This is a genomic window from Amycolatopsis sp. NPDC114484 (assembly GCF_055633755.1).
Genome location: NZ_JBVKDQ010000008.1, coordinates 123,557 through 178,812, shown reverse-complemented (window position 1 = coordinate 178,812; position 55,256 = coordinate 123,557). Strand labels below are relative to the sequence as shown.

General features: G+C 68.6%; 58 protein-coding genes and 1 pseudogene (1 of these 59 cut by a window edge). 29 read left to right on the top strand and 30 right to left on the bottom strand.

The features are described from left to right. Positions 1-746: the 3' portion of an enoyl-CoA hydratase-related protein gene (locus ACZ7SW_RS21495; RefSeq protein WP_470232192.1), read on the top strand. 49 nt of this gene lie to the left of the window's left edge; 746 of the gene's 795 nt are visible here — the last part of the coding sequence; its start codon lies beyond the left edge, outside the window; it ends in the stop codon at positions 744-746. 223 nt (positions 747-969) lie between these two features. Here the strand turns inward: ACZ7SW_RS21495 and ACZ7SW_RS21490 are convergent, their stop codons facing one another. From ACZ7SW_RS21490 to ACZ7SW_RS21475, 4 genes are all read right to left on the bottom strand, one after another. Continuing rightward, on the bottom strand, positions 970-1,533 hold the full coding sequence (locus tag ACZ7SW_RS21490) for a DNA-3-methyladenine glycosylase I (RefSeq protein ID WP_470232191.1): 564 nt from the start codon (positions 1,531-1,533) through the stop codon (positions 970-972). Then, a complete protein-coding gene (locus ACZ7SW_RS21485; RefSeq protein ID WP_470232190.1) occupies positions 1,530-1,985 on the bottom strand; it encodes an SRPBCC family protein in 456 nt (151 codons plus the stop codon). Before ACZ7SW_RS21485 ends, ACZ7SW_RS21490 begins: the two co-directional genes overlap by 4 nt. Further along, positions 1,978-2,307 carry a DivIVA domain-containing protein gene (locus ACZ7SW_RS21480; RefSeq protein ID WP_037815935.1) on the bottom strand — a complete coding sequence of 110 codons (330 nt, stop codon included), beginning with the start codon at positions 2,305-2,307 and terminating at the stop codon, positions 1,978-1,980. Before ACZ7SW_RS21480 ends, ACZ7SW_RS21485 begins: the two co-directional genes overlap by 8 nt. Positions 2,308-2,610: 303 nt before the next feature. Continuing rightward, positions 2,611-3,516: a glucosyl-3-phosphoglycerate synthase gene (locus ACZ7SW_RS21475; RefSeq protein ID WP_470232189.1), complete on the bottom strand. Its 906-nt coding sequence runs from the start codon at positions 3,514-3,516 to the stop codon at positions 2,611-2,613. Positions 3,517-3,570: 54 nt separating this feature from the next. On the opposite strand from ACZ7SW_RS21475, the gene ACZ7SW_RS21470 reads away from it, so the two are divergent. Beyond that, on the top strand, positions 3,571-4,245 hold the full coding sequence (locus tag ACZ7SW_RS21470; protein WP_470232319.1) for a lysophospholipid acyltransferase family protein: 675 nt from the start codon (positions 3,571-3,573) through the stop codon (positions 4,243-4,245). 1 nt (position 4,246) lies between these two features. Here ACZ7SW_RS21470 and ACZ7SW_RS21465 read toward each other — a convergent pair whose 3' ends face one another. Next, complete coding sequence (locus tag ACZ7SW_RS21465; protein ID WP_470232188.1) at positions 4,247-4,789, bottom strand: LOG family protein; 543 nt, start codon at positions 4,787-4,789, stop codon at positions 4,247-4,249. Continuing rightward, positions 4,789-5,574 (bottom strand): LOG family protein, encoded by a 786-nt coding sequence (locus ACZ7SW_RS21460; RefSeq protein WP_470232187.1) that lies wholly within the window; start codon positions 5,572-5,574, stop codon positions 4,789-4,791. Before ACZ7SW_RS21460 ends, ACZ7SW_RS21465 begins: the two co-directional genes overlap by 1 nt. Before the next feature lie 359 nt (positions 5,575-5,933). On the opposite strand from ACZ7SW_RS21460, the gene ACZ7SW_RS21455 reads away from it, so the two are divergent. Together ACZ7SW_RS21455 and ACZ7SW_RS21450 are read left to right on the top strand one after the other, a co-directional pair. Then, positions 5,934-8,021: a M4 family metallopeptidase gene (locus tag ACZ7SW_RS21455; RefSeq protein WP_470232186.1), complete on the top strand. Its 2,088-nt coding sequence runs from the start codon at positions 5,934-5,936 to the stop codon at positions 8,019-8,021. Between the two features lie 187 nt (positions 8,022-8,208). Beyond that, positions 8,209-9,267 (top strand): chitinase, encoded by a 1,059-nt coding sequence (locus ACZ7SW_RS21450; protein WP_470232185.1) that lies wholly within the window; start codon positions 8,209-8,211, stop codon positions 9,265-9,267. 358 nt (positions 9,268-9,625) lie between these two features. On the opposite strand, the gene dapE is transcribed toward ACZ7SW_RS21450, so the two are convergent. Then, a complete protein-coding gene (dapE, locus tag ACZ7SW_RS21445; protein ID WP_470232184.1) occupies positions 9,626-10,699 on the bottom strand; it encodes a succinyl-diaminopimelate desuccinylase in 1,074 nt (357 codons plus the stop codon). Between the two features lie 42 nt (positions 10,700-10,741). On the opposite strand from dapE, the gene ACZ7SW_RS21440 reads away from it, so the two are divergent. The 3 genes from ACZ7SW_RS21440 (at position 10,742) to ACZ7SW_RS21430 (ending at position 13,252) form a co-directional block, all read left to right on the top strand. Further along, on the top strand, positions 10,742-11,182 hold the full coding sequence (locus ACZ7SW_RS21440; protein WP_470232183.1) for a hypothetical protein: 441 nt from the start codon (positions 10,742-10,744) through the stop codon (positions 11,180-11,182). 29 nt (positions 11,183-11,211) lie between these two features. Next, positions 11,212-12,192 (top strand): 2,3,4,5-tetrahydropyridine-2,6-dicarboxylate N-succinyltransferase, encoded by a 981-nt coding sequence (gene dapD, locus ACZ7SW_RS21435; protein ID WP_470232182.1) that lies wholly within the window; start codon positions 11,212-11,214, stop codon positions 12,190-12,192. Positions 12,193-12,292: 100 nt separating this feature from the next. Further along, positions 12,293-13,252, top strand: a complete 960-nt coding sequence (locus ACZ7SW_RS21430; RefSeq protein ID WP_470232181.1) for a CHAD domain-containing protein — start codon at positions 12,293-12,295, stop codon at positions 13,250-13,252. Here the strand turns inward: ACZ7SW_RS21430 and ACZ7SW_RS21425 are convergent. Then, positions 13,245-14,642: an FAD-dependent monooxygenase gene (locus tag ACZ7SW_RS21425; protein ID WP_470232180.1), complete on the bottom strand. Its 1,398-nt coding sequence runs from the start codon at positions 14,640-14,642 to the stop codon at positions 13,245-13,247. The genes ACZ7SW_RS21430 and ACZ7SW_RS21425 overlap by 8 nt on opposite strands. 87 nt (positions 14,643-14,729) lie before the next feature. On the opposite strand from ACZ7SW_RS21425, the gene ACZ7SW_RS21420 reads away from it, so the two are divergent. Both ACZ7SW_RS21420 and ACZ7SW_RS21415 read left to right on the top strand, forming a co-directional pair. Next, a complete protein-coding gene (locus tag ACZ7SW_RS21420; protein ID WP_470232179.1) occupies positions 14,730-15,350 on the top strand; it encodes a TetR/AcrR family transcriptional regulator in 621 nt (206 codons plus the stop codon). Positions 15,351-15,410: 60 nt separating this feature from the next. Continuing rightward, a complete protein-coding gene (locus ACZ7SW_RS21415) occupies positions 15,411-15,767 on the top strand; it encodes a DoxX family protein (protein WP_470232178.1) in 357 nt (118 codons plus the stop codon). A gap of 4 nt (positions 15,768-15,771) precedes the next feature. On the opposite strand, the gene dapC is transcribed toward ACZ7SW_RS21415, so the two are convergent. From dapC to ACZ7SW_RS21400, 3 genes are all read right to left on the bottom strand, one after another. Further along, complete coding sequence (gene dapC, locus ACZ7SW_RS21410; RefSeq protein ID WP_470232177.1) at positions 15,772-16,860, bottom strand: succinyldiaminopimelate transaminase; 1,089 nt, start codon at positions 16,858-16,860, stop codon at positions 15,772-15,774. Further along, the gene (gene fdxA, locus ACZ7SW_RS21405; RefSeq protein ID WP_009072848.1) at positions 16,857-17,177 is read right to left on the bottom strand and encodes a ferredoxin; all 321 of its coding nucleotides are present in this window, start codon (positions 17,175-17,177) and stop codon (positions 16,857-16,859) included. Before fdxA ends, dapC begins: the two co-directional genes overlap by 4 nt. A gap of 120 nt (positions 17,178-17,297) precedes the next feature. Further along, positions 17,298-17,471 carry a hypothetical protein gene (locus tag ACZ7SW_RS21400; RefSeq protein ID WP_470232176.1) on the bottom strand — a complete coding sequence of 58 codons (174 nt, stop codon included), beginning with the start codon at positions 17,469-17,471 and terminating at the stop codon, positions 17,298-17,300. Positions 17,472-17,517: 46 nt separating this feature from the next. On the opposite strand from ACZ7SW_RS21400, the pseudogene ACZ7SW_RS21395 reads away from it, so the two are divergent. From ACZ7SW_RS21395 to ACZ7SW_RS21360, 8 genes and pseudogenes are all read left to right on the top strand, one after another. After that, positions 17,518-18,266 (top strand): annotated as a pseudogene (locus ACZ7SW_RS21395) (GNAT family N-acetyltransferase). After that, the gene (cofD, locus tag ACZ7SW_RS21390; protein ID WP_470232175.1) at positions 18,263-19,264 is read left to right on the top strand and encodes a 2-phospho-L-lactate transferase; all 1,002 of its coding nucleotides are present in this window, start codon (positions 18,263-18,265) and stop codon (positions 19,262-19,264) included. Before ACZ7SW_RS21395 ends, cofD begins: the two are co-directional and overlap by 4 nt. Further along, the gene (locus ACZ7SW_RS21385) at positions 19,257-20,594 is read left to right on the top strand and encodes a coenzyme F420-0:L-glutamate ligase (protein WP_470232174.1); all 1,338 of its coding nucleotides are present in this window, start codon (positions 19,257-19,259) and stop codon (positions 20,592-20,594) included. The genes cofD and ACZ7SW_RS21385 overlap by 8 nt, the downstream gene beginning before the upstream one ends. Then, positions 20,591-21,118, top strand: a complete 528-nt coding sequence (locus tag ACZ7SW_RS21380; RefSeq protein WP_470232173.1) for an NUDIX hydrolase — start codon at positions 20,591-20,593, stop codon at positions 21,116-21,118. The genes ACZ7SW_RS21385 and ACZ7SW_RS21380 overlap by 4 nt, the downstream gene beginning before the upstream one ends. 9 nt (positions 21,119-21,127) lie before the next feature. Next, positions 21,128-21,274, top strand: coding sequence for an LPXTG cell wall anchor domain-containing protein (locus tag ACZ7SW_RS21375; protein ID WP_470232172.1), 147 nt, complete (start codon positions 21,128-21,130; stop codon positions 21,272-21,274). Then, complete coding sequence (locus ACZ7SW_RS21370; protein WP_470232171.1) at positions 21,271-21,624, top strand: GntR family transcriptional regulator; 354 nt, start codon at positions 21,271-21,273, stop codon at positions 21,622-21,624. The genes ACZ7SW_RS21375 and ACZ7SW_RS21370 overlap by 4 nt, the downstream gene beginning before the upstream one ends. A 54-nt stretch (positions 21,625-21,678) precedes the next feature. Beyond that, positions 21,679-21,930 carry a hypothetical protein gene (locus tag ACZ7SW_RS21365; RefSeq protein WP_470232170.1) on the top strand — a complete coding sequence of 84 codons (252 nt, stop codon included), beginning with the start codon at positions 21,679-21,681 and terminating at the stop codon, positions 21,928-21,930. Positions 21,931-21,990: 60 nt separating this feature from the next. After that, positions 21,991-22,347 (top strand): hypothetical protein, encoded by a 357-nt coding sequence (locus ACZ7SW_RS21360; protein ID WP_470232169.1) that lies wholly within the window; start codon positions 21,991-21,993, stop codon positions 22,345-22,347. A gap of 70 nt (positions 22,348-22,417) precedes the next feature. Here the strand turns inward: ACZ7SW_RS21360 and ACZ7SW_RS21355 are convergent, their stop codons facing one another. Together ACZ7SW_RS21355 and manB are read right to left on the bottom strand one after the other, a co-directional pair. After that, positions 22,418-23,311, bottom strand: coding sequence for a DNA-3-methyladenine glycosylase family protein (locus tag ACZ7SW_RS21355; protein ID WP_470232168.1), 894 nt, complete (start codon positions 23,309-23,311; stop codon positions 22,418-22,420). Then, a complete protein-coding gene (gene manB, locus ACZ7SW_RS21350; RefSeq protein WP_470232167.1) occupies positions 23,311-24,390 on the bottom strand; it encodes a mannose-1-phosphate guanylyltransferase in 1,080 nt (359 codons plus the stop codon). The genes ACZ7SW_RS21355 and manB overlap by 1 nt, the downstream gene beginning before the upstream one ends. Positions 24,391-24,530: 140 nt before the next feature. Between manB and ACZ7SW_RS21345 the strand changes: the two genes are divergently transcribed. Continuing rightward, a complete protein-coding gene (locus tag ACZ7SW_RS21345) occupies positions 24,531-25,010 on the top strand; it encodes a hypothetical protein (RefSeq protein ID WP_470232166.1) in 480 nt (159 codons plus the stop codon). Between the two features lie 170 nt (positions 25,011-25,180). On the opposite strand, the gene ACZ7SW_RS21340 is transcribed toward ACZ7SW_RS21345, so the two are convergent. Both ACZ7SW_RS21340 and ACZ7SW_RS21335 read right to left on the bottom strand, forming a co-directional pair. Next, on the bottom strand, positions 25,181-26,044 hold the full coding sequence (locus ACZ7SW_RS21340; RefSeq protein ID WP_470232165.1) for a glycosyltransferase family 2 protein: 864 nt from the start codon (positions 26,042-26,044) through the stop codon (positions 25,181-25,183). A 70-nt stretch (positions 26,045-26,114) separates the two neighbouring features. Then, positions 26,115-26,750 (bottom strand): TetR/AcrR family transcriptional regulator, encoded by a 636-nt coding sequence (locus ACZ7SW_RS21335; RefSeq protein WP_470232318.1) that lies wholly within the window; start codon positions 26,748-26,750, stop codon positions 26,115-26,117. Between the two features lie 134 nt (positions 26,751-26,884). On the opposite strand from ACZ7SW_RS21335, the gene ACZ7SW_RS21330 reads away from it, so the two are divergent. The 3 genes from ACZ7SW_RS21330 to ACZ7SW_RS21320 are packed head-to-tail and all read left to right on the top strand — an operon-like array spanning position 26,885 to position 28,885. Continuing rightward, complete coding sequence (locus tag ACZ7SW_RS21330; RefSeq protein WP_470232164.1) at positions 26,885-27,508, top strand: SRPBCC family protein; 624 nt, start codon at positions 26,885-26,887, stop codon at positions 27,506-27,508. Between the two features lie 26 nt (positions 27,509-27,534). Beyond that, on the top strand, positions 27,535-27,864 hold the full coding sequence (locus ACZ7SW_RS21325; RefSeq protein ID WP_470232163.1) for a hypothetical protein: 330 nt from the start codon (positions 27,535-27,537) through the stop codon (positions 27,862-27,864). Positions 27,865-27,910: 46 nt separating this feature from the next. After that, positions 27,911-28,885 carry an amidohydrolase family protein gene (locus ACZ7SW_RS21320; RefSeq protein WP_470232162.1) on the top strand — a complete coding sequence of 325 codons (975 nt, stop codon included), beginning with the start codon at positions 27,911-27,913 and terminating at the stop codon, positions 28,883-28,885. On the opposite strand, the gene ACZ7SW_RS21315 is transcribed toward ACZ7SW_RS21320, so the two are convergent. Further along, entirely contained in the window at positions 28,882-30,012 is a 1,131-nt protein-coding gene (locus ACZ7SW_RS21315) for a glycosyltransferase family 4 protein (protein WP_470232317.1), read from the bottom strand. The genes ACZ7SW_RS21320 and ACZ7SW_RS21315 overlap by 4 nt on opposite strands. Before the next feature lie 270 nt (positions 30,013-30,282). Further along, positions 30,283-31,368, bottom strand: coding sequence for a glycosyltransferase family 4 protein (locus ACZ7SW_RS21310; RefSeq protein WP_470232161.1), 1,086 nt, complete (start codon positions 31,366-31,368; stop codon positions 30,283-30,285). Between the two features lie 18 nt (positions 31,369-31,386). On the opposite strand from ACZ7SW_RS21310, the gene ACZ7SW_RS21305 reads away from it, so the two are divergent. Genes ACZ7SW_RS21305 through ACZ7SW_RS21295 form a run of 3 tightly spaced genes read left to right on the top strand, consistent with a single transcriptional unit; the run spans position 31,387 to position 35,939 of the window. Beyond that, positions 31,387-32,316, top strand: a complete 930-nt coding sequence (locus ACZ7SW_RS21305; protein ID WP_470232160.1) for a glycosyltransferase family 2 protein — start codon at positions 31,387-31,389, stop codon at positions 32,314-32,316. A 31-nt stretch (positions 32,317-32,347) separates the two neighbouring features. Next, positions 32,348-34,861 (top strand): glycosyltransferase, encoded by a 2,514-nt coding sequence (locus ACZ7SW_RS21300; RefSeq protein WP_470232159.1) that lies wholly within the window; start codon positions 32,348-32,350, stop codon positions 34,859-34,861. Continuing rightward, positions 34,854-35,939, top strand: a complete 1,086-nt coding sequence (locus ACZ7SW_RS21295; RefSeq protein WP_470232158.1) for a glycosyltransferase family 4 protein — start codon at positions 34,854-34,856, stop codon at positions 35,937-35,939. Before ACZ7SW_RS21300 ends, ACZ7SW_RS21295 begins: the two co-directional genes overlap by 8 nt. 366 nt (positions 35,940-36,305) lie before the next feature. On the opposite strand, the gene rfbD is transcribed toward ACZ7SW_RS21295, so the two are convergent. Together rfbD and rfbB are read right to left on the bottom strand one after the other, a co-directional pair. Continuing rightward, positions 36,306-37,190, bottom strand: a complete 885-nt coding sequence (gene rfbD / locus ACZ7SW_RS21290) for a dTDP-4-dehydrorhamnose reductase (RefSeq protein ID WP_470232157.1) — start codon at positions 37,188-37,190, stop codon at positions 36,306-36,308. 28 nt (positions 37,191-37,218) lie between these two features. Beyond that, positions 37,219-38,211, bottom strand: a complete 993-nt coding sequence (gene rfbB / locus ACZ7SW_RS21285; protein WP_470232156.1) for a dTDP-glucose 4,6-dehydratase — start codon at positions 38,209-38,211, stop codon at positions 37,219-37,221. 116 nt (positions 38,212-38,327) lie between these two features. Here rfbB and ACZ7SW_RS21280 point away from each other — a divergent pair, with 116 nt between their 5' ends. The 3 genes from ACZ7SW_RS21280 to ACZ7SW_RS21270 all read left to right on the top strand — a co-directional run bounded on the left by ACZ7SW_RS21280 (position 38,328) and on the right by ACZ7SW_RS21270 (position 42,141). Continuing rightward, entirely contained in the window at positions 38,328-39,866 is a 1,539-nt protein-coding gene (locus ACZ7SW_RS21280; protein ID WP_470232155.1) for an LCP family protein, read from the top strand. Positions 39,867-39,930: 64 nt separating this feature from the next. Beyond that, positions 39,931-41,415: an LCP family protein gene (locus ACZ7SW_RS21275; RefSeq protein ID WP_470232154.1), complete on the top strand. Its 1,485-nt coding sequence runs from the start codon at positions 39,931-39,933 to the stop codon at positions 41,413-41,415. A gap of 21 nt (positions 41,416-41,436) precedes the next feature. Then, positions 41,437-42,141, top strand: coding sequence for a TIGR03089 family protein (locus ACZ7SW_RS21270; RefSeq protein ID WP_470232153.1), 705 nt, complete (start codon positions 41,437-41,439; stop codon positions 42,139-42,141). A 43-nt stretch (positions 42,142-42,184) separates the two neighbouring features. Here ACZ7SW_RS21270 and ACZ7SW_RS21265 read toward each other — a convergent pair whose 3' ends face one another. Continuing rightward, positions 42,185-42,613, bottom strand: coding sequence for a DoxX family protein (locus tag ACZ7SW_RS21265; protein WP_470232152.1), 429 nt, complete (start codon positions 42,611-42,613; stop codon positions 42,185-42,187). A 272-nt stretch (positions 42,614-42,885) separates the two neighbouring features. Between ACZ7SW_RS21265 and ACZ7SW_RS21260 the strand changes: the two genes are divergently transcribed. Further along, positions 42,886-44,790: a GTP-binding protein gene (locus ACZ7SW_RS21260; RefSeq protein WP_470232151.1), complete on the top strand. Its 1,905-nt coding sequence runs from the start codon at positions 42,886-42,888 to the stop codon at positions 44,788-44,790. On the opposite strand, the gene ACZ7SW_RS21255 is transcribed toward ACZ7SW_RS21260, so the two are convergent. From ACZ7SW_RS21255 to ACZ7SW_RS21220, 8 genes are all read right to left on the bottom strand, one after another. Continuing rightward, complete coding sequence (locus ACZ7SW_RS21255; protein ID WP_344288753.1) at positions 44,726-45,148, bottom strand: hypothetical protein; 423 nt, start codon at positions 45,146-45,148, stop codon at positions 44,726-44,728. The genes ACZ7SW_RS21260 and ACZ7SW_RS21255 overlap by 65 nt on opposite strands. 84 nt (positions 45,149-45,232) lie before the next feature. Further along, positions 45,233-46,168: an esterase/lipase family protein gene (locus ACZ7SW_RS21250; RefSeq protein WP_470232150.1), complete on the bottom strand. Its 936-nt coding sequence runs from the start codon at positions 46,166-46,168 to the stop codon at positions 45,233-45,235. A gap of 74 nt (positions 46,169-46,242) precedes the next feature. Further along, positions 46,243-46,980, bottom strand: coding sequence for an ESX secretion-associated protein EspG (locus tag ACZ7SW_RS21245; RefSeq protein WP_470232149.1), 738 nt, complete (start codon positions 46,978-46,980; stop codon positions 46,243-46,245). 8 nt (positions 46,981-46,988) lie between these two features. After that, a complete protein-coding gene (locus ACZ7SW_RS21240) occupies positions 46,989-48,434 on the bottom strand; it encodes a hypothetical protein (RefSeq protein WP_470232148.1) in 1,446 nt (481 codons plus the stop codon). 3 nt (positions 48,435-48,437) lie between these two features. Further along, entirely contained in the window at positions 48,438-49,079 is a 642-nt protein-coding gene (locus ACZ7SW_RS21235) for a DUF3558 domain-containing protein (RefSeq protein WP_470232147.1), read from the bottom strand. Continuing rightward, the gene (locus ACZ7SW_RS21230; RefSeq protein WP_470232146.1) at positions 49,076-49,549 is read right to left on the bottom strand and encodes a hypothetical protein; all 474 of its coding nucleotides are present in this window, start codon (positions 49,547-49,549) and stop codon (positions 49,076-49,078) included. The genes ACZ7SW_RS21235 and ACZ7SW_RS21230 overlap by 4 nt, the downstream gene beginning before the upstream one ends. Before the next feature lie 146 nt (positions 49,550-49,695). Beyond that, positions 49,696-50,286, bottom strand: a complete 591-nt coding sequence (locus tag ACZ7SW_RS21225) for a DUF3558 domain-containing protein (protein ID WP_470232316.1) — start codon at positions 50,284-50,286, stop codon at positions 49,696-49,698. 186 nt (positions 50,287-50,472) lie between these two features. Next, positions 50,473-51,630, bottom strand: coding sequence for an acyl-CoA dehydrogenase family protein (locus ACZ7SW_RS21220; protein WP_470232145.1), 1,158 nt, complete (start codon positions 51,628-51,630; stop codon positions 50,473-50,475). 119 nt (positions 51,631-51,749) lie between these two features. On the opposite strand from ACZ7SW_RS21220, the gene ACZ7SW_RS21215 reads away from it, so the two are divergent. Then, entirely contained in the window at positions 51,750-53,423 is a 1,674-nt protein-coding gene (locus ACZ7SW_RS21215; RefSeq protein WP_470232144.1) for a class I adenylate-forming enzyme family protein, read from the top strand. Positions 53,424-53,474: 51 nt separating this feature from the next. On the opposite strand, the gene purE is transcribed toward ACZ7SW_RS21215, so the two are convergent. Both purE and ACZ7SW_RS21205 read right to left on the bottom strand, forming a co-directional pair. Further along, positions 53,475-53,972 (bottom strand): 5-(carboxyamino)imidazole ribonucleotide mutase, encoded by a 498-nt coding sequence (purE, locus tag ACZ7SW_RS21210; RefSeq protein ID WP_101435814.1) that lies wholly within the window; start codon positions 53,970-53,972, stop codon positions 53,475-53,477. An 11-nt stretch (positions 53,973-53,983) separates the two neighbouring features. Continuing rightward, the gene (locus tag ACZ7SW_RS21205) at positions 53,984-55,168 is read right to left on the bottom strand and encodes a 5-(carboxyamino)imidazole ribonucleotide synthase (RefSeq protein WP_470232143.1); all 1,185 of its coding nucleotides are present in this window, start codon (positions 55,166-55,168) and stop codon (positions 53,984-53,986) included. Positions 55,169-55,256: the final 88 nt, after the last annotated feature.

Sequence of the window (55,256 nt, the reverse complement as noted above, 5' to 3'; positions counted from 1 at the left end):
CCCTGACCCTGAACCGGCCGGAGGCGTACAACTCGCTGACCGTCGAGCTCAAGGAGCGCCTGATCGCCGAGCTGCGCGCGGCCGCCGAGGACCCGGACGTCCGCGCGGTCGTGCTCACCGGCACCGGCAAGGCGTTCTGCGCCGGACAGGACCTCAAGGAGCACGTCGGCCTGCTGCAGGCGAACGACCCGGCCCCGCTGCACACGGTGAGCGACCACTACAACCCGATCGTCAAGCTGATCACCGGGATGGCGAAGCCGGTCATCGCGGCGGTGAACGGCACCGCGGCCGGCGCTGGCGCGGCCTTCGCGTACGCGAGCGACCTGCGGATCGCGGCGGAGTCGTCTTCGTTCTTGATGGCGTTCGCGAATGTCGGGCTCGGACCGGACTCCGGGGCGTCGTGGACGTTGCAGCGGTTGATCGGGTACGGCCGGGCAGCGGAGCTGATGCTGATGGCTAGGACGGTGGACTCGGCGGAGGCGTTGCGGATCGGGCTCGTCGGGGAGGTCGTTCCGGACGAGGAGTTGGCCGCTCGGGCGCAGAAGGTGGCTGCGAAGTTGGCGGGTGGGCCGACGGTGGCTTACGCGAAGATCAAGAGCGTGTTGGGGGTGGCGGCGGAGTCTTCGTTGGAGGAGGCGCTGGCCGCTGAGGATGCTGCGCAGACGGAGTTGGGGGGTACTGCGGATCACAGCGAGGCGGTGGAGGCGTTTGTGGGGAAGAGGAAGCCGGAGTTTCAGGGGAAGTAGCGGGAAGAGCGGCTGCGCCGCGGAAGAGAAGGTTGTGGTGGGGCACCCCGAAGCCTGACTGTGCTGACGGTCTGGGGTGGCTTGTCAAGGCGGGAAAGATGCCTTGACAAGCCACCCCAGACCGCAGGAAGGCTTCGTATCGGGGTGCAGGGCAGGGTCTGGGTGCCTGGTTTGTTGGGTGCGCTGCTGGCGGGTGGGTCGCGAAGGGTGTCCATTACGGACTTCAGGCTGCGCGGAAGCAGCCTTTTACGTGGTCGTCGACCATGCCGGTGGCTTGCATGAGGGCGTAACACGTGGTGGGGCCTAGGAAGGCGAAGCCGCGTTTCTTCAGGTCCTTCGCCATTGCCTTCGACTCGTCGGTGATCGCGGGTACGTCGGCCATGGTGCGGGGGCGGCGGTGTTTTGCCGGGGCGAAGGACCACAGCAGCTTGTCCAGCGGGATATCCAGCTCAGCCATGGCGCGCGCGTTCTTCACCGCCGCCTCGATTTTCGCGCGGTTGCGGACGATTCCGGCGTCTTGCATTAAGCGTTCGACGTCCTTCTCGCTGAAGCGCGCGACCTTCTCGGGCGCGAAGCCACGGAAGGCTTTTCGGAAGTTCTCGCGTTTGCGCAGGATGGTGATCCAGGACAGTCCGGACTGGAACGACTCTAGGCACAAGCGTTCGTACAGCTCAGCCTCGCCGTGGAGTGGGACGCCCCACTCCTCGTCGTGGTACGTCGCGTAGTCGGGAGCTGAGTTGCCCCAGCTGCAGCGGGCGATTCCGTCCTCGCCCAGCAGGTCCGTCATTGTTCCCCCATCGAATAGTTTTCCGCGAACCTCGCGAACTGCCGCAGCGAATGCCGCACCCCCAGTGCGAACGCCGGGCGCGCCAGGGGCCAGCCTGCGCGGCCGAGCAGGCCGAACGGCAGTTTGAGGTGTTCGGCCCAGACGAACGTGCAGTGCCCTGGCCCCTTGGCCAGCACTTGGAAGACCCCGGTCCCCTGCACGAGGCTGCCCAGATGGCGCACCGTGCAACGCAGCGGCGGTTCCCAGGTCGTTATCTCCATGGTGTCGGTGAAACCGATGCCGCCGAAGCCGGTGAAGGCCGCGAGCTTCGAGCCGACACTGCGGCCATTGCCCTCGACGACGCGCACCTGCGTGCCGAGCATCCATTCGCCTTGCCGGGCCCAGTCGGTGAGCGCGAGCCAGGTCGTGCCAGCCGGTGCCGCGACGTCGACCGACAGCACCAGATCACTCACCCGTCGGCCTCCGGTGCGCCGCTTCGCGCGGCTGCTGCGCGGCTTCGAGCCGGGCGACCCGTTCGCGCAGTTCGTCCAGTTCCACGCCGGTCCTGCGCAGCACCCAGTCCACTTCGGACATCTTGTAGCCGCGGAACACGAGCTGGAAGCGCACCTGGCGGACGTCCTCGCCGGTGATGTCCTCGGCGGGAAGTCGGGTGGGCGAGCTGCCCGGCGGCAGCGGCGCCAGTTCCTCGCCCCGGCCGAACACCACAGCGGCCAGGAGGAACACCACGGCGGCCACCAGCAGCATGACTACGAGGTAGATCAGCGCGGTCGTCACGCGACGATCGTGGCACATCGTCCCCAGGAACGTCGCGCTAGCACGACAAGTCAGGAGGACAAGACGATCGGCAGCCCGTGCACAGCGTGACGTACAGTTACCAGCCGCGTCCAGGCAGACGCGCGCCTGCTGGCCCGCGCGAGCAAGCCGACAGACGCGTCGTTCGCGGGTCCGATCCCACGTCCTCGAGAGCCGGGCACCTGCGCGCTGGTCCTCGATAGTCCTCATCGGACTTGTCGCCGCCGCGACGTCCATCGCCCGGTGCCACTCCAAGGAAAACGCGACCTATGTCCTATGTGGACACTACGGCCGCCGGGCGGCCAGCACGTCCCGCATCGGAGGCCGGTCCGCCACCGGCACCTCCGTCACGTCCGGCACCCACTCCCCGGACACCTGCACGAACTGCGTGAACCGCGCCGCCTCCGCGCTCGGCATTCCGCAGCGGACCAGTGCGGTGCCGAGGATCTGCCGGGACATCACGCCGAGCTGCAGCAGCGACCGGTTGCGGTGTTTGCGCACCCCGAGGTTGACCTGCGCCAACCCGTCGAGGCCGTAGCGCTCCTCGGCGTCCAGCAGCAGGCCTATCTCCACGCCGTACCCGCCGGCGAACGGCACCGATTCCAGGAACTCGCGCGTGCCCGCGTACTCGCCGCCCAGCGGCTGCACCAGTTCTCCCAGCGCCGGGCGCAGCGCGGACAGCACCGGCCGGGCCAGCAGCTCGGTGACGCGTCCGCCGCCGGTGCTCTCCAGCCGCAGCGGGCGGCGGTAGAAGCCCTTGACCAGGTGCACGCCGTCCTCGGTGAGCAGCGGGCCGAGCAACGACGGCACGAACGCCGGGTCCGGGTCGACCAGGTCGGAGTCGAGGAACACCACCACGTCGCCGGTCGTCGCGGCGAGCGAGCGCCACAGCACCTCACCCTTGCCGGGGCGCGGCGTCAGCTCCGGCACGACGTCCTCGCGGCGCACCACGCGAGCACCGGCGGCCGCGGCGACCTCGACGGTCGCGTCCGTGGAACCGGAGTCGACGACCACCAGCTCGTCGACGACCCCGCCGAGCAGCGGGCGCACCGAGGCGACCACGGTGCCGACCGTCTCCTGTTCGTCCAGCGCCGGCAGCACCACCGACACCGTCCGGCCGCGTTTGGCGGCGAGGATGTCCGCGGCGCTCCACCCGGGCTCCTGCCAGGTGCGACGGTGAAACCAGCTCATGGAGGCGATCGTGCCATGCTGGAGCCGGTGCCTGATCCTCCGGAGGGAGAACCCTTGCTGACGCTGCTCGTCCGTTTCGTGCTCGGACCGCTGGTCCGCGCGCTTTACCGACCCCGGGTCGAGGGCGTGGAGAACATCCCCGAGGACGGCCCCGTCCTGCTCGCCTCCAACCACCGGGCAGCGCTGGACACCGGTGTGATCACGTTCACCACCCCGCGGCAGGTCCGGTTCCTCGGCAAGGCCGAGTACTTCACCGGCAAGGGGATCAAGGGCCGGTTCATCGCGAAATCGCTCGACGCGCTCGGGTACATCCCGGTCGAGCGCGGCAACGCTCAGGCCGGGCTCGCCGCGCTCGAAGCGGGCCGCAAGGTGCTCACCGACGGCGGCGTGTTCGCGATCTACCCGGAGGGCACCCGCTCGCTCGACGGACGACTGCACCGCGGGCACACCGGCGTCGCCGCGCTCGCGCTGTCCACCGGGGCCAAGGTGGTTCCGGTCGCGTTGTACGGCACCGAGGGCATCCAGCCGAACGGCGCGAAAATCCCGCGGCCCGCCAAGATCCGGGTCCGGTTCGGCGAACCGCTGGACTTCTCGCGGTACGAGGGCCAGGACTCGTCCTCGGCGATCCGCCGGTCGGTGACCGACGAGATCATGTACGCCATTCTGGAGCTGTCCGGACAGGAATACGTCGACACCTATCACAAACGGCCGGACGAAAAAGCGTCGTGAACTATCCGGCCGAACGGCTCATGAGGTCGACCAGCTTTTCGGCGTCGGAGGCGATGCTGATCAGCTCCCGGGTCTCCGGCCGCAGGAAACCCTTCTCCAGCATCTGATCGGCGAACGCCGCCAGCGGCGAGTAATACCCGGCCACATCCAGCAATCCGATCGGCTTGCGGTGAATGCCGAGCTGCGCCCACGTCCACACCTCGAACAATTCCTCGAGGGTGCCGACGCCGCCGGGCAACGCGACGAACGCGTCCGACAGCGCGGCCATTTTCGCTTTGCGCTGGTGCATGTCGGCGACCACGTGCAATTCGGTGAGGCCGCCGTGCGCGATTTCCACGCTCGACAGCACTTCCGGGATCACGCCGATCACTTCGCCGCCCGCCGCGAGCGCGGCGTTCGCCACCACGCCCATGGTGCCGACGCTCGCGCCACCGTAGACGAGGCCGATTCCCCGCTGCGCCAACAGCTTTCCGACACCGGCCGCCGCTTCGGCGTACTCCGGCGAGAATCCCTGCGCCGAACCGCAGAACACACAGATCCGCATCAGTGCGTGTCCTCCCAAGCCTGATAAGAGTCCTGCACGACGCGCACCGCGTCGTCGATGTCGTCGGTCAGGTGCAGCAGGTTCAGGTCCTTCTCCCCGATTTTCCCGCCGCCCAGCACTGATTTCGCGATCCAGTCGTACAGCCCGCCCCAGTATTCGGTGCCGAACAGCACCACCGGGAACTTCGTCACCTTCTTGGTCTGGACCAGGGTGAGCGCCTCGAACAGTTCGTCGAGCGTGCCGAATCCGCCGGGAAGGCAGATGAACGCCTGCGAGTACTTGACGAACATGGTCTTGCGCGCGAAGAAATAGCGGAAGTTCACGCCGAGGTCGACCCACGGGTTCAGGCCCTGCTCGAACGGCAGCTCGATGCCGAGCCCGACGGAGAACCCGCCCGCCTCGTTCGCGCCGCGGTTCACCGCTTCCATCGCGCCCGGGCCGCCGCCGGTCATCACCGCGAACCCGGCGTCGGCGAGCGCGGCCCCGATCTTGCGGCCCAGTTCGTACTCCGGGTTGTCGCGCTTGGTGCGCGCCGAACCGAACACGGTCACCGCGCGCGGAACCTCGGCCAGCGCGCCGAACCCCTCGACGAACTCGGCCTGGATGCGCAGCACGCGCCACGGGTCGGTGTGCACCCAGTCGCTCGGCCCCCGCGAATCGAGCAGCCGCTGATCGGTGGTGCTGCCCTGATCACGCCGATCGCGCCGGAGCACCACCGGGCCCTTGTGCCGCTCCACCGGACGCTCGGGGTACTGGCCGTCGGGAAACTCAGACTGTTCACTCACCAGCCAAGCCTACGGCCCGAGGCGCCCGCGCGGGCGCCCGCGTAGGCACCGGAGCGTGACGGCTCGGTTGCCCGCGGCTGAACGCCGGAAAGCGGACCACCAGCGGGTTCCGGTCCTCCTACCAACGGCCGGTTGTCGGCAACTACCGACGAAAGTCGCCCGGCCCGTCCCGAATCGGTGTTTTCCCTGCTACGGGGCCACCTGAGAGGAATAGTCCTGATCGCCCGAGGGGTCCCGCTGGTCCGTTCAGCGCATTGACCGCCCCCGTGAGCGCTTTTTTACTCACGGTGTCCGCGGCCTGATCAGCCCAGCTCAACGCGTTGCGCTTTTCCCCATCGTGTACCCCGAAAGGACTGTCGATGACGTCCAGAAGAGGGCTCGCCACCGGCATCGCAAGTGTCGCCGGTCTCGCCCTTTCCCTGCTCGCGCTGCCGGTGATCCCGGCATCCGCGGCCCCCGCCCACCCCACCGCTGACCCGCAGGCGGCCGCGATCGCGGCCGCCGACCGGGCCGCCGCCGCAGGCGCGGTCGGGCTCCGCAAGAGCTCGTCCGAAAGCCTGCACCGCGTCAGCACCACCCTGGGCGACGCCGGGCTGTATTACAACTCCTACGAGCGCACCTACGACGGCCTCCGGGTCGTCGGCGGGGATGCGGTGATCGTCGCCGACGGAACGGGCCGCGTGCGCGGCACCGATGCCGCCGAAGGCGCGGCGATCGCCGTGGGCACCACGCCCACTGTCGACGCGGCGCGCGCGGCTTCGGTCGCCCGCGGTCAACTGCCGACCGTGAGCACGGTGAGCAAGCCTGATCTGGTCGTTCTCGGCGGCGCACAGCCGAAACTGGCCTACGAGGTCGTCGTCAAGGGCCGCACCGCGAAGGCCCCGAGCAACCTGCACGTCTTCGTCGACGCCGCCACTGGCAAGGTCCTCGACCAGCGCGACGACGTGAAGGCCGAGAGCCCGGCGAAGACCGGCTCGAACGCCGCGCCGATGGTCGCGGGCACCGGAAACAGCTACTACGCCGGCAAGGTCAGCATCGACACGAGCGGCTCCGGCAGCTCGTACTCGATGCGCGACTCGACCCGTCCCGGCATCAGCTGCGGCCGCGAGGGCGGCTCGGTGTTCACCAAGTCGTCCAACAGCTGGGGCAACGGGTCCGGCACGGACCTCGAAACCGGCTGCGTCGACGTGCTCTACACGGTCCAGACCGAGTGGAACATGCTCAAGGACTGGCTGGGCCGCAGCGGAATCGACGGCAACGGCAACGGTTTCCCGGCGTCGGTCGGCCTGAACGACGTCAACGCCTACTGGGACGGCTCGTCCACCCACTTCGGGCACTCGCAGGACAACCAGCGCCAGGCGACGTCGATGGACGTGGCAGGCCACGAGTTCGGGCACGGCATCTTCCAGAACACGCCGGGCGGCGCGGGTTCGGGCAACGAGAACGGCGGGCTCAACGAGTCCACCGGCGACGTGTTCGGCGCGCTGACCGAGTTCTACGCGAACAACCCGGTCGACACCCCGGACTTCACCGTCGGCGAGGGCGTGAACCTGGTCGGCAACGGCCCGATCCGCTACATGTACGACCCGAGCCGCGAGGGCGACCCGAACTGCTACTCGTCGTCGATCCCGAGCACCGAGGTGCACGCGGCGGCGGGCCCGCAGAACCACTGGTTCTATCTGCTGTCCGAGGGCACCTCGCCGACCGACGGCCAGCCCGCCAGCCCGACCTGCAACAACAGCAGCATCACCGGCATCGGCATCCAGAAGGCCGGCAAGATCTTCTACAACGGCCTGCTGCACAAGACCTCGTCCTGGAACCACAAGGCGGCCCGCAAGGCCACCCTGCAGGCGGCGGTCGACCTGTTCCCGGGCAGCTGCACCGAGTTCAACGCCACCAAGGCGGCGTGGGACGCGGTTTCGGTCGCCGCGGTCTCCGGTGAGGCCACCTGCACCGGCAACCCGCCCGCGGGCAACGACTTCTCGGTCAGCCTTTCGCCCTCGACCGCGACTGTCCAGCCTGGACAGTCGGCCACGTCGACGGTGACCACCAAGATCACCAACGGCAACGCGCAGTCGGTGAAGCTGACCGCGAGCGGCCTGCCCTCGGGCGCGACCGCGACGTTCAACCCGGCCACCGTGCAGTCCGGCGGCACCGCGACCCTGACGATCGCCACCACGGCGAGCACGCCGAACGGCAGCAGCAAGGTCACGATCACCGCCACCGGCGCGAACGCCACCCACACCGCCGACTTCACGCTCACCGTGGGCTCCGGCAACCCGGGCGGCTGCGGCGGCGTGGCGGCGTGGGACTCGAACGGTTTCTACAGCCCCGGCGACGTGGTTTCGTACAAGAACCACAAGTGGACCTCGACGTGGTACTCCGTCGGCGCTGAGCCGGGTGCGCCCGGTTCCTGGGCCGTCTGGACCGACAACGGGCCCTGCTAACGCAGTAATCGCTCCCTAGTTCCCCCAGGACCAGCCGGGCACGGCGCTTCGTGCCCGGCTGGTCCGCGTTCAGGCTTGTCCAGACCACCTGACGTGAATTTGTCTAGACCATACGATCGGGGGTAGGCATCCCCTCCGCCCGCCGCTTACCGTTGCGGCAACACCGTTATCGGGGACGGGAGCCGTGATGTTCGAACGGAAATCGCGCTGGTTTGGGACCGCCGTGGCGGCCCTGCTCGCACTGCCGCTCGCGGGAGTCGCCCCCGCCTCAGCGGCCGCCGCACCGCGATCGGACACCTGCGCGGTAAAACCGAGACCGTCCGGTTCGGTGCTGCAAGGCTACTGGGAAAACTGGGACGGCGCCTCGAACGGCGTCCACCCCGGCATGGGCTGGGTGCCGATCAACGACCCCAGCATGGCCGCACACGGGTACAACGTCATCAACGCCGCGTTCCCGGTGATTCTTTCCGACGGCACCGTGCAATGGGAAGACGGCATGGACGCCACGGTCAAGGTCTCCACTCCCGCTGAGATGTGCGCGGCCAAAGACGCCGGAGCCACCATCCTGATGTCCATCGGCGGCGCGGCGGCGGGCATCGACCTGTCGTCCAGCTCGGTCGCCGACAAGTTCGTCAGCACCATCGTGCCGATCCTGAAGAAGTACAACTTCGACGGAATAGACATCGACATCGAAACCGGCCTGTCGAGCAGCGGCGACATCAACTCGCTGTCCCCTTCGCAGGAAAACCTGGAACGCATCATCGACGGGGTGCTGTCCCAAATGCCGTCCGGCTTCGGCCTGACCATGGCCCCGGAAACCGCCTACGTCACCGGCGGTTCGGTCACCTACGGCTCAATCTGGGGCGCATACCTGCCGATCATCAAGAAGTACGCCGACAACGGCCAGCTGTGGTGGCTGAACATGCAGTACTACAACGGTTCCATGTACGGCTGCTCCGGCGACAGCTACGAAGCCGGGACCGTGCAAGGCTTCACCGTGCAGACGCAGTGCCTGGACAAGGGCCTCACCGTGCAAGGCACCACCATCCGCGTCCCGCTGGAAAAGCAGGTCCCCGGTCTCCCCGCCCAACCCGGCGCAGGCGGCGGCTACATGGACCCCGGCCTGGTCTCCCAGGCCTACCAAAGCGTCCCCGGTCTCAAGGGCCTGATGGACTGGTCAATCAACTGGGACGGCTCAAGGGGCTGGACCTTCGGCGACAACGTGAAGTCGCTGCAAGGCCGCTAAACCGCTGTGGGCCGGGGTGCTGCGCCAAGCGCCGCCCCGGCCTCAGCTCACAAAAACGGGCCGCCGGAACACTCCCCCAACCAACCTTCCGTGAGGGGAACCCTGAAGGAATCAGATTCCCTCAGGGTTCCCCTCACAGCCCTAAAACCGGCACCCACGCCCCCCAACCATCGAGGCACCCAGCCCCTCCCCCGCACCCCGATACGAAGCCTCCCTGCGGTTCGGGGGTGCTTGTCAAGGCATCTTTCCCGCCTTGACAAGCACCCCCGAACCGTCAGCACAATCAAGCTTCGGGGTGCCCCACGCAACCAAGCGAGGCGCAATGTCGCCCCCAGGCGGCGAGCCGCCCCCAGACCGCTCAGCTCAAGAACCGCCTCAAAACCTCCGCCACCCCCCGAATCTCCCCCACCCGAACATTCTCCTGCCGCGTATGCGCCAAAGTAGGATCCCCCGGCCCGAAATTCACCGCAGGCATCCCCAACGCGGCGAACCGAGCCACATCCGTCCACCCCAATTTAGCCGCCGCGGACCCCCCAGCCGCAGCCACCAACTCCGCCGCGGCAGGCGCCCCCAACCCAGGCAACGCCCCCGGCGACATATCCACCAACGTCACCTCGAACCCCTCGAACACCCCACGCACATGAGCCTCCGCCTCCTCCGCCCCCCGATCCGGCGCAAACCGATGATTAACCGTCAGCACCGCCCCATCCGGCACCACATTCCCAGCCACCCCGCCGGAAATAGCAGTGGCCTGCAACCCCTCCCGATAAGTCAGCCCGTCAATCTCCACCACCCGGGGAGAATAAGAAGCCAACCGCCGCAACGGCTCGGCCAACGCGTGAATCGCATTCGAACCCATCCAAGCCCGAGCCGTATGCGCCCGCACCCCAGACGTCCGAACCTCAACCCGCAACGTCCCCTGACACCCAGCCTCAATCACCCCGTTGGACGGCTCCCCCACAATCGCGAGATCCCCGGCCAGCCACTCCGGCAACTCCCGCTCAATCCGCCCAAGCCCGTTCTTAACCGCCTCAACCTCTTCATTGTCATAAAACACAAACGTCACATCATGCCGAGGCTCCGGCAAGGTCGCGGCCAAGTGAAGAAAAACCGCGTCCCCACCCTTCATGTCCACGGACCCCAGCCCGTGCAACACGGCATCATCCCCAGCCCCAGTAAGCCGAGAAGGCAAATTGGCATTCTCCGGAACCGTATCCAGATGCCCCGCGAGAATCACCCGAGAAGGACGCCCCAGATTAGTCCGCGCCAAAACAGCGTCCCCATTGCGCACGACCTCCAAATGCGGAGCCTGCTCCGCCAGCGCGGCCTGCACCAAGTCCGCGAGCTTCCCCTCCTCCCCGGAGACGCTGAACACATCCACAAGGGCGGCGGTGAGCTCGGCCGGATCGGCGCGCAGGTCAAGGGAGGTCATACCGGCACCGTACCCAGCCAGCGCGGGGGCTACCGTGAGGACGTGCGCACGCGAAGCTCCCTGGTCGCTCTCGGCGTCCTAGCCCTCGTCCTCACCGGCTGCAGTACCGAGGCCGGGCCCAAGGCCCGCCCGGGAGCCGGCGATCCGGGTCCCGACGCCCTGCCGACCAAGCTCGAAGCGCTGTCGGCCGACTCCTGCTTCACCGGCCCGCAGACCCAGCTGCCCAAGGGCTGTGAGAAATACGTCACCGAGGTCGGCAACACCGCGGGTTCGGTGCACAAGCTGGCGAAAGCGGGCAAGACCGTCAACCAGCCGCTCGACCGCGACGCGACCGCGATCGACCAGGCGGTCGGCGAGTTCCGCCAGGCGGGCTGCACCACCGCGGCGACCCCGGGCGGGGCGTGCACGCAGGCGCTCGTCTCCATCTCGGCCGCGCTGACCGAGGTCAAGCAAAAGGTGAACCAGCTGGCCACCACAGGTTGATCCGGCTCGCTTCGGCTACCGTGACCAGCGTGAGCGAGCAGACCCCTGACCCCGAAACGACCGGCGCCGTCGGCGTCGGGCTGGCCACCGTCACGTCCGACGGGACCGTGCTGGACACCTGGTACCCGCATCCGAAGCTGGTCGACGCAGGCACCAGCGGCACCGAGCGGCTGACCGCGGAGCAGACCGCCGAGCTGCTCGGCGAGTCCGCGGCCGCGCTGCTCGGCCCGGACACCGACCGAGGTGTCGAGGTCGTCGCGGTGCGCGTCACGATCGGCAGCCTGGCCACCGCGCCGGCCGACGCCCACGACGTCTACCTGCGCCTGCACCTGCTGTCGCACCGGCTGGTCCAGCCGCGCGGGCAGAGCCTCGACGGCATCTTCGGCCTGCTGGCCAACGTCGTGTGGACGAGCCACGGCCCGTGCCCGGTCGAGGGCTTCGAGCAGACCCGGCTGCGGCTGCGTTCGCGCGGCGCGGTCGCCGTGTACGGCGTGGACAAGTTCCCGCGGATGGTCGACTACGTGCTGCCGACCGGGGTCCGCATCGCCGACGCGGACCGCGTGCGCCTCGGCGCGCACCTCGCGTCCGGCACCACCGTGATGCACGAGGGCTTCGTGAACTACAACGCGGGCACGCTCGGCGCGTCGATGGTCGAAGGCCGCATCTCGGCGGGCGTGGTGGTCGGCGACGGCAGCGACGTCGGCGGCGGCGCGTCGATCATGGGCACGCTGTCCGGCGGCGGCACCGAAGTGATCTCGATCGGCGAACGCTGCCTGATCGGCGCGAACGGCGGCGCGGGCATCTCCCTCGGCGACGACTCGGTGATCGAGGCCGGGCTGTACATCACCGCGGGCACCAAGGTCGAGGTCGACGGCAAGACTGTCAAGGCACGCGAGCTGTCCGGCATCTCCGGCGCGGTCTTCCGGCGCAACTCCGCGACCGGCGCGGTCGAGGTCGTGCCGCGCGGCGGCGTCGGCATCAAGCTGAACGAAGCACTGCACGCCAACTGATCCAGCTTTTCGAGAGGGTGCGCTTCCCGGCGACGGGAGCGCACCCTCTCGCTGTTTCGGCGGTCTCCGATCCGATCGTTGTTCACCTACCATTAACCAGGTGACTTCCGAAGCGACCAGCCGCCGCCGTACTCCGGAACCGACGACGCCGGCCGCACTCGGGCTCCCCGCCGAACCGGCGAAAGCGGGCCCCGCGGCCCCGGCGGCCGCGCACGTGCGCGCCAAACTCGATCACGAACTGCGCGAACTGCTCTCCCGCGAACCAGGCACCCGAGCCGGTGCCGATCCGGAAGAACTGCACCAGATGCGCGTGGCGCAACGGCGGATGCGGAGCGTGCTGAAATCCTCCAGCGCACTGGTCGGGGCGACCGCGGAACCGGTGCGCGCCGACCTCGGATGGCTGGGCCAGGTGCTGGGCGAGGTCCGCGACTACGACGTGCTGATCGGCCACCTGCGCGAGGTGATCGCCGAGTTCGACGTCCGCGACCAGGCCGCCGGGCGACGGCTGGTGTCCCGCTTCGTCGCCGAGCGCACCACCGCCCGCCGCCGGCTGAACCGGGCGCTGTCGAGCCCGCGGTACGCGACCCTGCTGCAGGGCATCGCCCAGCTGTCCCGCACCGCGGACCACGAGATCGACGAGACTCCGTCCGAGAAGCCCGGGTTGGCCGCCGACGTGCGGAAGCCGTACCGAAAGCTCGCCCGCGCGGTCGCCGCCCTTCCGCCGAATCCGCCGGACGCCGACCTGCACGCGCTGCGCATCCACGGCAAGAAACTCCGCTACACCGCCGAATTGGCCCGATCCGCGGCGAAGAAGAAACAAGCCGGGAAGCTGTCCGAACTGATCAAGGCGACCCGCAAATTCCAGACCGTCCTAGGCGATCACCAGGACGCGGTCTACGCCGCGGAGAAGGTGCGCGGCGCACTGGCCGGCGCGGACGCCGAGATCGGCTTCGTCGCCGGCCGGATTGTCGAGCACGAGCTGGCGAAACGCGCCCGGGCCCGTGCCGCGTGGCTCGAGGTGTGGCACCGCATCGAAAAGGCCGAGCACGCGGTCAGTTAACCGACCACACATACCCGTCCGGCCGCACCAGCACCCGCTTCCCCGGCACGCCCTCGTACGCCGCATACGCGTGTCCGCCCACATCGACGAATTCCCCCGTCGCCCCCTGCGGCAGAATCCGATACGCCGGATGTTCCGTCCCGAGCGGTCCGTCGCCGAACACCAGTTCTGTCGCATGTGGACCCCGGAACAACTCGAACAGCCGCACGCCCTTGCCATTCCCGTCGACAAGCGGCGCGTCCGGTGCCCGATCGCCCGGCCGCAACGCACCCGTACCCACCGGTGACAGCGGTCCGCCCCGGTAAGTCAGATCAAGCTGCTGCGTCTCCGGACCGCGTTCGTGCGCGTCGTCCGCACCCTCCTTGTACTTCTCCAGCAACGCACTGCTCACCCCCAGCACCCGCGCCGCGACCGCGCGTCGTTCCGTCTCGTAGCTGTCCAGCAGCGCGGGCGATCCGTCGGCGAGCTTCCAGGCGAGGTTGTACGCGTCCTGCACGCCGGTGTTCAGCCCCTGCCCGCCCGTCGGCGGGTGCACGTGCGCGGCGTCCCCCGCAAGGAACACCCGTCCCTTCCGGAAGGCCGCAGCCAGCCGGATATTCGGCCGCCACACCGTGGACCACGCCAGGTCGAGCAGCCGGATCCCGCCGCCGGACACCCGGTCCAGGTGCGCCTGCAACGCGGTCAGCGAGGTCTCCGCGTCGCCGTCGCCGAGTGGGGAGGAGAACTGGAAGTACGGCGTCCCCGCGAGCGGCGTGAACGCGACGCCGGACATCGGCTCGTCCGCCGTCGCGAACCAGTAGCCCGAGTCGTGGTCGAGCCCCTCCGCCGAGACATCGCCCAGCAGCAGCCGGATCGATTCGTCGGTGGTCCCCTCGAAGGCGATCCCCAGTGCTTTGCGGACGAAGCTCTTCCCGCCGTCCGCGCCGACCAGGTACTCCGCCCGCACTGTCTCCCCGGTCGACAGCTCGACGGTGACGCCCTCGTCGTCCTGTGTGAAGCCGGTCAACGCGGTGTTCAGCTCCACCCGCACGCCGAACTCGGCCAACCGGTCCCGCAGGATCCCCTCGGTCTGCGACTGGCCGAGGAACCAGGCGGTCGGATACGGCACCGTCGGCGTCGGCTCGACCGGCTCGGCCATCCGCCGCACCATGGTGAACTCCCCGTCGAGGTACACCCGCATCGGATACGGCGGCGCACCCGCGGCGAGCACCGCGTCCAGCACGCCCAGGTCCTCGAAAACCTCCATCGTGCGCGGCTGCAGCCCGTCGCCGCGCGAACCGGCGAAGTACTGCTCCGCCTTGTCCACCACCCGCACGCCGACCCCGCGCCGCGCCAGCTCGATCGCCAGCGTGAGCCCGGTCGGCCCCGCTCCCGCCACCAGCACCGTCATACCCCTCACCCCTCTCGGTGAATTACTATTCAGTGAATCTGTATTCAGAGTGCCCGCTGATAGCGTTCCCGTCAAGGGAGGTGCCGGATGACGGCGACGAGCCGCAAGGACAAAGCCGCCGAAACGGAAACGGCGCTGAAGGAAGCGGCCAAGCGCGTGTTCGCGGCCAAGGGCTACCTGAACACGAAGATCACCGACATCACCAAGGAAGCCGGCCGCGCCGCGGGGTCGTTCTACAACCACTTCGCGAGCAAGGAAGAACTGCTGGTCGCCCTGCTGGCCGACTTGTCCGCGGCCAGCGACCAGCAGGCCACGGGCGACGACCACCTGTCCGACTTCAGCGATCCGGCCGCGGTCCGCTGGCACGTGCGGCAATACTGGGATTTCTACCGCGCCAACGCGCCCACGATGATCGCGCTGCGCCAGGCGGCGATGGTGAACGAGGACTTCGCCGCCACCTACGCGAGCTTCGGCGCCAGCGAGGCCAAGGACGTCGAAGGCCACCTCGAATACGTCACCGCGGCCGGTTTGCGGCTCCCGGCGAACGCTCAGCTCACCATCGCGATGATGTACCAACTGGTCGACAACTTCGCGCAGATGTGGCTGCTGAGCCCGCCACCGGCGGGCTGGGACCCGCCGTCGGACGAGGAAGCGGTGGAGGCACTGACGCGGTTCGTCTACCGCGGCTTCACCGGGCGCGACTACTAGCCCGCGGTCACCTTTCCGAGCCCCGCCCCGTCAGGGAAGCGGGACCGGAAAGGAGCAACCATGGAAACCGGACTTCTCGTCGCCACCTTCGCCTGCGTCGCGATCAACGCCTTCGAGGTCGCCGCCAAGGCCGTCCGGGCGCAGTTCGTGCTGCAGAACTCCGCCGAGGTCGGCGTCGGCGCGCGATGGATCCCCTGCCTGGCGATCCTGGAAGGCGCGGGTGTCGCCGGGCTGGTCGTCGGCCTGCTTGGCTGGCCACGCCTAGGGCTGGCCGCGGCGATCGGGCTGACACTGTTCTTCATCGGCGCGGTCGGAGCCCACCTCCGCGCGAAGGTGTTCCACAACATCGCGTTCCCGGCGGTCTTCCTCGCGCTGGCGATCGCGGCGGCCGGGTACTTCACCACGACCGCCGCCTGAGGCGTCAGCTCCGCGCCAGCCGCTCCGCAGCCGCCTCGATGCGCTCGTCCGTCGACGTCAGCGCGACCCGCACGTGTTCCTTGCCCGCGGGCCCGTAGAACGTGCCCGGCGCGACCAGGATCCCGCGCTCGGCAAGCCATTCCACAGTGGCCTGCGCGGATTCCCCGCGCGTGGCCCAGAGATACAGCCCAGCCTCAGAGTAAGTGATCTCAAACCCGCTGTCCTGCAACGCTTTACGCAGCACAACCCGGCGGGCACGGTAGCGTTCGCGTTGCGCGGCAAGGGCTTCGTCGTCGGTGAGCGCGGCCACCATCGCCTGCTGCACCGGGCGCGGCACGATCATGCCAGCGTGCTTGCGCACCTCCAGCAGGTTTTTCACCAACGCGGGGTCACCGGTCACGAATCCGGCGCGGTAGCTCGCCAGGTTCGCCGACTTGGACAGCGAATGCACCGCGAGCAGACCGTCCGTCTGTCCACCGTGGACGGACGGATGCAGCACCGACAGCGGTTCCGCCTCCCAGCCGAGCGAGAGGTAGCACTCGTCGGAGACCACGACGGTGCCGCGTTCGCGCGCCCATTCGACCACCTTGCGCAGGTGGTCGACGCCGAGCACGCGGCCGGTCGGGTTCGACGGCGAGTTCAGCCAGATCATCGCCGGGCGGCGCGGGCCGAGCTGGGTCAGCCCGTCCGCGCGCACCACCTCGGCGCCCGCGAGCAGCGCGCCGACCTCGTACGTCGGGTACGCCAGCTCCGGGATGACCACCACGTCGCCCGGCCCGAAGCCGAGCAGCCGCGGCAGCCAGGCCACGGCCTCTTTCGAGCCGATCGTCGGCAGCACGGCCTCCGGTTCGACACCGGTGATCCCGTACCGCCGCCGCAACGCCGTGACGGCCGCTTCGCGCAGCTCAGTCGTGCCGTGCGTGGTCGGGTAGCCGGGGATCTCCGACACCGACGCGAGCGCGGCGCGGATCGAGTCCGGCACCGGGTCGACGGGCGTGCCGACGGACAGGTCGACGATGCCCCCGGGATGCGCCTGCGCGCGGGCCTTGACCTCGGCGAGCGAATCCCAGGGGAAGTCGGGCAGCCGGGTCATTCGCCCTGCGGGGGCAGCGCCTTGATGAACCCCGGGTCGTGCGCGGTCTTGCCGACCTTGGAGGCGCCGCCGGGCGAGCCCAGCTCGTTGAAGAAGTCGACGTTCGCCTTGGTGTAGTCGGACCAGTTGTCCGGCACGTCGTCCTCGTAGTAGATGGCCTCGACCGGGCAGACCGGCTCGCAGGCGCCGCAGTCGACGCACTCGTCCGGGTGGATGTACAACATCCGCTCGCCCTCGTAGATGCAGTCCACGGGGCACTCGTCGATACACGCCTTGTCGAGCACGTCGACGCAGGGCTCGGCGATCACGTAGGTCACTGCGTACTCCTGGCTTCTCCTGCTGGGCCGGTCGGTGCGGACATTACGCGCTTCCCCGGCCCCCGGTGGTGGTTAGGCGACCCTTATCCCACCCCTGGAAACGGGGCGGATCCGCGCCGCTCAGCGGTCCCGGCGACGCGGTTTCGGCGCGTTCCGGGCATCGCCGGTAATCGTGAACGAGGCGCCGGCGGGTTTGCCGTCCTCGCGTTTCTCTTCGAGAGTCCGCTTGAAGCCATCGGCGATCTCGTCGACAAGCTCGTCGTTGTGCCGGTCGTCCTTGCGCGCGTAGCTCATGGGTTCTCCTGCGGAACGGGACAGCTCTCTCCGTCACAATCTAACCGTGAACTCCCGGGAAAAGCTCGAAATCGTGTGCGCGAAAGCGTGGCCGGCGGTGGTCGAGGAGCCGCTCGGCGAGTGGACTTTGCGCTGGGCGGACGGCTTCACCGGGCGCGCGAACAGCGCACTCGCCGTCGGTGACCCCGCCGCGGAGTCCCGGACGCGCTCGAGGCCGTATGTGACTTCGCCCACGCCCGCGGCATTCCGCCCGCCGTCCAGGTGCTGGAAGACAGCGAACTGGAGCGCGAGGTGGCCGCGGCGGGCTGGCGCGAACAGGTCGAACACCCCGCCGGGCACCACGTGTCGGTACTGACCGGTCCGCTGCCGTCCGGGCCTTCGCGCGACGCCGAGGTCCTCGACCAGGCGACGCCGGAATGGTGGGCATTGGCCGAGAACACCACCGAGCCGAGTTCCGCCCAGTGGCACGTCGTGACCACCGGAAAGGTCGGCTACGGCGTGGTTCTGGCCGGCGGGAGCACCGCGGGCGCGGTGCGCGGCGCGATCGTGGACGACTGGCTGCACGTCTCCCGTCTCGCGGTCGCGCCGGAGTTTCGCCGCCGCGGCCTGGCCACGACGGTGTTGCACGCGCTCGCGGACTGGGGCCGCGCGCACGGAGCGGAAAACTGGGTCCTGCAGGTGGCGGTGGGCAACACCGGCGCACTCGCGTTGTATTCCGCGCTGGGCTGTTCGGAGCACCACAGGTACCGGTACTGGGGCCCGGCGCCGCGGACGTGCGAGGATCGCCAGTCGTGAAGATCGTCGTACTGGTTGGCGGGGTGGGCGGCGCCCGCTTCCTGCTCGGGGTCAAGACCGCACTCGGACTTCCCGCGATCGGCGCGGGCGAGTCCCCGGAGTCTCCGCACGAGATCACCGCGCTGGTGAACACCGGCGACGACGTGTGGATGCACGGCCTGCGCATCTGCCCGGATCTCGACACCTGCATGTACACCCTCGGCGGCGGCATCGACTCCGAACGCGGCTGGGGCCACGCGGGCGAGACCTGGACGGTCAAGGAGGAACTCGCCGCCTACGGCGCGGAGCCGACTTGGTTCGGGCTGGGCGACAAGGACATCGCGACGCACCTGATCCGGTCGCGGATGCTGCGCGCGGGCTATCCGCTGTCCCAGGTCACCGAGGCGCTGTGCGACCGCTGGCAGCCCGGCGTGCGGCTGCTGCCGATGTCGGACGACCGGGTCGAGACGCACGTCGTGATCGACGATCCGGAGCAGCCGGACCAGCAGAAGGCCGTGCACTTCCAGGAGTGGTGGGTGCGTTACCGGGCGAGCGTGCCCGCGCATTCGATCGTCGCGGTCGGCAACGACGAGGCCAAGCCCGGCCCCGGTGTGCTGGCGGCGCTGGCCGAGGCGGACGTCGTGCTGTTCGCGCCGTCGAACCCGGTCGTGTCGGTCGGCACGACGCTCGGCGTGCCCGGGGTGCGCGACGCACTGCGGAAATCTCGTGCGAAGGTCGTCGGGGTGTCGCCGATCATCGGCGGGAAAGCGTTGCGCGGCATGGCCGACGCGTGTCTCACTGCGATCGGCGTGGAGACCTCCGCGGAGGCCGTCGGCCGGCATTACGGTGCGCGTTCGGAGGGCGGCGTGCTCGACGGATGGCTCGTCGCGCCGGAGGATCACGAGGTCACGGTGCCCGGCGTGGACGTGCGCGCGGTGCCGCTGCTGATGTCCGATGTGGACGCGACGGCGGACATGGTCCGTGCGGCGCTCGACGTAGCGGGAGTCTCCCTTGACTGACCACGCTTCCCAGAAGATCGAGATCCTGCCGGTCCCGGGGTTGCCGGAGTTTCGTCCCGGCGACGACCTGACCGGAGCGATCGTTTCCGCCGCGCCCTGGTTGCGTTCCGGCGACGTGGTCGTGGTGACCAGCAAGGCTTTCTCGAAAATCGAGGGCAATTTGGTCCGGGTGCCGAGCGACCCCGAAGCGCGCGACGCGGCCCGGCGCGAGCTGATCGAACAGGAATCGGTGCGGGTGGTCGCCCGGATCGCGCGCACCCTGATCACCGAAAACCGGCTGGGCATCGTGCAGGCGGCGGCCGGGATCGACGCGTCGAACGTGCGCGGCGACGAGGTCGCGCTGCTGCCCGCGGATCCGGACGGGTCGGCTTTGGCTCTGCGCAACGGTTTGCGGGAGCGGCTGGGCGTCGAGGTGGCCGTGGTCGTCACCGACACCATGGGCCGGGCCTGGCGGGTCGGCCAGACGGACGCCGCGATCGGCGCGTCCGGCCTGCGCGTGCTGCACGGGTATGCCGGGCAGGTCGATTCGCAGGGCAACGAACTGGCCGTTACGGAAATCGCGGTCGCGGACGAGATCGCCGCCGCCTCGGATCTGGTGAAGGGCAAGCTCGGCGGACTGCCGGTGGCGGTCGTGCGCGGACTGCAGATCCACGACGACGGCTCAACCGCGCGCGACCTGATCCGCCCGGTCGACGAAGACCTCTTCCGCTTGGGCACCAACGAATCCATCGCACAGGGCCGCCGGGAAGCCGTGCCGCACCGGCGTTCCGTCCGGCAATTCAGCAACGAGCCGGTGGATCCCGAGGCAATGCGTCGCGCCGTCGCGGCCGCGCTCACCGCGCCCGCGCCGCACCACACGCACCCCGTGCGATTCATCTGGCTGCGCGACGAAGGCCTGCGCCGCAAACTCCTCGACGCGATGCGCGCGTCCTGGGAAGCCGACCTGACCAGCGACGGTTTCACTCCCGAACAGATCGCGAAACGCCTGTCCCGCGGCGACATTCTCTACCGCGCGCCGGAACTGGTGATCCCGTTCCTGCTCCCCGAAGGCGCGCACACCTACCGCGACGACCGGCGAAACCGGCACGAACGCACGATGTTCACCGTCGCCGCCGGCGCCGCCGTGCAAGGCCTGCTGGTCGCGCTGGCCGCCGAAGACCTCGGCTCGTGCTGGATCGGCTCGACCATCTTCGCCGCCGACCTCGTCCGGTCCACTTTGGACCTGGACGACCAGTGGCACCCGCTCGGCGCGGTCGCGATCGGGCACCCGGCCGAACCCGCGCCCCCGCGCGGACCGCTCACCACCGGCGATTGGCTGATCGAACGATGACCCTGCACGAATCCGCCGTCGCCGCGCTGACCGAGTGGAAGCCCGAGGCCCCGGCGCAAGAGTCGCTGCGGCAAGCGTTTCTCGGCTTCCTGGCGTCGCGTTCGGACACTTGCCAGCGTTCCTGCGAGGCCGGGCACCTGACCGCGTCCGCGGTAGTCCTCGACTCGACCGGCACGCAGGTCCTGCTCACGCTGCACCCGCGCGTCGGCCGCTGGCTGCAGCTCGGCGGGCACTGCGAACCGGCCGACGCGTCGCTGTCCGAAGCCGCTCTGCGCGAGGCGACCGAGGAATCCGGCATGAGCGGCCTGGTGATCGGGGAAACGCCGGTGCACCTGGACGTCCATCCGATCACCTGCTCACTCGGCGTCCCCACGCGGCATTTCGACGTCCGTTATGTCGTGCACGCCCCGCCCGGCGCGGAACCCGTGCGCAGCGACGAATCCGACGACCTGCGCTGGTGGCCGGTCGACGCGCTGCCCGCGGGTTCGGAAGATCTGGCCGAACTGATCGCGGCGGCCCGTTAACCTGGACGCATGGACCTGGCGCGACCGCACCCGCACCCGGGCGACACCGGTGTCGCCATCAGCGGATGGGTGGTGCTGATCGGCTTCGCGGTGGCGTTCGCGCTGCTGGCGCTGGGCATTGTGGTGAGCATCCGAAGGAAACGGCGGCAACGATGAGCATCAGCTACGACCCGGCTTCGCCCGTTCCGCCGTTCGAACAGGTCCGGACCTCGCTCGCGAACCAGATCAACGACGGCACCCTGGCCGTCGGCGCGAAACTCCCGACGGTGCGCGGACTGGCCGCGGACCTGGGCATCGCGCCGAACACGGTGGCGCGCGCGTACCGCGAACTCGAGGAAGCCGGTCTGCTGGAAACCCGAGGCAGGGCAGGCACTTTCGTCGGTGCGACCGGCGACGAGACGCTGTCGCGCGCGCAAGCCGCCGCGGCCTCGTACGCCGAGGTGATCCGGGGATTGGGATTGTCGGCGGAACAAGGCGTGGCGATCGCGGCGGCTGCCCTGCGCTGACCGCGGCGAGGAATTAGCATTTGGTTTTGTCCGTGCCCGACCGAGGGGAAACCCATGCTGAACTTCGTCCTGCCGGGCGCGCTGGTCCTGCTGCTGGTGGTCGTGCTGGTGCTGAAATTCACGGTGGGACGGCCGAAGCAGCCGCCGCAGGCCGGGCCGGGCGCTCCGTACGGTCAGCAGCCGCAGGGTCCGTACCCGCCGCAGCAGTTCCCGCCGCAGGGCCAGTACCCGCAGCCGGGTGCGCAGCAGCAGTATCCGCAGCAGCCCGGTCAGCAGCAGTATCCGCCGCAGAACCCGCAGGGCTGACTCACTTTCCCGGCTGAGCCGTCCTACGATTAAAGCCTCGACCAGGGGAGGGTCTTCAACGTGGCTTTGCAGCCTTGGCATCTCATCGTCCTGCTGCTGTTGGCGGGCCTGGTGATCGCGATCGTGGCCGCGGTGCGGGCCTCGTCCCGGCGGAAGCAAGGCCCGCCGCCGGGCTACTTCCCGCCGCAGCAGGGCTTTCCGCCTCCTGGCCAGGGCTATCCCCCGCCCGGCCCGCAACAGCCCGGCTATCCTGCCCAGAACTACCCCGGCCAGCCCGGCTATCCGCCGCCTGGCGCTCAGTACCCGCCGCAGCCCGGCGTCCCGCCGCAGGCGCAGAACCCGCAGAACCCGTACCCGCCGCAGCCCGGGTTCCCGCCCCAAGCGCAGAACCCGCAGAACCCGTACCCGCCGCGCTGACTCACATAGCCCGGTAACCCCGCAGCCGGAACCTCAGCCTCCGCACCCCGCCCACACCCACCGCGGTGACTCACATAGCCCGGTAGTCCCGCAGCTCAATCCGCGGCCCGAACCGCGGCCGTCGAGCACCAGCCGCCCCCAGATACCGGATCGCGCGCTGCCGTTGCGGGGCATACGGCTCCAGCACCCGCGCCATCTCCTCGTCGTCGATCTTCCGCCCGAGCAGCGTGTGCCCGACCATCGCCGGGATGTTGTAGTCGCCGAAGCTGACCGCGTCCGGGTCGCCCCACGCGCGCTGGGCGATCTCCGCCGCCGTCCACACGCCGATGCCCCGCACCTTCCGCAGCCACGCGCGTCCCTCGACCCCGCGCAGCCGCACCGCTTCCTCCAGCCGCGGCGCCACCCGGGCCGCCTCGATCAACGCCGTGCGGCGCTTCAGGTCCACGCCGATCTTGTGCCAGTTCCAGTCCACAATGGACCGAATGGCGACCGGATCCGGCGGCACCCGCAGGAATTCCGGCCCCGGTCCGGGCGCGCGCGTGCCGAACCACCGGCACAGCTCCGCCCACGACCGGATCGCTTCCTTGCCGCTCACCTTCTGTTCGAGGATCGCCAGCATCAGCGCGTCCCACACCCGCCCGGTCGACCCGAGCCGCAGCCCGGGCGCGTTGCGGCGGCCTTCGGCGATCACGTCGTGGTGCGCGACGAAACCGGTGTCGTCATCGTCCGCGCCGAGCAGCGCGGGCACGCCCTCAAGCAGGAAATCCGCGCCGTCGCCCCAAGCTTCGGCCTCGACGACGCCGTCCGGCCGGTGCAGCAGCGCCAGCGTTCCCTTGCCGCCGGGCGTGTTCGCGGCCAGCCACCAGACGCCGCGGTCGCGCCGGAAGTTCAGCGAGCCGCGCCCACGGCTCAGCGGACCCAGCACCTCGGCCAGGTCCACCGGAAACCCCGGACGCCACTCCATCACGCGTCGCTCGAAAACCGGATGCCGCCGTCCGGCACCGAAACGCCAGGCCAGATCCGGACCCCGTCGAGCAGTTCGCAGCGAGCCCCCACCGACGCGCCGTCGCCGAGCACCACGCCGCGCAGCACCGCGCCCTCGCCGACCTGAGCTCCGCGACCCAGCACCGAATTCTCCACAATCGCGTCCGGGCCGATCACCGCGTCGTCGAACACGACCGAGCCGGACACCGTCGCGTCCTTCCCGACGACAGCCCTCGCACCGATCGTCGTACCGCCGGTGAGCTTCGCGCCAGTAAAGATGGAAGCCGCGTCCAGCACGAGAAAATCGCCGGTCGGCCCGGCCATCGCGGACGTAGGCGCGACGCCGCGAACCAGGTCGGCGCTGCCGCGGACAAACGCCTCCGGGGTGCCGACGTCGAGCCAGTACGAAGAGTCGACAAATCCGTGCAGATGCGCACCATTCTCGAGAAGCCCGGGGAACGTCTCGCGCTCGACCGACACCCGCCGCCCCACCGGAATGGTCTCGATCACCGGACGGCGGAAGACGTAGCAGCCGGCGTTGATCTGGTCCGTCGGCGGGTTCGGGGTCTTCTCCAGGAAAGCGGTGACCCGTCCGTCGGGATCGGTCGGCACCGAGCCGAACCGGCTCGGGTCGGGGACGCGCTGCAGATGAAGGGTGACGTCCGCGCCGGAGTCGAGGTGGGTGCGCAGCTGGGCGTGGAGATCGGCCCCGGAGAGAATGTCGCCGTTGAAGACGATCGCGTGGTCGGCGCGCAGCCGGTCGTAGACGTTGCGGATGGCGCCGCCGGTGTCGAGCGGCTCGTCCTCCACCACGTACTCGAGTTCGAGACCATGCGCGGACCCGTCGCCGAAGTACTCCTCGAACACCTCGGCCCGGTACGACGTGCCGAGCACCACGTGCCGGATGCCGGCCGCGCGGATGCGGGAGAACAGGTGGCTCAGGTAGGGCGTGCCCGCCGTCGGCAGCATCGGCTTCGGCGCGGACAGCGTGAGCGGGCGCAGCCGCGTGCCCTGGCCGCCGACCAGTACGACGGCGTCGACCTCGACCTCGGACGTCACAGAAATCTCCTTTGTATCACGCACCGCTGAGCGACAAGCCGCGGGAAACGTGGGCGGCGCGGGCCCCGAGGGCCTACCCTAGACAGGAAACAGGCGGGCCTTTCCCCAGAGGCCCCGGGTCAGTCGGGAGGCCGAGGGGAATGGACCCCCGCGATCGCGCGGACGCTTTGCTCGCACGCGCACGATCCCGCGGCGCCTTCGTGGTGACGCCGGACAACATGACGTCTCCGATGGATTCCTCCAGCACCCAGCAGATCTCCAGAGCGGTGGTCTCCGGGCTGGACCCCGACACCACGACGCAGCTGCCCGCGTCGCTGATCGAAGAGAACGACCATCCGCTGGCCCGCGGCGCGCAGACCCAGCCGTCGCCGCATCCGCTGGCCCAGCCGACGCCGACGCGGCCGCTTGAGATCCCCGGCCCGCAGAACACCTTGCCGCAGCCGACGGTGCCGAGCCCGGCCGGTCCGCAGACGACGACGCCGCTGGTCCCGCGCCCGCAGGCGAAGCCGGTGGCGAGCCCGCTGAAGGAACCGGCCGAGGAGGAAATGACCGGCCTGGTCCCGACGATCAAGCAGAACAGCGGACGGTCGAACCTGTCCCGGCGGCTCGACGGGCTGTGATCCGCGCGGGGTCTCCCCCGGCCCGGGTTGCCCGGATCGCCCAGGGAGGCTTCCCGTGCGGGAGGTCGCGCCTCCCGCGAGCGATCTTTACGACCGCAAAGTGTTGCGGCTGCTGAGCATCCGGACGCCCGCGGAGGCACGCCGGTTGCCCTGCTGTCCTTTGCGGACCCTCAGCCCTTGCGGGTCTCCAGCTTCACGCGCAACGCCAGCCCGAGCTTCACCGCCGCCAGCACCGGCTTCCACAGCAGCCCCTGGTGCCGGTCGGCGAGGTAGCGGTAGGCGCTCGCGTGGTGGGCGCGCAGCATCTTCGCCGACGCGCGCGCCGTCGAGTGGCCACCGATGTGCATCACGCTCGACGACGGGGCGTAGACGTTCTGCCAGCCCGCCTTCGCGAGCCGGTCGCCGAGGTCGACGTCCTCGAAGTACATGAAGTAGCGGGTGTCGAAGCCGCCGACGGAGTCGAACGCTTCGCGCCGGAAGAGCTGGCAGGAGCCGGACAGCCAGCCGGACGTGCGCTCGGTCGGCGCGGCGTTCTCCTGGCGGTATTCGCGGGTCCACGGGTTGCCCGGCCAGATCTTGCCGAACACCGCGTGCCCGATCCCGCGCCCGAACGACGGCAGCAGCCGCGCGGACGGGTAGACGGTCCCGTCGAGGTCGTGGATCAGCGGCCCGAACGCGGCCCCGCGCGGCCAGCGTCCGGTGACCTCGATCAGCGCGTCGAGCGAGCCCGGCTCCCATTCGAGGTCCGGGTTGACCACGACGACCCAGCCGTAGCTGTCGTCGAGCGCCGCGACGCCGCGGTTGGCGGCCGTCCCGTAGCCGACGTTCTCGCCGATGCTGACGAGCGTCACGTTCTCGCGTTCGGCTGCCTTTTCCGGAGCGCCGTCGGTGGACGCGTTGTCGGCGACGACGACATGCACGTCGCGGTCGGTCGCCTTGTCGAGCGTGTCGAGGAACTTCTCGAGCGTTTCGCCGGGGAAGTAGGTCACGGTCACGACGCCGACGCGGTCACCATACGTGCGCTGCTCAGTCACCGCGCCATTGTCCACTGCTCACCGACGGCTACTTCAGCCCACCGAACCGGTCACCCGCAGTCACTCCCGTTCACGCCTTCAGCTTGGCCAGTTCATCGTCGATCAGCAGGGCCGGGTCGAACCCCATCCCGGCGAAGTGGCCGGCCAGTTCGAGCGACAACACCCCGTGCAGCCGGGTCCAGAAGGACAGCGCGCGGTGCACCGCACCGGTACCGACGTTGTCGCCGGGCGCCCACTCGCGATGGGTTTCCAGGTGCTGGTGGAACGGCGTCGCCGGCTCCGGTTCGGCTGGCCCCGAGTTCGCCTCGATCAGGACTTCCATGACCTCGTTGGAGATCGCCGTCGTGTCCGGCGGCGCGTGGTAGCCGGGCACCGGGGTGCCGTAGATGAGGAAGTACCGCTGCGGGTCCGCCTTGGCCCAATCCCGGATGACGTGCGCCAGGGCCAGCAGGTCCGCCCCGGAATCCGCCGCCGCCCGGACGGCGTCGGCGAGGCTCCGGAACGCGTCCCGGATCAACGCGGTGATCAGCTCGTCCCGGCCGCGGTAGTACCGGTACAGCGCGGGCACGGTCATGCTCATCTGCTTGGCGATCGCGGTCAGCGACAACGCCGGCAGCCCCGCCTCGGCGATCTGGTTCCGGGCGTGCTGCTTGATCTCCTCGCGCACCTGCTCGCGGTAGCGCTCCCGCGGTGCCTGTTCGGTCATCGGCCGTTCCCCTTCGCTCATCCCCGCCCAGTGTAGTTAAGCCCCTTCACTTCCGCTATTGACGTTCACGGTGACGAGCCAGCATGGTCTTAACCAGAGTTAATAGCACTAACTACAGCTAATGGAGTTCACCAATGTCGCACACCACGCCCCGCCGTCGCAGCCTGCGCGCCGCCCTCCTCGCGCTTCCGATCGCCGCCGGACTGCTCGGCGCCGCACCCGCCCAAGCCGCCACGCACCCGGGTTCCCTGACCTGCCAAGGCAACGGCATCGACCCGGCAGCCCAGCTCCACCACCGCGCGGAAACCTTCATCAAGGCCCCGCTGAGCACGGTGTGGCGGCTGCACACCAACGTCGAAAGCTGGCCGCGCTGGCAGAAGCCGGTCACGAGCATGAAGCGCCTCGACCCGGGCAGGCTGCACCCCGGTTCGCGGTTCCGCTGGACCACACCCGCCCCGGCCACGCCGTCGACGCCGCCCACCACGCTGGTCATCACCTCGACCGTCCACCAGGTCAAGCCCGGCCAGTGCGTCCGGTGGTCCGGTCCCGCGATCGGGCAGGGCCTGCGGATCGACAAGGGAACGCACGTCTGGAACTTCGTCCCGGTGCGCGGCGGGGTCATCGTCCGCACCGAAGAAAGCTGGACCGGGCAGCAGATCGAGTCCGACCCGGCCACCGCGATCAAGTACCTGGCTCCGGGACTGGACCTCTGGCTCGCCGATTTGAAGACCGCCGCCGAAGCCCACTGCCACCACTGAGCACAACCCCTCGAAGGAGAATCGTCATGACCGCGTCCCGCGCCTCGCTGCCCATCCTGATCACTGCCTGGTCCGTTCCCGCGCTCGTCCTAGGACAGTTCGCGTTGCTTTCCGGCCTCCCGCTGATCGCGCTCGTCGTCTCCAGCCTGCGCGATTCCCAGCCGCGCGCCCTGCGCTGGTGGTCCGCCGGACTGACCGCGGTCTATCTCGGAGTCCTCGCGCTCTGGGCGTTAAGTCCGGAAAGCACGCCCAGTTTGTCTAAATTCATGAATCCGATGGTTACCGCATTCTTCGTCGCTTGCGGAGTCGTGGTCGCTATCGCGCACCACGTCCGCAAAACGCCCACGGCCGGTTAAGCGAAAACTGGTAATCTCGAAACCACCAGCCGCAGTGAGGAGGCCGATGAAAACCGTCGCGATCGAGGAGCACTGGACCACCCCCGGCATCGACCGGATGCTGCGCGCCGAATCCGGCGACCCGAGCATCGCCCACAACGACCGGGGCGACCTCCCGGAACGCCTGCTCGACATCGGCGACCAGCGCGTCGCGTGGATGGACGAGGCGGGCATCGACGTCCAGGTCCTCTCGATCGCGCCGCCGGGAACGCACGGATGCCCGCCGCCGCAAGGCATCGAGCTGAGCCGCGAGGCGAACGAACTCGCCAGCGAGGCCGTCGCGAAACACCCCGATCGCTTCCGGGCCATGACGACACTGCCGATGTCCGATCCGGACGCTGCGCTCGCCGAACTGCAACGGACCGCGAAAGATCCAGCGCACGTCGGAATCATGTCGTACGGCCGCAGCGGCGATCGTCCCCTCGACGATCCCGCTTACGACGAACTGCTCGGCGCGGCCGCGTCGCTCGGGCGGCCGGTTTTCGTCCACCCGCAGATCCCGGTGGAGTCGGTGCGGCGAGCTTCCTACAGTGGATTCGGCCCGGAACTCGACCTCGGGCTGGCCACCTACGGCCTCGGCTGGCACTACGAGGCCGGACTCGCCGTCATCCGGCTGATCCTGCGCGGGACCTTCGACCGCCACCCGAACCTGCAAGTCGTTCTCGGACACTGGGGCGAGGTGGTCCTGTTCGCGCTGGACCGCATCGACAGCCTGTCGCACACCGCGACCCATCTCGAACGTCGTGTCTCCGAGTATTTCCGCACCAACATTCACCTGGCGACCAGCGGAATGCTCGCCCCCCGAATGCTGCGCAACGCACTCGAATACACGACGACGGACCGGATCCTGCTCTCCGGCGATTACCCGTTCCATCAGATCCAAGCCACGGCCATCACGGAATTCCTGGAGAAATTGCCGAACCAGGAAGACCGGGAAAAAATCGCGCACGCCAACGCGGAAGCCCTTTACGGCCTCCGTTAGCGATTGCGCAAATGCTGGTGCCAGGCTTTTCCGTAAGCCTCGCGGTGCCGATCCGCCGTTGTCGTCCACGAGAATTCCTTGGCGCGCCGCTGCGCCGCGGAAGCGAGCACTGAGCGACGCGACGGATCGGCCAGCAATTCCGTCAACGCCGCGGCGACATCGCCCGCCCCGACGCCGCAGTACGCCACCGCGTCCCCGCCGACTTCCGGCAGCGACAGCCGGCGCGTGGTCAGTACCGCCGCACCGCAGGCCATCGCTTCGAGTACCGGCAGTCCGAAGCCTTCGCCGAGGCTCGGGTACGCCACAAGTTCCGCGCCGCCAAGGAATCCGGCGAGCGTGCCGAACGGCAGATAACCCGCACGAATCACCCGAAGCCGGTGCGGCACCGCGTCCAGCGCGCGCTCGACCTGGGTGTCCCAGCCGGGCTGACCGGCGAGCACGAGCGCCGGAGCGTCCCGCTGCCCGGCGACCGCGCGGGCGTAACCGCGGATCAGCGCGGGCACGTTTTTCCGCGGTTCGAGCGCCCCGAGGAACGCGATATACGGCGTCGCGCCGAGCCCGACCGCCTTCCGCGCCGCCGCGACCTCCTCCGGGGACGGCGGATGGAACCGTTCGCTGTCGACGCCGTGATGGATGATCTCCAGCTCGGCCCGCCGCACCGGGCTCACCCGAGCCAGTTCTACTGCTGTCGCGTGACTGGGAACTACGCAGAGTGTCGCCCGGCGCAGCGCGGTGGCGGTCCACGAGCGGAAGAACCGGGCCTTGACCGACGAGTGCAGGACGGCGTCGGTGAAGAACGTCGCGTCGTGCAGCGTGACCACCGAAGCGGCCCCGCTGGCGAGCGGCATCGTGTAGTGCGGAGAGTGCACGACGTCGGCGGCGAGCCGGCGCACGAGCCGAGGCAAGGTGGCTTGTTCCCAGGTCAGCCGAGCGGTGCGCGTCGAGGTCGCGGGCGATGCGGCGACGATCCGGGAATTGGGCGCGAGCTGCCCGTACAGCGGCAGGTCGCGCGGCTGGCAGACCACCGTCAGCCGGGCCCCGTCCTGGTCGAGCGCGCCGACGAGCGAGTCCACGTATCGGCCGACCCCGCCCCGATCCGCGGGCACCGCGGTCGCGTCGATCAGCACACGGGGATCACCGGTCACGAGTGCAGCGTACGGCGATCACCCACCGCACAGGTCAGGAACCGGCAAACTGCCGCCCACTCCGGGGGTGCCGAACCTCGCCCACCTGCGCTCACCCGTCCGGGTTCACCCGACCGTGTGACCTCGGAGGTTCTGCCTGACTGTCAGCTCGCCCGCCGATGCGCGGCCCACCCCGCCTCCGCCACAAGCCCAGCTCCGCCGCCTCGCTCAGTCCGCGTCGACTCGGAGCATCTCGATCGCAGCCCCCACCGGTCAGCTCGCCCGCCGATGCGCGGCCCACACCGCCTCCGCCGCGGCCCGCCACGTGAACGTTCGCGCTCGCTCGCGGCCCAGCTTCGACATCTCCGCCGCCTTGTCCGGCGACAACAGCACCTCTTTCAGCGCCCGCGCCAGCGCGTCGGCGTCGCCGCGGGGCACCACCAGCCCCGCCCCGCCGGACACCTCCACCAGCGCCGGGACGTCCGTGTGCACCACCGGCACCCCGATCGCCATCGCTTCCAGCAGCGGCAGCCCGAAGCCCTCGGCGAGGCTCGGCATCGCCAGCACGCTCGCGCCGCGCATCGCCGTCGCCAGCTGGGCGTCGGTCACCTTCCCCAGCACCCGCACCGACTTCAGCCCCCGGTCGGCCGCCAGCCGGACCGGGTCGATCCCGCCCCAGCCGGGCTGGCCGGCGAGCACCAGGCCCACCTCGCCGACCTCGTCGGTGCCGTCGAGCAGAGCCACCGCGTCGACCAGCACATCCATACCCTTGCGCGGTTCGATCGTGCCGACAGCCAGCACGTACCGCGACGGCAGATCGAGCTTCGCGGACCCCTCCGGCACGGTCACCCCGTGCGGCACGACCCGCACCGGGACGTCCACCTCCAGCAGCACCGCCAGCTCGTCGGCGACCGCGCGGGTCGGCACGATCAGCCCGGACGACCGCCGCGCGGCCCGCGCGATCATCGACCGGTGCCAGCTGACGCCGCGCGCGGTCAGGGTCTCCGGATGCGTCCACGGGACCGTGTCATGCACGGTGACGGTCAGCGTTCGCCCAGCTGGGGGACGGGGCGGCGCGAACGGGGTCGGCGCGTGCACCGCGTCACCACCCGGCCACCAGCGCAGACCCAGCTGCCACAGCGCGACCAGCGCCCTCGGCGGCAGTGGCAGCACGCGCGGCCCTTCGACACCCTCGATCCGCGCCGCGGAGACGTCCGCGTGCCGCGCGACCACGCTGGACACGGTCCAGCCGGGCGGCGCGGTGCGGGCGAGCGCGGGCAGCAGTTCGGCGGTGTACCGGCCGGTGCCACCCGGAACGGGGGCGAGCAGTTGCTCGGCGATCACGACCAGTTCGGGCACGCCGCTATTCTCTCCCAGGTGACCAGCGCGGAATCCGGCACCACCGTCGTCGTGGTGACCTGGCGTGGGGCAGACCACCTCGGCGCGTGCCTCGACGCGCTCGCCGCCCAGGACCGTCCACATCGGACACTCGTGGTCGACAACGCCTCAACCGACGGCACCGCAACGATTCTGGCCGCGCACCCCAGCCGTCCAGAGGTCCTCCGGCTCCGCCGAAACACCGGTTACGCCGGCGCGATGGCCCACGCGCTCGACCGCGTCGACACCCCGCGCGTCGCCTGGCTCAACGACGACGCCGCCCCCGAACCGGACTGGCTCGGCACCCTCGAAGACACCCTCGACAGCCAGCCGCTCGCCGCCGCCGTGACGTCCCGGCTCGAACTGCCCGACGGCAGCACCCAGTCCACCGGCGTCCGGCTCACCTCCGACGGCCACGGTGCCGACCTCACCGAACCCAGCGACGAGGTCTTCGGCTTCTGCGGCGGTGCCGCGCTGCTGCGCACCGAAGCCGTCCGCGCGGTCGGCGGAGTTCCGGCGAGCTTCTTCTGTTACTACGAAGACACCGACACCGCGTGGCGGCTGCGGCTGGCCGGATGGCACGTCGCCTCCGCGCCGAAGGCACGCGTCCAGCACCTGCACGGAGCCAGCACGAACCCTGGTTCACCGCTGTTTCACCGGTGGAACGAACGCAACCGGTTGCTCATGTTGCTGCGCTGCGCACCTATGAAAGTCGCCTTCCGGGAGCTAGCCCGCTTCGCCGCGATCACCGCTTTGCTGCCGCTGCGCCGGCACCGCCCGGACGCGGCGAACTTCGACCCGGCACTACGGTCGAGGGTGCTGGCGGAGATCGTCCTCCGGCTCCCCCGCACGCTGCGGGAACGCGGTCGCGTGAGCCGGATCTCGGCGCTGGGCCGAGGCGCGATCTGGGAAGCCTGGGCTGGCCTTTAAGCTGGGCGGACATTCGACGGAGGAGCTCGTCTTGGCAGTGGGGGACCCGCAACCGCTCGTCTCGGTGATCGTGGTGAACTACCGCGGCGCCGACGACACCATCACCTGCCTGCGGGCGCTGCGAGCCGACCTGGACTACGCGAATGTCGAGCTGATCTGCGTCGACAACGCTTCCGGCGGCGGCGACGCGGCCCGCATCCGGGCCGCGGTGCCGGACGTGCAGCTCATCGAATCGCCGGTCAACACCGGGTTCGCCGGCGGTTGCAACCTCGGCGCGCAGCACGCGAACGGCACCGTCCTCGGCTTCCTCAACAATGACGCGCGCCCTGCTCCGGCGTGGGTCTCCGCGGCCGTCGCCGAACTGCGCGCGCAGCCGACCGTCGCCGCGGTGGCGAGCAAGGTCGTCGACTGGGAGGGCACCGGCACCGACTTCGTGGACGCGGGTCTGACTTGGTTCGGCATGGGCTACAAACGCCACGCCGGCAGCCCGCTCGCGGACGTGCCCGAGGCCGAACACGACGTCGCCAAGGATGTCCTCTTCGGCACTGGCTCAGCGCTGTTCGTGCGCGCTTCGGTATTCGCCGAACTCGGCGGTTTCGACGAGCGCTTCTTTATGTTCTACGAGGACGTCGACCTCGGCTGGCGGCTCAACCTGCGCGGCTGGCGCGTCCGGTATGTGCCGGAATCGCTCACCTACCACCGCCACCACGGCACCATGTCCGCCGTCGACGCACCGGACACCGGCCGCGAGACCTTCCTGCTGGAACGCAACGCACTGGCCGCGCTGTACAAAAATCTCTCCGACGAATCGCTCGCCCGAGCCCTGCCCGCGGCACTCGCGCTGGCCGTCCGCCGAGCGACCGCCCGCGGCGGCATCAATCCGGACCAGCTGGACCTGGAGAAGGGCGTCGGCCCGGTCGACACGTCGGACATCTCGGTCCCGCGCACCACTCTCGCCGGAGTCTTGGCGGTGGACCGATTCGTCGAGATGATGCCTTCGCTCGCCGAGTCCCGCGCAGTCGAGCAAGCCGCGCGCGTGCGCACCGACGCCGACCTGCTTCCGTTGCTGCGCAAGGCACTTGAGCCCGCCTACCCGCTGCCGGACTACCTGCGGGCACACGAAATCCTCGTCGAAGCGTTCGGCATCAAGGACGTTTTCGGGCAGCGGCGCAAGATCCTCGTCCTGACCGGCGATTCGATCACCGAGCGGATGGCCGGCCCCGCGATCCGGGCGTGGAACATCGCCTCGACGCTGTCCGCCGAGCACGACGTGCACCTGATGACCACCAACCCGCTGGTCTCGCCTCCGCCCGCGGCCTTCCAGGTCAGCTCGGGCAAGCACCGCGATCTCGACGGCCCCATCGAATGGGCGGACGTCGTGATCCTGCAGGGGCACGTGCTGGAATTGGCCCCGTCGCTGAAGAAACAGCACGAGAACAAAATCGTGGTCGCCGACGTCTACGACCCGATGCACCTGGAGCTGCTGGAACAGGGCAAGGACGCCCCCGACGACCAGCGCGCGCTCGACCTCGCGGGCGTCACCCGGGTCCTGGACGCCCAGCTCGAACGAGCCGATTTCTTCCTCTGCGCTTCAGAACGCCAACGGCACTTCTGGCTAGGCCACCTCGCCGCACTCGGCCGCCTGTCCCCGCGGCTCTACGACGCCGACCCGACCACCCAGTCGCTGCTCGCCGTCGTCCCCTTCGGCCTCTCCCCGCAAGCCCCGACGCGCACCGGCCCCGGCCTGCGTTCCGCCTTGGGCATCGGGGAATCCGACCGCGTAGTCCTGTGGGCAGGCGGCGTCTACAGCTGGTTCGACCCGCTGACCCTGATCCGCGCCTTCGACCTGCTACGCCACCGCCGCGACGACGCCCGTCTCGTGTTCCTCGGCATGAAGCACCCGAACCCCGAGGTCGCCGAGATGGACATCGGCGCCCGGACGATGCGGCTCGCGGATTCGCTGGGCCTCACGGACAAGAACGTCTTCTTCAACGAGCAGTGGGTCCCGTATTCGGACCGCCAGAACTGGCTTCTCGACGCCGACTGCGGTGTCACCACGCATTACGAACACGTCGAGACGACCTTCGCTTTCCGCACCCGGGTTCTGGACTACCTATGGGCCGGCTTGCCGATCGTGACGACAGACGGGGACGCCTTCGCCGACCTCGTCCGCGCGGAGAATCTCGGCGTGGTCGTTCCCGCCGAGGACGCTGGCGCACTGGCGGATGCGTTGGAAAAGTCGTTGTACGACCGAGAATTCGCCGACGCCTGCGTCGAACGGATCCGGGTGGTCGCGCAGCGATACGCGTGGCCGGAAGCGCTGAAACCGCTGGTGGAGTTCTGCCGCAACCCGCGTCCGGCCGCCGACCGGTTGCCCGGCGGCGCGGATCTCACCGTCAGCGACCCGGTGCGTGGTTCCGCACTGGTACGGCGGGATTTGGCTCTGGTACGCGAATATCTCGCGGCCGGCGGCCCAGGCGAATTGGCGAGGCGAGCAGCGGGACGGGTCACGAAGGTGGCGCGGGAGCGGTTGCGCCGTGGCTGATCGTCCGCTGCGCGTCCTGCTAGACGGCACCCCCCTGCTCGGTTCCCGGACGGGGATTGGCCGGTACACCGCCGCGTTGAGCGAAGAGCTGGCTTCGATGTCCGAAGTGGACCTTCGAGCCGTCGCGTTCACTTTGCGGGGTTGGCGAAAGTTGCGGCATGTGCTGCCGCACGGGGTCCAGGCCCGGGGAATGCCGGTCTCCGCTCGCCTTTTGCGGGCCACCTGGCTGCGCACCCAGCTGCCGCCAGTGGAACTGTTCGCCGGACCCACCGATGTCGTTCACGGCACGAACTTCGTTCTCCCCGGCCGCCTCCGTGCCGCCGGGGTGCTGACCATTCACGACTTGGCTTTCATCGACGCCCCGCAGGAACTCGCGCACTCTGACCGAACGCTGCCTGAGTTGGTCCGACGTGGCGCACACCGAGCGAATGTCATCTGCACACCCACCGAGGCCGTCGCGGATTCTGTCGCCGAGAAGCTGGATGTTGACCGATCGAAGATCATCGCCACCCCGCTCGGGGTGAATCCGGCTTGGTTCACCGCCCGCCCACCGGACGACGGAGTGCGAGCGAAGCTGCGGTTGCCGGAGAAGTACCTGCTGTTCGCCGGTGCCGCCGGACCACGCAAGGGGTTGGACTGGCTAGCCGCCGCCCATGCCGCCGCGCCGGATTTGCCGCCGTTGGTTTTCGCTGGCCCTGGACCGTTTCCGAGGCTGCCGAGGTCGGGACAGACCGGATATCTGTCCGATGTGGACCTTCGCACCGTGGTAGCCGGTGCCGCCGCCCTCGTACTCCCTTCCAGGGATGAAGGCTTCGGACTGCCTGTCCTGGAAGCAATGGCCTCGGATGTCCCCGTCGTCTGCACGGATATCCCCGCCCTGCGCGAGGTAGCAGGAGACTGCGCCACCCTCGTCCCGTATGACGATGTAGACGGCCTAGCGGAAGCACTCCGCCAAGCCGTAACCGACCCCCACGGCCTGGCAACATCCACCGCCCGCCGAACCCACGCAGCAAGCTTCACCTGGCACAACACCGCACTACGCACACTAGATGCATACCGCCAGGCGACCGAAGCGTAACGCGGTATAGAAACCGCAGCGAAAAGCACAAGCCGGGCAACCACCCAGACCCCTCCCGCAACCCCGATCCTCGCCGAGCACGCGGTCTGAGGTCTTTGTCAAGGCATCTTTCCCGCCTTGACAAAGACCTCAGACCGTAGTGACAATCAAAAAATCGGGGTGGGGGTCCCCCAAAGGAAACCCGGCGAAGCCAGGGAAAGAACCGGCGAAGCCGGAAAAGACCACGAAGAAAGGCACCCCGAAGCCGTAATTGTGCTGACGGTCGGTGGGTGCTTGTCAAGGCGGGAAAGATGCCTTGACAAGCACCCACCGACCGCAGAGAGGCTTCGTATCGGGGTGCAGGGAGGGGGCTGGGGCTTTCTCCGTTTAGGCGTGGATGTACCTGTTTAAAGCTTCGCGCCAGTCCCTCAAAGGAGTTAGTCCTGCGTCTCGCCAGGAAGTGTTGGAGAGCAAGGAATAGGCGGGGCGCGGGGCGGGGCGGGGGAATTCTTCAGTCGTGCAGGGCTTTATCCGGGCTGGGTCCGCGCCGATCTCCTCGAAGATCGCTCGGGCGAAGCCGTACCAGGAAGTCTCTCCTCCGCCGGTGCAGTGCAGGATCTTCCCGGCGGGTCCGCGTCCAGAGGCAACCGCTTCGGCCAACTCCCAGAGGCCGCCAGCCAGATCAGCCGACCAGGTGGGTGCCCCTACTTGATCGTCCACAACGGACAGTTCGGCCCGCTCCCCCTCCAGCCGCCGGATCGTCTCTACGAAGTTAGCTCCAGTCTTCCCATAAACCCAGCTAGTCCGCACTACCCAAGCCGAGGCTCCAGACCCGAGGACTGCGTCCTCCCCGGCAGCTTTGGTCCGCCCATAGGCATTCTGCGGCCCGAGCGCATCATCCACCTCGTACGGCCGATCGCCATCCCCGGGGAAGACATAATCCGTAGAGACATGAATCAACGGCACCCGCCGGGAAGTACAGGCTGCCGCCAACACCCGTGGTCCGTCCACATTCACCGCGAACGCCCGGGCCTCGTCAGTCTCCGCAGCGTCAACCGCCGTATAAGCCGCGGCATTGATCACCACCGGCACCGCTCCGGCAGCCGCCGCTCGCTCCGCCAGTTCGCCGACCGCAGCGATCACCTGGCCGGTCGCCGTGACATCCAGCTCCGCCGACGAAGGGGCGAGCACCTCCGTTTCCGGGCCCGCGGAATTCACCAGGTCCCGGCCTAGCTGGCCAGAACCGCCGGGCACGAGCACTGCCAGCCGCACCGGCGTACCTCCTACTGCGAAAGAGTTTTCAGGACGTGCCGAGCGCGGCGCGGGCCTTCAGCGGCTCCCACCACGACCGGTTGTCGGCGTACCAGCGCACTGTCTCCGCCAGACCGTCCTCGAACGACACCCGCGGAGCGTAACCGAGTTCCCCGCTGATCTTCGCGATGTCGACCGAGTACCGCCGGTCGTGGCCCTTGCGGTCGGCCACCGGTTCGACCATTTCCCAGCCGACCCCGGTCGCCGCGAGCAGGCGTTCGGTCAGTTCCCGGTTGGTCAGTTCGGTGCCGCCGCCGATGTTGTAGATCTCGCCGGGACGGCCGCCGTCGGCGACCAGCTGGATTCCGTGACAGTGGTCGTCCACGTGCAGCCAGTCCCGGATGTTCAGACCATCGCCGTACAGCGGGACTTTCTTGCCGTCCAGCAGGTTCGTCGCGAAGAGCGGGATGACCTTTTCCGGGAACTGGTACGGGCCGTAGTTGTTCGAGCACCGCGTGACGCACACCGGAAAACCGTGCGTGCGGAAGTACGACCGCGCGATCAGATCCGACGACGCCTTCGAGGCCGAGTACGGCGAATTCGGCTCCAGCACGTGGTCTTCCGACCACGAACCGTCCTGGATGGACCCGTACACCTCGTCTGTCGAGACGTGCACGAACTTCCCCACCTGCGCCTCGAGCGCGGCCTGCAGCAACGTCTGCGTGCCGAGCACATTGGTGAGCACGAAGTCCGCCGAACCGAGGATCGAGCGGTCCACATGGGACTCCGCGGCGAAGTGGACGACCAGGTCCACGCCGCGCATCAGTTCGGCGACCTGTGCGGTGTCGCAGATGTCGCCGCGCACGAAGCGCAGCCGCGGGCTGTCGGCGACCGGGGCGAGGTTCGCCTCGCTGCCCGCGTAGGTGAGCTTGTCGAGCACCACGACCTCGGCGTCGGCAAGCGTCGGATACGCCCCCGACAACACCTGCCGCACGTAGTGCGAACCGATGAACCCGGCACCGCCTGTGACCAGGACCCGCATCCTCATCCACCCTTCCGCCCGACCGGGCACTCTCGCCACCAGCCTACGGGTGGCTCACTCGAGAGTCGGTAGAGTTCGGCAAAGCGCGAAACGCGCGGGCATCCTGGGGAGGAACAGTGGCCGAATGGCCGGGGACGCCGCTGCCGGTGCACCGCGGTCGCGGCGTGGTCGTCGTGCTGCGGCGAAGCGGGAAGATCCTGCTGTCCGTCGTGTCCGTGGTCGTGCTGGCGCTGACCTGGTACGGCTGGCAGTTCATCGGCGACCCGCAGTCCGGTTTCTCCACCACGGCGATCTTCGGCGAGCAACAGCCGCACGCGAAACCGCTCGACGGGGCCATTGACATCCTCCTGGTCGGCCAGGACAGCCGCACCGACGCGCAGGGCAACCCGCTGCCCCGCGAGGTGCTCGACATGCTGCACGCCGGCGAGTCCGACGGCGAGAAGCAGACCGACACGATGATTCTCGTGCACATCCCGCAGAGCGGGGAGCACGCGATCGCCATCTCCTTCCCGCGCGACTCCTACGTCGAGATCACCGGCGGCTTCGGCAAACACAAGCTGAACAGCGCGTACGTCTACGCCTACAACGACACCGCCAAGACGCTGCAGGCCAAGGGCAACGCCGACCTCAAGGACGTCGACGAGAAAGCCAAGCTCGCCGGGCGCAAGAACCTCGTCGCGACGCTCGAGAAGTTCATCGGCAAACCGGGCATGATCGACCGCTACGCCGAGGTGAACCTGGCCAGCTTCTACGAGGTCACCAAGGCCATCGGCGGCGTGCAGGTGTGCCTCAAGAGCCCGGTGAAGGAAAAGAAGTCGGGTGTCGACCTGCCCGCGGGCAAGCAGACCATCGAGGGCGTGCAGGCGCTCGCGTTCGTCCGGCAGCGCTACGGCCTGCAGAACGGCGACCTCGACCGGATCGGGCGCCAGCAGGCGTTCCTTTCCGGACTGGCGAGCAAGGTGCTTTCGTCCGACGTGCTGGCCAACCCGGTGCGGATCGCGCAGCTCATCGAGGCGGTGAAGAAGTCCGTGGTGCTGTCCGCGGGCTGGAACCTGTCGGAGTTCGTCGAGCAGATGCGCGGGCTGACCGGCGGCAACGTCGAATTCCACACCATCCCCACCGAGGGCAACGCGGTCATGGGCGGCGCGGACGTGCTGCGCGTCGACCAGGCGAAGGTCCGCGCCGAGATCAACCGGCTGACCTCCGACGGCAACGCACCGGAACCCAGCAACGCACCGCTGCCCGGGGCCGAAAAGGTCACCGTCGAACTGTTCGACGGCTCCGGCTCGGGTGCCGCCGAACAGATGCAGAGTCTGTTGCAGGGCAAGGGTTTCCAGTTCGGCACGAGCACGAAGCTGTCCACCCGCGCGACGACCGTGCTCCGCTACCACCCGTCCGACGAAGCGGCCGCCGACCTGGTCCGTCAAGCCCTCGGCAACAACGCACAGGCCGAGCCGGACGCCGATGTCGCCGCCGGGCACGTCCGGGTGATCCTCGGCAAGGACTCCCGGGACACCGCGAGCGCGTCGGCCACGACCTCGTCGGCCCCTCCCGCGGCGCCGCCCTCGTCCTCGCCGTCCGCGCCGCCCTCGTCCGGACCTTCGACCTCACCCGCACCGCTGATCACGGCGGGCGATGTTCCCTGCGTCAACTAGAGTCGAGCACCCAGCGTGGCGGCGCACCGCAGGCCGTACGCTGGTGAGCGGGGAGGTAGCCGGGGTGAGTGAAAACCAGGACAAACCGGACCGGACGGCGGATTCCGCCGACAGTCCGGCGGTTTCCGACGCCTCGGGCCGTGAATCCGACGGAATGCAGGAGCCGAAGCACGCTGCCGCTGAGCCCTTAGCCGAAGAGGCGACCGAGGACAGCGGGGCTGAGAAAGCCGAGCCGGTTACCGAGGGTGCCGCCAGCTCCGAAAGTGTCGACGGCTCCGAAGGCGACGCCAGCACCGAAGCTGCCGCCAACCCGGAAAGTGCCGCCGCGGAAGCCGCTTCCGAGTGGAAGCCCTCCCCGCACCCGCGCGTCGAACTCCCCCAGCCGTCGAACCCGGCGCCGGAACCGCGACGCCGCACGGGCCGGGTCACCCGGATCACCCGCCGGGTCGCGATCGGCCTGGTCTCCCTGGTCGCACTGGGCGCGACCGGCTACGCGTACGTCACCAAGGACAAGCTGCAGGACAACGTCGCGACCACCGACGTCCTCACGCCGCGCGCGGGCGAACCGCCCGCCCCGCCCGCCGACGACGGCGGCACGGACATCCTGCTCGTCGGCAGCGACGCGCGCACCGACCAGCAGGGCAACCCGCTGCCGTTGAGCATGCTGAAGTCGTTGCGCACCGAGGGCACGTCCGGCATCAACACCGACACCATCATCCTCGTGCGGATCCCGAAGAACGGCGGCAAAGCCTCCGCGATGTCGATCCCGCGCGACACGTGGGTCGACGTGCCCGGCCGCGGCAAGGCGAAGATCAACTCCGCGTACGGCGTCGCCAAGGCGCACGCGGCGGAGGAGGAGCGCGCGCAGGGCGAGCACGACCAGGCGAAGATCGCCCGCGACTCGGACGGGGCGGGCCGGCGCGCATTGGTCCAGACCGTTCAGGACCTCACCCAGGTCCGCATCGACCACTACGCCGAGGTCAACCTGCTCGGCTTCTATCTGCTCACCGAGGCCGTCGGCGGCGTGCCGGTGTGCCTCAACCACTCGACCTCGGACAAGGACTCCGGCGCGGACTTCCGCCGCGGCGTGCAGACCGTGACCGGCGGCGCGGCGCTGTCTTTCGTGCGCCAGCGCAAGAACCTCCCGAACGGCGACCTCGACCGGATCAAGCGGCAGCAGGCGTTCCTGTCCTCCGCGGTGCACAAGGTGCTGTCGGCGGGCACGCTCACCAACCCGGGCATGCTCAACAGCCTGATCGACGCGGTACACCGGTCGATAGTGCTCGACGACAACCTCGACGTGCTCGAGTTCGCCCAGCAGGTGAAGGGCCTCGCGTCGGGCGACCTGACCTTCGCGACGATCCCGGTGATCACCACGAACGGCCGCAGCGAGGACGGGCAGAGCATCGTGGAGGTCGACCCGGCGACAGTGCAGAAGTTCGTCGCCGGCCTGGCCGGGCGGAACAGCTCCGGAGGCGGCGGCGCGGCGGCCGGGGCGGTGCCGCGGGGCCTGGACTCCGGAATCCCGGGCGTGCCCTGCGTCGACTGACGGCGCGGCTAGCCTGAGGACATGAGCCTCACCGAGCAGCTGCTGCGCCCGCTTCTGGCCTCGCCGGCGAAACCGCTGGTCACGCACTACGACGACCGGCTCGGCAGCCGGGTCGAGCTGTCCGTGGCGACGATGCAGAACTGGGCCGCGAAAACGGCGAACTGGCTGGTCGACGAGTTCGACGTGGAGCCGGGCGACGCCGTCGCGGTGCGGCTGCCCGCACATTGGCAAACCGCGGGGGTGCTGCTCGGCGCGTGGTGGTGCGGAGCGCACGTGGTCGCGGAGCCGGACGGGGCACGGGTCGTGTTCACCAGCCCGGACGAGGAGATCGACGCCCCGGCCGTCGCGGTGGTGTCGCTCGACCCGATGGGCCGCGGCCTGTCGACGCCGCCGTCCGGTGGAGCGCTCGACTACCTCAACGAGGCCCGGATGTCCGGCGACCAGTTCTTCCCGATGCGGCCGACCCCCGGCGACACCCTGGCGCTCGGTTCCTCCACTGTGGACGAAGTGTGGGCGGAAGCCACTGCCCGCGCGGCAAAACTCGGCCTGACCGCGGCAGACCGAGTTTTGTCCACGATGGACTGGACGGTGCCGGACGGCGTACTCGACGGCTTGCTCGTTCCGCTCGCCGCCAGCGCGCACCTGGTCCAGGTGACGAACGCCGACCCGGCGAAACTGCCCTCCCGCCGCGAGGCCGAACGCACCACCGCCGACCTGGCCGCGTGAGTGCTGGCGGCCGCTGAAACCGGGCCAGCACTCACCGCGGTTCTCAGGCGGTCTGCAGCTCGTTCGCACCCTCGCGGCGACGCCGGAACAGCACGTGGTCCAGGGACAGCCGGCCACCGTTGAAGCCCAGCGCCAGCGCGGTGAGGCCGAGCACCAGCACCAGTTCGTAGCCGCCCTCGCCGGTGAGGCCGTGCGCCGCGTGGACCGAGATCAGCGCGCCGGCCATGTTGATCGCGTAGCCGATGGCGACCACCGGCAGCAGGAAGCCCACGACGAACGCGATCGACCCGAGCAGTTCGAGCACGATCACGAGGAACGCGGCGACGCTCGGCAGCGGGATGCCGATCTGGCCGAACATGTCGGCGGTCGCCCCGACGCCGCTGTCCCATTTCTGCAGGCCGTGGGCGAAGAACACCACCGCGATGCCGATCCGGCCGAGCAGCAGCGCGACGTCCTTGACTCGAGTCAACATGGAGACAGCTCCCGATAGGTGAAAATTCAACTGACCCGGCCCACGGTAGGGCACTGAACACCGCCGCGGGGGTGTCAGCCAGTGATCGACAGGAAACCGACAGGCACCGAAAACTCGCTGTACACCACGCCCGGCCCGGCGCTACCGTGCCGCTATCCGCGAGTGTTCGCCTGCTCGCGGCCGTGTTTTCGACCCGCGAGGAGCCCCGATGCGCCGACAGTCCGATCGACCCCAGTTCGGCCTGTCTCCCGTACCTGAGGACCTCCGCACGCATGAAAGCACTGACCATCGGCATCCTGGCGCACATCGACGCAGGTAAAACCAGCCTCACCGAACGTCTGCTGTTCGAGACCGGCGTGATCGACCACGCCGGCCGGGTCGACGACGGCGACACCCAGACCGATTCGCTCGAACTCGAACGCAGGCGCGGCATCACCATCAAGTCCGCCGTCGTGGCGGTCAGCACGCCCGGCCACCGGCTCAGCCTCGTGGACACCCCCGGCCACCCGGATTTCATCGCGGAGGTCGAACGCGCCGTCGGCGTGCTCGACGGCGCGGTACTCGTGGTGTCCGCGGTGGAAGGCGTGCAGGCCCAGACCCGCGTGCTGATGCGCACGCTCGTCCGGCTCGGCATTCCGGTGCTCGTGTTCGTGAACAAGATCGACCGCACCGGTGCTCGCGAAGCCTCGTTGCTGGAATCCTTGCGTACCAAGCTTTCCCCGCAATGTGTGCCGATGAGCACGGTGACTGGGATCGGCACCGCTAGTGCGCATCCGACTCCGCTAGCCTTTGACGAACGCCTAGCCGACGCACTGGCCGGAGACGACGTCTTCCTTGAGTCCTATGTGTCCGGTACAGCGTCCTCAATGGATTACCGAAAAGCTTTGGTACGTCAGGTCGCCGCGGCCTCGGCGTATCCAGTCTTCTTCGGCTCCGCAGTCACCGGAGCTGGCGTCTCCGACCTCATCGCCGGGGTTTACGAACTGCTGCCGTCCCGCGAACGCCGCGCGGACGGACCTCTCGACGCCACCGTCTTCAAAATCGAACGCGGCCGTTCCGGCGAGAAAATCGCTTACGTGCGAATGTTTTCCGGCTCGCTGGCGGCGCGCCGACCGGTGCCGTTCCGGCGCTTAGGCACGGAAAGCGTCGGCCGCCCCTCCGCAGTACGGGTGTTCGAACACGGCGCGACCCCAGTGTCCGGCGAGGCACTGGCCGGAGATGTAGCACGCGTCTGGGGTTTGCCGGAGATCCAGATCGGCGACCGACTCGGCGACAGCGTCGACGTATCCCAGAATCGGTTTTTCGCTCCGCCGAGCCTGGAAACGCTGGTGTACCCGGTCGATCCAGACCAGACCAGCGCGCTGTACATCGCGCTGACCCGACTGTCCGAACAGGACCCATTGATCAGCATCCGCCGACAGGATCAGGAAATCACCGTCCGCTTGTATGGCGAAGTGCAGAAGGAAGTAATCCGGACGACGCTCACCGAAGAGTTCGGAATTGCCGCCGAGTTCGAGGAATCGCGCCCGCTGCTGGTCGAACGTCTGCATGGGACCGGACATCGCGTACGCCATCCCGCTCCAGACGAGCGAGTGTTCTTCTGGGCCACAGTCGGACTTCGCGTCGAGCCTGGCCCACCTGGTTCCGGCACCGACTACCGGCTGGGAGTCGAACTCGGCTCGCTGCCGCTGTCGTTTCACAAAGCCGTTGAAGACACTGTGCACGAGATCCTGCGCGAAGGTCTGCACGGCCGGGAAGTAATCGACTCCGTGGTCACCCTCACCGATACCGCGTTCTACCCGCCAGTCAGCACCGCCGGAGATTTCCGCGGCATGACCCGGCTAGTTCTGCGGGAAGCCCTTCGCCGGGCCGGAACGCGGGTGTACGAACCGGTCCACGCGTTCGAACTCGAAGCACCGGCTTCCGCGGTCAGCGCGGTGCTGCGCAAGCTCGTCGAACTTCGCGCAGTGCCCGGCGAACCAGTGCTCACCGGTGACCGGTGCACTGTGGACGGTCATCTCCCGGCCGCCTCCGCGCACGAGCTGGAACAGGCGTTGCCCGCGCTCACCCAAGGCGAGGGCACGCTGGTCACCAATTTCGCCGAATACCGGCTCAAGCCGGGTGGCGGCGGGCCGCGTCGAGTTCCGTCCAGCCGCCGTGGGCGGACAACAGCGTGAGGACGCGCTCCGCGAGGGCCGAGAAGCGGCGCAGGTCCTCGTGGAGCGCTTTGGCGCGGGTGGAGTCGAGCGGGGCGTGGTCGTCCCACCACAGGCAGATGACCGCGCTCGCGCACAGCACGAGCGGTTGAACGAGGTCCGTGAACTCCGCGGACGGCTCGGCCGTTTCCCGGCACGTGCGCTCGATTTCGTCGCACGCGTCGAGCAGTTCGCGCAACGGGCCCACCGCGCCGGACGGGGTGCCGTCCCACGACGCGGTGGGCCACGCGCGATCGCTCAGCTCGAGCCAGAGCCGCCATCCGGCGACCAGCTCGGCCTCGTCGTGCGGCGTCCAGGTGTCGGGGAGCAGCCAGAACATGTCACCGACTGTGACATCGCGGCCGGAGCCCGCACAACCAAGTCGGCGAAAGTGTTCGCGTTTTTACCCCGAGGCGGGGGTATCTCAGCTGATCACCGGGGGCACGAACACGCAACTGGGCTTCTTCGCGTGCTGCGGGTCGAGCGCGTTGAGCACCTCGCGCTGCGCGATCGGGTCGTAGGTGATGCCGAGGTGGTCGGTGTAGTCGAGTCCGCAGACGTCCTGGAGGACGAGGTTTTTCACGTTGGACGCGGGCTTGAGGAAGGCGTTGGTGTAGGGCGTGACAACGTCGTCATACCTGGTCTGGATGACGGTGTAGTCGACGCCCGGAACCGTGTCGCCGCCCGCGTTGAGGTCGGTGAGGAACGCGGAGCCGGTGGACTGCTCATTGCAGGCCGCGCAAGCCGCGCCGACAAGGTCGCGCGCGGGCGGGATCGCCTGGATCGCGGTGAGCAGGCCGAACAGGTTGGTGCCGTAATTGGACGGGGACAGCCCGATCAGCTTGCCGATCTTGCTAGCGCCGCCGAGGTATTTGATCCAGTAGCGGGGATTCATCCCGCCTTGCGAATGCCCGACGACATCGAGCTTCGAGGCCCCGGTCGCCTTCAGGATCTTGTCCCCGAAGGTCGCGAGCTGCCCGGCGGTCCCCGCCACCGGCCCCACCGTCTGCAGGAAGGCCCCCGGCGACCCGCCGAAGTTGCCCGCGAACACGCAGTACCCCGCGTTGGCGAGCCTCTGGGAGAGATTCGCCCAGTTCTCGTACGCGTTGGCGGTGGTGCCATTGGACAGCAGCACCGGGTTCGGATGCTCGGCGGACGGTTTGCAGTTCCAGTCGTTGGCCCCCGGCGGCGCGATCGTCGGCTGCCCGACCGAGTAGATCGCCGCGGCGATGATGTTCGGCTGCACCGGACCAGTCGGTTCTTTCCCGGTTGTCGCCGATGCCACCGCGGTGCCGCCGCCGAGCGCGACCACCGTCGCCGCCAGGAGGACCATGCCTCGTCCGAACGCGCGTACGCCCATCCGTTTCACCTCTCTGTGAACCCGATGCATTGGTTAACGCGGAACACGAGAAAGGGAAACGCGGTTACTAGTTTTTATCGCAGGCTGGCGAGCGTACGGTTAACCGCATCGATCAAGGACGCCCGATTTCCCGGGTAGACGCTGATCCGCGCCTCGCCGCCCCTGGTGCTCTGGAAGCTCAGCACCCGCCCGCGCCCGCTGAGATCGATCACCGACAACGGCGAGCTGTAGCGCCGCTCGCCCCGCTCATCCCGGACCGCCGCATGCAACTGATGCACCGCGTCGCGCGGTGCCCGCATCAGGTACCGCAACTCGTCCGCCTCGCCGCCCTCCTCGGCCAGCGGATCGGCCCCGCCGTTGTCGTAGTACTCCCGGCTGACCTGCATCGCCCGAACCGCCGCCGGCGGGCATTCCGGCATCGCCATGACCAAACAAGCCGCCAGCTCATCCGGCGACACCGGGTCGAGCTGGACGAACTCCGCGTCAGTGATCAGCCGAACGGCTTCTTGTCTGGTCGCCGCGACGAGAATCGCGCCGTTGTCCTCTTGGTGGGTGCCGAAATCAGTCCACCCGTACACCTCATGCCGCGCGGTGGCGAGCAGCTTTAACGTGCCCCGCAACGCATCCGCTGCTGTTTCGCCAAGCTCGTTGAGAAGATCCCGCGTCCGCTTCGCCCTTTCGGCGGCGCCTTCCTCGGTCAGGTACATCGGGGTGTCCTCGACCACCACCGGCACCTTGCCGAGGTCTTCGCTGTGCCAAAGCGCCAAAAACACCGGCCGCGGCATCCGCAGCGGCCTGTCGATGATCGTCATCGAGCCCCTCAACCGCCGATCGTCGGGGGTGTCGGAGGCAGCCCAGTGCGCGGATCGAGGGCGCGCTCGCCGTTCTCGTCGACGAGCGAGAACGCGGAGTCGTCGTCGATTCCGTACTTGCGCTGGTGTTCTTTGTCTTCCTCGCCCTTGCCTTTTCCGCCGCCAGCCATGCCACCCATTCCAGGCGATCCCTTGGCCCCGGCCGCACCCTTGCCCGCCGCGCCTGCTGCCGCGCGACCCTCCTCACCCGCACCTACTCCGGCCCCGGTCCCTGCTCCGGTGCCTACGCCCGCGCCCCCGCCAAGCCGCGCCGCAATCCCTCCGCCGCGCCCCGCGGCGTCGCCTCCCCCGCCGAGCGGCCCAAACCCACCCGGTGCCCAGCCGCCGACGCTGCTGTTGCTACTGCCGCCCCCAGTCCCCCAGGAGGTCGGATTCGGTGTCGGAGGTGTCCAATTCGACCCGCCAACCCGATCAACCGACGGCGGCGTCCACCCAGACGTCGAAGTCCCGTCGTTGCTCCCCGGGTGATACCCCGGCACCACCCCACCGGGCGGCGAGGTGACCCCACCGGTGCTGCCCGGACCACTCCCGGGACCGCTCCCCGGGTGGAACGCCCCTCCACCAGGCCCGCTCCCCGGCCCGCTGGTCCCAGGCTGCGTTCCCGGCCCGCTCCCCGGCGAGTTCCCAAGCCCGCCACTGGCTCCCGGCCCACTCCCCGGTCCGCCAGAATCCTGGCCAGGCCCGCGATAAGACCTCTCGTGCGATCCGGTCTTGCCCTTGGAGTGATCGCCACCGGAGTCGATCTTGAGATTCTGCCCGTCGAATCCGGAAACCTGACCGTAATTGCTATTCAGGCCCTGCCCGTTGGTCTTGGCCTGATCCGCGTACTTCTGATACCGCTCGACGTTGTGATTGGCCGCGGCGTTGTATTCGTTGATCTGTTTCTCGGTGTCGGTGTCCCAGGGAGTCCCCTGGTCCCAAAGATTCTTATGCGGGGGTGTCGGAGGCATCGACTGCAGCGCGATCTTCATGTCGTTGTAGCCGTGCGTGGTGTCGACCAGTTTCTGCCCATTGACCACGTAAGCCTGCGCGGAGGTGGAAGATGCGTCGGACAATGGCCTGAGCCGCGCGCGAGCCGCGTCCGCGCCGTCGCCGGTCCAGACGGATTCCAGCATGGTGGTGATCTGCTGCGCGTCGTCGCTGTTCTGGTGGTGTTCCTGGATCATCTTCCGAACCGTGGAACTGCCACTGTCCCACGACGATGTCCCCGGACCTTGCTGAACCTGCTGCACAATCGCCGGCGCCGGGACAGCCTGATCGCCGAGGTTTCCGTGGTAGAAGTCGGAAAACCAACCGCCCGCGTCCTTGAGCCGATCGTTGACCCAGTCATCCGCGTCACTGATGCGGTCGCCGATCCACTTGGCGCCCTCCCCGATGAAGTCGAAGAACCCCATCGGTCACGCACCCGCCTTCTGCTTCAGGTTGGTGACAACCATGTCGGCCACGGTCGTCGCAGCATCACACGGGTCTTGTTTGCCAGCCTTTGAATCGCCAAGCGTGACTGACGCATCAATTGTTGTCTGGTCACTGATACCAACGATCACCTGACAAAACGCCTTGACCGTCGCTTGCTGTTTGTAAACTGAAGCGGCTACGGCTGGAAGGCCCTGGATAGGGGAAAGCGGCCGCCACACTGTCGCCTGCGGCTTCGTGTTCGCATAGGACGCGCTCAGCCCGTCAGCGATCTTCGTCGAGTAGATCACCGTGACCAATGAGCCAGCGTCACTGTTGAGCCAGTGACACTCCGTGCCAATTGCTGGGTTGTCCGCGTGTTCGCCCTGCATCGGCTTCCCGAGAAGATATTTCACCTGCTCCGAAGTGAGCGCGCCATCACACGGATGCACCGACAACACCGACTCCGGCAACGGGTGTTCCACCTTCGGGGCACCCGCGTACGGCAAGGTCTTTCCCACTGGCGAGGACGACGCCGGAGTACCTGTAGCACCAGCAGTCGGACTTGGCGTCGAACCGCCAGAGCAGCCCGCCAGCAGCGCAGCCGCCGCGACGCTGACAACCGAGACCGAGAACCGCATCCTCATCCGAGTAACCCCTTGCCCTGATCGCCGTTGCCGACAGCCTTCACATCCGCTGCCGCATGACCGTCCGATTCGCTGACAATGCCCAACGCCTTCTCCAAGCGTCCAATCAGCTCCGTCATGTACTGATACATAGCGTCAAGCGAGTCTCTGCCAGCTGCGAAGGTGTTGACTGCCTGCTGATTGAACCCAGCACTTCCAGGATCCTGCGACGGCGGGGTGAGTTTCGTCAGCGCTTGCGCATCCGGCTGCATCTTCATCGCGTTTTCCCGGAGTCGCTTCGCTCGCTCAAGCAGCGAACGCGCCTCATCGGGACTTAGCGTGAACCCTGCCCCGGCCTTCGTGGCAGATGCCACCGCAGCGGCGTCCGACACCCCTTTGGCCACGTTCATCGCCGCCCCCACGACGGTGATCGGCAGCCCGGTCAGCCAGCCGGTCGTTTCTATCGCTTTTCCTGGGTCGTTCTCAGCCATGCCCGCCCCTCCCCTGCATCGCGCACCGCCTCTTGACCAGGCAAACCAGCCCTGAGGCCCCTCCGGCTGTCACTGTAACCAACTGCTCACAGCGGGGTGGCGGAAACCGGCAAACTCACCCCACTGAGCACCAGGTCGAGCGTGGGTCACGCGCCCGCCCTGTGCTTCAGATTAGCGATGACCATGTCCGCCACCGTTGCCGCGGCATCGCATGGATCCTGTGTCCCCACCCTCGTTTGCCCTAGACCAACCGATACATCGACGGTGTACTTATCCGTAATGCCGACACTTACCTGGCAGTTATCGTGTTTCCGCGAGTCAGTGGAAGTGGCATGAGCTACAGCCGGGAGACCTTGAACAGAAGGAAGCGGACGCCAGACTTTCGCCAAGGGTTGAGTATTGGCGTAGACAGCACTAAGACCGTCAGCCTTCGTGGCGTAGAGCACCTGGACCAGAGCACCAGTGTCCTCGTTGAGCCACTTGCACTCGGCACCCAGCGCAGGAATGTCGGCATGCACTCCCCGCGGCTGCATCCTGAAAATCTCCTTGATTTGCGCCGCAGTGAGCGCGCCGTCGCACGGATGCTCGGACAGCACAGATTCCGGAAGCGGTTTCTCAACGTGCGGTGCGCCTGCATATGGCAGGGCTTTCCCCGTCGCTGACGACGGCATCCGATCGCTAGCCGACTTCGAAGGCGGGCTTGGCGTAGAGCCGCTCGAACACCCCGCTATGGACATGGCTCCGGCCACTGCAACAGCGGTCAAGCTTGCGAACCGCACCTTCATTCGGCAGTCTCCCCCTGCGAATCGGTCTCCAGTCGCAACTGTAGCCAGTCGCGCATCTCGAGGCGGCAGGTTCGGGGGCAAAAAGGAGCCCCACCACCCGATCCGGGTAGTGGGGCTCTTCAGGGGATCGTCGGCGGCTCAGCCTTTCAGCAGGGCCCGCGCCATGACTACCTTTTGAATCTGGTTCGTGCCTTCATAAATCTGCGTAATCTTCGCGTCGCGCATCATCCGCTCGACTGGGAAGTCACGCGTGTAGCCTGCGCCGCCGAACAGCTGGACTGCGTCCGTGGTTACCGACATTGCTACGTCAGACGCGTAGGCCTTCGCTGCCGATGCGGTGAAGCTGGCTCGCTCGTCGCCGCGCTCGGAGGACGCCGCGGAGGCGTACACCAGGTGACGGGCGGCTTCGATTTTCGTTCCCATGTCGGCCAGCATGAACTGGATTCCCTGGAATTCCGCGATTGCCTTGCCGAACTGTTTGCGTTCCTTGACGTACGCGACGGCCGCGTCCAGGGCTCCCTGGGCGATTCCCAGGGCTTGCGCGCCGATCGTGGGGCGGGTGTGGTCCAGGGTGCGCAGTGCGGTTTTCAGGCCGGTGCCCGGTTCGCCGATGATGCGGTCTTCGGGGATGGTGCAGTTCTCGAAGTAGATCTCGCGGGTCGGGGAGCCCTTGATGCCCAGCTTCTTTTCCTTCGGGCCTACCGAGAAGCCTGGGTCATCCTTATGCACGACGAATGCGGAAATGCCGTTGGCCTTCTTTTCCGCGTTCGGGTCGGTTACGGCCATTACCGTGTACCACGACGACTCGCCGGCGTTGGTGATCCAGCATTTGGTGCCGTTGAGGACCCAGTGGTCGCCGTCGAGGCGGGCGCGGGTGCGCATTGACGCGGTGTCCGAGCCAGCCTCGCGCTCGGACAGGGCGTAGGACGCCGACGCTTCGCCCGAGGCGATGGACGGGAGGACGAGCTTCTTCAGGGTTTCCGAGCCGGACAGGATGATTGGCTGCGTGCCCAGCTTGTTGACCGCCGGGATGAGCGATGCGGACGCGTCGACGCGGGCGACTTCCTCGATCACGATGCAGGCGCCGATGGCGTCAGCGCCCTGGCCGTCGTACTCCTCGCCGATGTGGACGGCGTTGAAGCCTGCCTTGACGAGCGCTTGGTTGGCCTCGTCCGGGTAGCGCTCCTGTTCGTCGACCTCCGCCGCGTACGGGGCGATCTCCTTTTCGGCTAGAGCCCGGACCGCGGCGCGCAGTTCCTCGTGCTCTTCGGCCAGCTGATACAGGCCCTCGGCCACCTTCAGTCACCTCTTCTGCAGCGAAACGGGAGAAAGTCCCCCGATGTTAGCCCGCGTTCACACCGAACGCCGGAGCTCGCTGCTTGTGTCCTCGGCCTCACCGTTCGTATGGTCAAGCGATGCCTGCCACTGCGTCGACCCCGCCGCCCGGATTGCCCGCTTCCCTTGACTACCCCCAGGTGCCGATCGGTTCGGTGCTCGCTGGCGCCGCGACGCGCTACGGCGACCGTGTCGCGTTCGCGATGGGCGACGACCAGCTCACGTTCGCTCAGACCTGGCAGGCCTCCTGCCAGTTCGCGCAGGCGTTGCTCGCCCGCGGCATCGGTCGAGGCGACGTGGTCGCCGTGCATCTGCCGAACTGTCTCGCATATCCGATCGCCTACCACGGCATCCTGTTGGCAGGGGCGACGTTCAGTCCGACGAATCCGCTGCTTCCGCCGGATGATCTCGCCTTTCAGCTGACCGACTGCGGGGCTGCCGCCGTGGTGACATTCGGGCCGGTGGCGGGCACGCTCACGGCGGTCGCGGACCGGATTCCGGCGCGGCTCACGATCGTTGTCTCACCGGCCGGCGAGCTCGGCGAGGGGAGCGTGGAGTTCCGCGAATTCTTCGCTGGCCAGCCTGCGACCAGGCCTGACGTGGCGATCGATGTGGACAACGACCTCGCGCATCTCGCCTACACGGGTGGCACGACCGGGCGGTCCAAAGGCGTCGAACTCACGCATCGCAACGTCGTCACGAACACGCTGCAGCACACCTGCTGGTCGACCGGTTCGGTACCGGCACTCGACGCGAACGGCGACCTGACGCTCGACCAGATCGGCAGCCAGGACGAGTGGCCGACGCGGCTCGGCACCGGCACTGCGATCAACTTGACGCCGTGGTTCCACGCGATGGGCGTGATCGCGGGACTCAACGGTCCGCTGATGGGCGGCGGGACGACCGTGCTGCACGCCCGGTTCGATCCGGCCGCGTATGTCGCGGACGCTGAGCGGCTGCAGGTCACGACTATCGGCGGCGCGCCCGCGCTGTTCGCGGCGTTGCTCGTGACTCCTGCGTTCCACACTGCCGACCTGTCGTCGGTGCGCAACATCGGCTCCGGTGCCGCACCGATGAGCCACGAGATGATCCGCGCGCTGCACGAGCGGTTCCCTGACGTGGTGATCGCCGAGGGGTACGGGCTCACCGAGGTGACGATGGGCGCGGTGATCTCGCCGAGTTACCGGTCCGGCGTGCGCAAGGTCGGGTCGGTCGGCGGGCCGATTTTCGACACGGAGGTCAAGCTCGTCGCGGACGGCCGCGAGGATCCCCTGCCGCCTGGGGAAGAGGGCGAGGTGTGCTTGCGCGGGCCGCAGGTGATGCGCGGGTACCGGAACCGCCCGGAAGAGACCGCCGCCGCGCTGGTCGACGGATGGCTGCATACCGGTGACATCGGCGTTCTCGACGAGGACGGCTATCTGTCCATTGTGGACCGCAAGAAAGACATGCTGCTGTACAAGGGGTACAACGTCTTTCCGCGCGAACTGGAGGAGCTGCTGAGCGCCTCGCCGGGCGTGCTGTCGGCGGCGGTGGTCGGCCGGCCCAGTCCGGAGGTCGGCGAACTGCCGGTGGCGTTCGTGGTGCGGCGGCCGGATTCCTCAGTGGACGCCGAGCAGCTGATGGCGGCGGTGAACGAGAAGGTGCTGCCGTACAAGCGCTTGCGGGAGCTGCATTTTGTGGAAGAGATCCCGGTGTCGGCGGCGGGCAAGGTGCTGAAGCGCGAACTGCGGAAGCAGCTGCCCGATCCGGCTTGAGCTAGCGGTGCGTGCGGATGCCGGTTGCGGACTGGCATCCGCGCGCACTGGCTACTTGCCTGCCTTTTCGCGGAGTTTGGCGTCTTTGTCGAGCACCAGCTGCTCCAGGTCCTCCTGGAACTGCGTCAGTTTCGCCTGCAACTGCAGGTCGGCGGCGGCGAGAATGCGCACCGCGAGGAGACCGGCGTTGCGCGCCCCGCCGACGGACACGGTCGCGACCGGGATGCCGGCGGGCATCTGCACGATCGACAGCAGCGAGTCCATGCCGTCCAGGTACTTCAGCGGAACCGGCACGCCGATCACCGGCAGCACCGTCGCCGACGCGACCATGCCCGGCAGGTGCGCGGCGCCGCCCGCGCCCGCGATGATCGTGCGGATGCCCCGGTCGGCAGCGGACTTCGCGTAGTCCAGCATCCGCTGCGGGGTGCGGTGTGCCGAGTAGACACCGACCTCGTACTCGACGCCGAACTCGTCCAGCGCTTGTCCCGCGGCCTCCATCACCGGCCAGTCGGAGTCGCTGCCCATGATCACGCCCACCTGCGGCGCCATTGTGTTCCCCTTCAGTGGATCTCGTAGCCGTCGAGCCAGACGGCGTGGGACAGCCAGTGCGCGGACAGCAGCGCGCGGTTGCGCAGGTCGTCCATGCGGTCCCCGACGAAGTTGACGTGCCCGAGCTTGCGGCCGGGCCGGTCCTGCTTGCCGTAGAGGTGGATCTTCACCTCGGGGAACCGCGCGAACAGGTGGTGCACGCGCTCGTCCGGGCTCATCTGCGGCGAGACGTCCGCGCCGAGCACGTTCGCCATCACGCACGCGGGCGCGATCAGGTCGGTGCGGCCGAGCGGGTAGTCCAGGACGCCGCGCAGGTGCTGCTCGAACTGCGAGGTGCGCGAGCCGTCCATGGTCCAGTGCCCGGAGTTGTGCGGGCGCATCGCCAGCTCGTTGACGAGCAGGCCGGTCTCGGTCTCGAACAGCTCGACCGCGAGCAGCCCGGTGACGTCGAGCGTCGACGCGATGCGCAGTGCCAGCTCCTGCGCCTCGTGCACCCGCGACTCGGCCAGCCCCGGTGCCGGGGCGAGGACCTCGGTGTTGATGCCGTTCGTCTGCACGGTCTCGACCACCGGGTACGCCGCGCCCTGGCCGAACGGGGAGCGCGCGACCAGTGCGGACAGCTCGCGCTTCATCACGACCTTCTCCTCGACCAGCAGCTCCGTGCCGGCTTCGAGGAGTTCGGGAATGGTCTCGCGGGCCTGCTGCGCGGTGTCGAGCATCCAGACCCCCCGGCCGTCGTACCCGCCGCGCGACGCCTTCAGCACCACCGGCCAGCCGTGCTCGCCGCCGAACTTCACCACATCGTCCACAGTGGACACTTCGGCGAAGGCAGGGCCGGGCACGCCGAGGCCGGCCATCATCTCGCGCATCACGAGCTTGTTCTGCGCGAACCCGAGCGCGGTGGGCGCGGGGCGGACGACGAAGCCCTCGGTGGCGAGGGTGAGCAGGTGCTCGCCGGGCACGTGCTCGTGGTCGAAGGTGACCACGTCGACCTGCCGGGCGAAATCGATCAGCGCGTCGAGGTCGGCGTGGTGGCCGATGACGACGTCGCTGGCCACGAGGGCCGCCGCATCGCCCTCGTCGGCCGCGAGCACCTTCAGCGACTGGCCGAGGGAAATCGCCGCCTGCTGCGTCATGCGGGCGAGCTGCCCGCCGCCCACCATGCCGACGATGGGGAGACCGGTTCGTTTGTCCATAGCGGAGACCAGGTTACTGGGCGGGAGCTGGCGGACCATCGGCGACCTGCGGCGGAGGCGGCGGGCTGGGCGCGGCCGGGCTGGCGCG

Bases quoted from the DNA above. Each gene is read 5' to 3' on its own strand.
- ACZ7SW_RS21335 (WP_470232318.1), bottom strand. From the start codon at position 26,750: ATGACCGAACAGGCACCGCGGGAGCGCTACCGCGAGCAGGTGCGCGAG.
- ACZ7SW_RS21265 (WP_470232152.1), bottom strand. From the start codon at position 42,613: ATGTTGACTCGAGTCAAGGACGTCGCGCTGCTGCTCGGCCGGATCGGC.
- ACZ7SW_RS21450 (WP_470232185.1), top strand. From the start codon at position 8,209: ATGTTCGAACGGAAATCGCGCTGGTTTGGGACCGCCGTGGCGGCCCTG.
- purE (WP_101435814.1), bottom strand. From the start codon at position 53,972: ATGGCGCCGCAGGTGGGCGTGATCATGGGCAGCGACTCCGACTGGCCG.
- ACZ7SW_RS21325 (WP_470232163.1), top strand. From the start codon at position 27,535: ATGACCGCGTCCCGCGCCTCGCTGCCCATCCTGATCACTGCCTGGTCC.
- ACZ7SW_RS21415 (WP_470232178.1), top strand. From the start codon at position 15,411: ATGGAAACCGGACTTCTCGTCGCCACCTTCGCCTGCGTCGCGATCAAC.
- ACZ7SW_RS21490 (WP_470232191.1), bottom strand. From the start codon at position 1,533: ATGACGGACCTGCTGGGCGAGGACGGAATCGCCCGCTGCAGCTGGGGC.
- ACZ7SW_RS21225 (WP_470232316.1), bottom strand. From the start codon at position 50,286: ATGTCCATAGCGGGGTGTTCGAGCGGCTCTACGCCAAGCCCGCCTTCG.
- ACZ7SW_RS21245 (WP_470232149.1), bottom strand. From the start codon at position 46,980: ATGACGATCATCGACAGGCCGCTGCGGATGCCGCGGCCGGTGTTTTTG.
- ACZ7SW_RS21475 (WP_470232189.1), bottom strand. From the start codon at position 3,516: ATGAGCTGGTTTCACCGTCGCACCTGGCAGGAGCCCGGGTGGAGCGCC.
- rfbB (WP_470232156.1), bottom strand. From the start codon at position 38,211: ATGCGGGTCCTGGTCACAGGCGGTGCCGGGTTCATCGGTTCGCACTAC.
- ACZ7SW_RS21420 (WP_470232179.1), top strand. From the start codon at position 14,730: ATGACGGCGACGAGCCGCAAGGACAAAGCCGCCGAAACGGAAACGGCG.
- ACZ7SW_RS21370 (WP_470232171.1), top strand. From the start codon at position 21,271: ATGAGCATCAGCTACGACCCGGCTTCGCCCGTTCCGCCGTTCGAACAG.
- ACZ7SW_RS21345 (WP_470232166.1), top strand. From the start codon at position 24,531: ATGGACCCCCGCGATCGCGCGGACGCTTTGCTCGCACGCGCACGATCC.
- ACZ7SW_RS21465 (WP_470232188.1), bottom strand. From the start codon at position 4,789: ATGCGGATCTGTGTGTTCTGCGGTTCGGCGCAGGGATTCTCGCCGGAG.
- ACZ7SW_RS21330 (WP_470232164.1), top strand. From the start codon at position 26,885: ATGTCGCACACCACGCCCCGCCGTCGCAGCCTGCGCGCCGCCCTCCTC.
- ACZ7SW_RS21425 (WP_470232180.1), bottom strand. From the start codon at position 14,642: ATGACGGTGCTGGTGGCGGGAGCGGGGCCGACCGGGCTCACGCTGGCG.
- dapC (WP_470232177.1), bottom strand. From the start codon at position 16,860: ATGACCCGGCTGCCCGACTTCCCCTGGGATTCGCTCGCCGAGGTCAAG.
- ACZ7SW_RS21235 (WP_470232147.1), bottom strand. From the start codon at position 49,079: ATGAGGATGCGGTTCTCGGTCTCGGTTGTCAGCGTCGCGGCGGCTGCG.
- ACZ7SW_RS21375 (WP_470232172.1), top strand. From the start codon at position 21,128: ATGGACCTGGCGCGACCGCACCCGCACCCGGGCGACACCGGTGTCGCC.
- ACZ7SW_RS21365 (WP_470232170.1), top strand. From the start codon at position 21,679: ATGCTGAACTTCGTCCTGCCGGGCGCGCTGGTCCTGCTGCTGGTGGTC.
- ACZ7SW_RS21240 (WP_470232148.1), bottom strand. From the start codon at position 48,434: ATGGGGTTCTTCGACTTCATCGGGGAGGGCGCCAAGTGGATCGGCGAC.
- ACZ7SW_RS21400 (WP_470232176.1), bottom strand. From the start codon at position 17,471: ATGAGCTACGCGCGCAAGGACGACCGGCACAACGACGAGCTTGTCGAC.
- ACZ7SW_RS21205 (WP_470232143.1), bottom strand. From the start codon at position 55,168: ATGGACAAACGAACCGGTCTCCCCATCGTCGGCATGGTGGGCGGCGGG.
- ACZ7SW_RS21230 (WP_470232146.1), bottom strand. From the start codon at position 49,549: ATGGCTGAGAACGACCCAGGAAAAGCGATAGAAACGACCGGCTGGCTG.
- ACZ7SW_RS21260 (WP_470232151.1), top strand. From the start codon at position 42,886: ATGAAAGCACTGACCATCGGCATCCTGGCGCACATCGACGCAGGTAAA.
- ACZ7SW_RS21215 (WP_470232144.1), top strand. From the start codon at position 51,750: ATGCCTGCCACTGCGTCGACCCCGCCGCCCGGATTGCCCGCTTCCCTT.
- ACZ7SW_RS21250 (WP_470232150.1), bottom strand. From the start codon at position 46,168: ATGGGCGTACGCGCGTTCGGACGAGGCATGGTCCTCCTGGCGGCGACG.
- ACZ7SW_RS21455 (WP_470232186.1), top strand. From the start codon at position 5,934: ATGACGTCCAGAAGAGGGCTCGCCACCGGCATCGCAAGTGTCGCCGGT.
- ACZ7SW_RS21320 (WP_470232162.1), top strand. From the start codon at position 27,911: ATGAAAACCGTCGCGATCGAGGAGCACTGGACCACCCCCGGCATCGAC.
- ACZ7SW_RS21380 (WP_470232173.1), top strand. From the start codon at position 20,591: ATGACCCTGCACGAATCCGCCGTCGCCGCGCTGACCGAGTGGAAGCCC.
- ACZ7SW_RS21255 (WP_344288753.1), bottom strand. From the start codon at position 45,148: ATGTTCTGGCTGCTCCCCGACACCTGGACGCCGCACGACGAGGCCGAG.
- ACZ7SW_RS21270 (WP_470232153.1), top strand. From the start codon at position 41,437: ATGAGCCTCACCGAGCAGCTGCTGCGCCCGCTTCTGGCCTCGCCGGCG.
- ACZ7SW_RS21355 (WP_470232168.1), bottom strand. From the start codon at position 23,311: ATGGAGTGGCGTCCGGGGTTTCCGGTGGACCTGGCCGAGGTGCTGGGT.
- dapE (WP_470232184.1), bottom strand. From the start codon at position 10,699: ATGACCTCCCTTGACCTGCGCGCCGATCCGGCCGAGCTCACCGCCGCC.